Origin of the sequence: Promicromonospora citrea (genome assembly GCF_013004695.1) — a bacterium.
Classification (GTDB): Bacteria; Actinomycetota; Actinomycetes; order Actinomycetales; family Cellulomonadaceae; genus Promicromonospora; species Promicromonospora citrea.
Map to the genome: position 1 here is coordinate 1 of NZ_JABEMG010000020.1, position 48043 is coordinate 48043.

Annotated in this window: 48 protein-coding genes; 10 read left to right on the top strand and 38 right to left on the bottom strand. The window is 72.5% G+C overall.

The window, feature by feature from the left end; genetic code table 11:
- Window positions 1–183: 183 nt before the first annotated feature.
- Window positions 184–1053: a 1,4-dihydroxy-2-naphthoate polyprenyltransferase gene (locus HLB15_RS06140; protein ID WP_171104427.1), complete on the top strand. Its 870-nt coding sequence runs from the start codon at window positions 184–186 to the stop codon at window positions 1051–1053.
- A 31-nt stretch (window positions 1054–1084) separates the two neighbouring features.
- On the opposite strand, the gene HLB15_RS06145 is transcribed toward HLB15_RS06140, so the two are convergent.
- The 3 genes from HLB15_RS06145 to HLB15_RS06155 all read right to left on the bottom strand — a co-directional run bounded on the left by HLB15_RS06145 (window position 1085) and on the right by HLB15_RS06155 (window position 3927).
- Window positions 1085–2689: a SpoIIE family protein phosphatase gene (locus HLB15_RS06145; protein ID WP_171104428.1), complete on the bottom strand. Its 1605-nt coding sequence runs from the start codon at window positions 2687–2689 to the stop codon at window positions 1085–1087.
- A 38-nt stretch (window positions 2690–2727) separates the two neighbouring features.
- Window positions 2728–3528: an alpha/beta fold hydrolase gene (locus HLB15_RS06150; protein WP_171104429.1), complete on the bottom strand. Its 801-nt coding sequence runs from the start codon at window positions 3526–3528 to the stop codon at window positions 2728–2730.
- Between the two features lie 117 nt (window positions 3529–3645).
- Window positions 3646–3927, bottom strand: a complete 282-nt coding sequence (locus HLB15_RS06155) for a DUF4229 domain-containing protein (protein WP_171104430.1) — start codon at window positions 3925–3927, stop codon at window positions 3646–3648.
- A 90-nt stretch (window positions 3928–4017) separates the two neighbouring features.
- On the opposite strand from HLB15_RS06155, the gene HLB15_RS06160 reads away from it, so the two are divergent.
- Complete coding sequence (locus tag HLB15_RS06160) at window positions 4018–4386, top strand: PLDc N-terminal domain-containing protein (RefSeq protein ID WP_171104431.1); 369 nt, start codon at window positions 4018–4020, stop codon at window positions 4384–4386.
- Between the two features lie 118 nt (window positions 4387–4504).
- Here HLB15_RS06160 and ccsB read toward each other — a convergent pair whose 3' ends face one another.
- The 6 genes from ccsB to HLB15_RS06190 all read right to left on the bottom strand — a co-directional run bounded on the left by ccsB (window position 4505) and on the right by HLB15_RS06190 (window position 9844).
- Complete coding sequence (gene ccsB / locus HLB15_RS06165; RefSeq protein WP_171104432.1) at window positions 4505–5476, bottom strand: c-type cytochrome biogenesis protein CcsB; 972 nt, start codon at window positions 5474–5476, stop codon at window positions 4505–4507.
- Window positions 5477–5478: 2 nt separating this feature from the next.
- On the bottom strand, window positions 5479–7239 hold the full coding sequence (gene resB, locus HLB15_RS06170) for a cytochrome c biogenesis protein ResB (RefSeq protein ID WP_229785587.1): 1761 nt from the start codon (window positions 7237–7239) through the stop codon (window positions 5479–5481).
- Complete coding sequence (locus HLB15_RS06175; RefSeq protein WP_171104433.1) at window positions 7239–8030, bottom strand: cytochrome c biogenesis CcdA family protein; 792 nt, start codon at window positions 8028–8030, stop codon at window positions 7239–7241. Before HLB15_RS06175 ends, resB begins: the two co-directional genes overlap by 1 nt.
- Complete coding sequence (locus HLB15_RS06180) at window positions 8030–8626, bottom strand: TlpA family protein disulfide reductase (RefSeq protein WP_171104434.1); 597 nt, start codon at window positions 8624–8626, stop codon at window positions 8030–8032. Before HLB15_RS06180 ends, HLB15_RS06175 begins: the two co-directional genes overlap by 1 nt.
- Window positions 8626–9270, bottom strand: a complete 645-nt coding sequence (locus HLB15_RS06185) for a histidine phosphatase family protein (RefSeq protein WP_171104435.1) — start codon at window positions 9268–9270, stop codon at window positions 8626–8628. The genes HLB15_RS06180 and HLB15_RS06185 overlap by 1 nt, the downstream gene beginning before the upstream one ends.
- A gap of 61 nt (window positions 9271–9331) precedes the next feature.
- Window positions 9332–9844, bottom strand: coding sequence for a MarR family winged helix-turn-helix transcriptional regulator (locus HLB15_RS06190; protein ID WP_171104436.1), 513 nt, complete (start codon window positions 9842–9844; stop codon window positions 9332–9334).
- A 143-nt stretch (window positions 9845–9987) separates the two neighbouring features.
- On the opposite strand from HLB15_RS06190, the gene HLB15_RS06195 reads away from it, so the two are divergent.
- Window positions 9988–10542, top strand: a complete 555-nt coding sequence (locus HLB15_RS06195) for a YceI family protein (protein WP_171104437.1) — start codon at window positions 9988–9990, stop codon at window positions 10540–10542.
- Between the two features lie 56 nt (window positions 10543–10598).
- Here the strand turns inward: HLB15_RS06195 and HLB15_RS06200 are convergent, their stop codons facing one another.
- Genes HLB15_RS06200 through HLB15_RS06210 form a run of 3 tightly spaced genes read right to left on the bottom strand, consistent with a single transcriptional unit; the run spans window position 10599 to window position 12250 of the window.
- Window positions 10599–11246 carry a redox-sensing transcriptional repressor Rex gene (locus HLB15_RS06200; protein WP_171104438.1) on the bottom strand — a complete coding sequence of 216 codons (648 nt, stop codon included), beginning with the start codon at window positions 11244–11246 and terminating at the stop codon, window positions 10599–10601.
- A gap of 60 nt (window positions 11247–11306) precedes the next feature.
- Entirely contained in the window at window positions 11307–11555 is a 249-nt protein-coding gene (locus HLB15_RS06205) for a glutaredoxin family protein (protein WP_171104439.1), read from the bottom strand.
- A complete protein-coding gene (locus HLB15_RS06210) occupies window positions 11552–12250 on the bottom strand; it encodes a Pr6Pr family membrane protein (protein WP_229785586.1) in 699 nt (232 codons plus the stop codon). The genes HLB15_RS06205 and HLB15_RS06210 overlap by 4 nt, the downstream gene beginning before the upstream one ends.
- 78 nt (window positions 12251–12328) lie before the next feature.
- Between HLB15_RS06210 and HLB15_RS06215 the strand changes: the two genes are divergently transcribed.
- A complete protein-coding gene (locus HLB15_RS06215) occupies window positions 12329–13123 on the top strand; it encodes an HAD family hydrolase (protein WP_171104440.1) in 795 nt (264 codons plus the stop codon).
- Window positions 13124–13614: 491 nt separating this feature from the next.
- On the opposite strand, the gene HLB15_RS06220 is transcribed toward HLB15_RS06215, so the two are convergent.
- From HLB15_RS06220 to HLB15_RS06230, 3 genes are all read right to left on the bottom strand, one after another.
- The gene (locus HLB15_RS06220) at window positions 13615–13713 is read right to left on the bottom strand and encodes a 30S ribosomal protein bS22 (RefSeq protein WP_003792170.1); all 99 of its coding nucleotides are present in this window, start codon (window positions 13711–13713) and stop codon (window positions 13615–13617) included.
- A gap of 191 nt (window positions 13714–13904) precedes the next feature.
- On the bottom strand, window positions 13905–14573 hold the full coding sequence (locus HLB15_RS06225) for a potassium channel family protein (protein ID WP_171104441.1): 669 nt from the start codon (window positions 14571–14573) through the stop codon (window positions 13905–13907).
- A 27-nt stretch (window positions 14574–14600) separates the two neighbouring features.
- Window positions 14601–15998, bottom strand: coding sequence for a TrkH family potassium uptake protein (locus HLB15_RS06230; protein WP_171104442.1), 1398 nt, complete (start codon window positions 15996–15998; stop codon window positions 14601–14603).
- A 174-nt stretch (window positions 15999–16172) separates the two neighbouring features.
- On the opposite strand from HLB15_RS06230, the gene HLB15_RS06235 reads away from it, so the two are divergent.
- Window positions 16173–17342 carry an acetoin utilization protein AcuC gene (locus HLB15_RS06235; RefSeq protein WP_171104443.1) on the top strand — a complete coding sequence of 390 codons (1170 nt, stop codon included), beginning with the start codon at window positions 16173–16175 and terminating at the stop codon, window positions 17340–17342.
- Window positions 17343–17355: 13 nt separating this feature from the next.
- On the opposite strand, the gene HLB15_RS06240 is transcribed toward HLB15_RS06235, so the two are convergent.
- From HLB15_RS06240 to HLB15_RS06295, 12 genes are all read right to left on the bottom strand, one after another.
- The gene (locus HLB15_RS06240; protein WP_171104444.1) at window positions 17356–18081 is read right to left on the bottom strand and encodes an ABC transporter permease; all 726 of its coding nucleotides are present in this window, start codon (window positions 18079–18081) and stop codon (window positions 17356–17358) included.
- Entirely contained in the window at window positions 18078–18848 is a 771-nt protein-coding gene (locus HLB15_RS06245) for an ABC transporter ATP-binding protein (RefSeq protein ID WP_171104445.1), read from the bottom strand. Before HLB15_RS06245 ends, HLB15_RS06240 begins: the two co-directional genes overlap by 4 nt.
- Window positions 18849–18856: 8 nt before the next feature.
- Complete coding sequence (locus HLB15_RS06250; protein ID WP_171104446.1) at window positions 18857–19483, bottom strand: TetR/AcrR family transcriptional regulator; 627 nt, start codon at window positions 19481–19483, stop codon at window positions 18857–18859.
- A gap of 155 nt (window positions 19484–19638) precedes the next feature.
- On the bottom strand, window positions 19639–20820 hold the full coding sequence (gene mmsB / locus HLB15_RS06255; protein ID WP_171104447.1) for a multiple monosaccharide ABC transporter permease: 1182 nt from the start codon (window positions 20818–20820) through the stop codon (window positions 19639–19641).
- Window positions 20817–22385: a multiple monosaccharide ABC transporter ATP-binding protein gene (mmsA, locus tag HLB15_RS06260; protein WP_171104448.1), complete on the bottom strand. Its 1569-nt coding sequence runs from the start codon at window positions 22383–22385 to the stop codon at window positions 20817–20819. Before mmsA ends, mmsB begins: the two co-directional genes overlap by 4 nt.
- 159 nt (window positions 22386–22544) lie before the next feature.
- On the bottom strand, window positions 22545–23708 hold the full coding sequence (gene chvE, locus HLB15_RS06265) for a multiple monosaccharide ABC transporter substrate-binding protein (RefSeq protein WP_171104449.1): 1164 nt from the start codon (window positions 23706–23708) through the stop codon (window positions 22545–22547).
- 280 nt (window positions 23709–23988) lie between these two features.
- Window positions 23989–25065 carry a LacI family DNA-binding transcriptional regulator gene (locus tag HLB15_RS06270; RefSeq protein ID WP_229785585.1) on the bottom strand — a complete coding sequence of 359 codons (1077 nt, stop codon included), beginning with the start codon at window positions 25063–25065 and terminating at the stop codon, window positions 23989–23991.
- Between the two features lie 34 nt (window positions 25066–25099).
- Window positions 25100–25873, bottom strand: coding sequence for a GTP pyrophosphokinase (locus tag HLB15_RS06275; protein ID WP_373291111.1), 774 nt, complete (start codon window positions 25871–25873; stop codon window positions 25100–25102).
- 56 nt (window positions 25874–25929) lie between these two features.
- A complete protein-coding gene (gene yjfF / locus HLB15_RS06280) occupies window positions 25930–26925 on the bottom strand; it encodes a galactofuranose ABC transporter, permease protein YjfF (protein WP_171104450.1) in 996 nt (331 codons plus the stop codon).
- Window positions 26922–27980, bottom strand: a complete 1059-nt coding sequence (locus tag HLB15_RS06285) for an ABC transporter permease (protein ID WP_229785584.1) — start codon at window positions 27978–27980, stop codon at window positions 26922–26924. Before HLB15_RS06285 ends, yjfF begins: the two co-directional genes overlap by 4 nt.
- On the bottom strand, window positions 27977–29503 hold the full coding sequence (locus HLB15_RS06290; protein WP_171104451.1) for a sugar ABC transporter ATP-binding protein: 1527 nt from the start codon (window positions 29501–29503) through the stop codon (window positions 27977–27979). The genes HLB15_RS06285 and HLB15_RS06290 overlap by 4 nt, the downstream gene beginning before the upstream one ends.
- 81 nt (window positions 29504–29584) lie before the next feature.
- Window positions 29585–30589, bottom strand: a complete 1005-nt coding sequence (locus tag HLB15_RS06295; RefSeq protein WP_171104452.1) for an ABC transporter substrate-binding protein — start codon at window positions 30587–30589, stop codon at window positions 29585–29587.
- Between the two features lie 362 nt (window positions 30590–30951).
- On the opposite strand from HLB15_RS06295, the gene HLB15_RS06300 reads away from it, so the two are divergent.
- Window positions 30952–31629: a GOLPH3/VPS74 family protein gene (locus HLB15_RS06300; RefSeq protein ID WP_171104453.1), complete on the top strand. Its 678-nt coding sequence runs from the start codon at window positions 30952–30954 to the stop codon at window positions 31627–31629.
- Window positions 31630–31751: 122 nt separating this feature from the next.
- On the opposite strand, the gene araA is transcribed toward HLB15_RS06300, so the two are convergent.
- The 9 genes from araA to HLB15_RS06345 form a co-directional block, all read right to left on the bottom strand.
- Entirely contained in the window at window positions 31752–33266 is a 1515-nt protein-coding gene (gene araA, locus HLB15_RS06305; RefSeq protein ID WP_171104454.1) for an L-arabinose isomerase, read from the bottom strand.
- On the bottom strand, window positions 33263–34000 hold the full coding sequence (locus tag HLB15_RS06310) for an L-ribulose-5-phosphate 4-epimerase (protein ID WP_171104455.1): 738 nt from the start codon (window positions 33998–34000) through the stop codon (window positions 33263–33265). Before HLB15_RS06310 ends, araA begins: the two co-directional genes overlap by 4 nt.
- Window positions 34000–35712, bottom strand: a complete 1713-nt coding sequence (locus HLB15_RS06315; RefSeq protein WP_171104467.1) for a xylulokinase — start codon at window positions 35710–35712, stop codon at window positions 34000–34002. The genes HLB15_RS06310 and HLB15_RS06315 overlap by 1 nt, the downstream gene beginning before the upstream one ends.
- A 205-nt stretch (window positions 35713–35917) precedes the next feature.
- A complete protein-coding gene (locus tag HLB15_RS06320; RefSeq protein WP_171104456.1) occupies window positions 35918–37258 on the bottom strand; it encodes an ABC transporter substrate-binding protein in 1341 nt (446 codons plus the stop codon).
- 47 nt (window positions 37259–37305) lie between these two features.
- Window positions 37306–38169: a carbohydrate ABC transporter permease gene (locus HLB15_RS06325; RefSeq protein WP_171104457.1), complete on the bottom strand. Its 864-nt coding sequence runs from the start codon at window positions 38167–38169 to the stop codon at window positions 37306–37308.
- A complete protein-coding gene (locus tag HLB15_RS06330; RefSeq protein WP_373291110.1) occupies window positions 38169–39056 on the bottom strand; it encodes a carbohydrate ABC transporter permease in 888 nt (295 codons plus the stop codon). The genes HLB15_RS06325 and HLB15_RS06330 overlap by 1 nt, the downstream gene beginning before the upstream one ends.
- Window positions 39057–39289: 233 nt before the next feature.
- On the bottom strand, window positions 39290–40291 hold the full coding sequence (locus HLB15_RS06335; protein ID WP_171104469.1) for a LacI family DNA-binding transcriptional regulator: 1002 nt from the start codon (window positions 40289–40291) through the stop codon (window positions 39290–39292).
- A gap of 46 nt (window positions 40292–40337) precedes the next feature.
- Window positions 40338–41141, bottom strand: a complete 804-nt coding sequence (gene proC, locus HLB15_RS06340) for a pyrroline-5-carboxylate reductase (RefSeq protein WP_171104458.1) — start codon at window positions 41139–41141, stop codon at window positions 40338–40340.
- A gap of 24 nt (window positions 41142–41165) precedes the next feature.
- Window positions 41166–41819, bottom strand: coding sequence for a hypothetical protein (locus HLB15_RS06345; RefSeq protein ID WP_171104459.1), 654 nt, complete (start codon window positions 41817–41819; stop codon window positions 41166–41168).
- Window positions 41820–42003: 184 nt separating this feature from the next.
- Between HLB15_RS06345 and radA the strand changes: the two genes are divergently transcribed.
- Window positions 42004–43458 (top strand): DNA repair protein RadA, encoded by a 1455-nt coding sequence (gene radA / locus HLB15_RS06350; protein ID WP_171104460.1) that lies wholly within the window; start codon window positions 42004–42006, stop codon window positions 43456–43458.
- Window positions 43459–43511: 53 nt separating this feature from the next.
- Complete coding sequence (gene disA / locus HLB15_RS06355) at window positions 43512–44594, top strand: DNA integrity scanning diadenylate cyclase DisA (RefSeq protein ID WP_171104461.1); 1083 nt, start codon at window positions 43512–43514, stop codon at window positions 44592–44594.
- 64 nt (window positions 44595–44658) lie between these two features.
- On the opposite strand, the gene HLB15_RS24025 is transcribed toward disA, so the two are convergent.
- A complete protein-coding gene (locus HLB15_RS24025; RefSeq protein WP_171104462.1) occupies window positions 44659–45588 on the bottom strand; it encodes a LysR family transcriptional regulator in 930 nt (309 codons plus the stop codon).
- Between the two features lie 89 nt (window positions 45589–45677).
- Between HLB15_RS24025 and HLB15_RS06365 the strand changes: the two genes are divergently transcribed.
- Window positions 45678–46229: a sugar O-acetyltransferase gene (locus HLB15_RS06365; protein ID WP_212759556.1), complete on the top strand. Its 552-nt coding sequence runs from the start codon at window positions 45678–45680 to the stop codon at window positions 46227–46229.
- Between the two features lie 72 nt (window positions 46230–46301).
- Here HLB15_RS06365 and HLB15_RS06370 read toward each other — a convergent pair whose 3' ends face one another.
- On the bottom strand, window positions 46302–47033 hold the full coding sequence (locus HLB15_RS06370; protein WP_171104426.1) for a hypothetical protein: 732 nt from the start codon (window positions 47031–47033) through the stop codon (window positions 46302–46304).
- A 398-nt stretch (window positions 47034–47431) separates the two neighbouring features.
- Here HLB15_RS06370 and HLB15_RS06375 point away from each other — a divergent pair.
- On the top strand, window positions 47432–48043 hold a 612-nt coding region (locus HLB15_RS06375), incomplete at its 3' end, for an iron-sulfur binding domain-containing protein (protein WP_171104471.1).

Consider the following 48043-nt stretch of genomic DNA (forward strand, 5'->3'; position numbering starts at 1 on the left):
CGCCCCGCCGCGCGTACGTCGTCGGTGCCCTGCCCCGGCGCGGGCCCGGCAAGATCGACCGCGCCGGGGTGCAGCGCTCCGTCGTGCAGGCGGAGCGGGAACCCGTGCGACCATGACGTTCGTTCACCCGCCGGGGCGCCGCCCCGAACCCGACCAGCGCACCGACGAACGAAGGACTGACTGATGGCCACAGCCGCCGAGTGGATCTCCGGGGCCCGGCCCCGCACGCTGCCGGCGGCGGCGGCCCCCGTCATGGTGGGCACCGGCGCGGCCGCCCAGGTCGACGCCGCGGCGTGGCTGCCCGCGCTGCTCGCGCTCGGCGTCGCGCTCGCGCTGCAGGTGGGCGTCAACTACGCCAACGACTACTCCGACGGCGTACGCGGCACCGACCTCGACCGCGTCGGGCCGATGCGGCTGACGGCGTCGGGCGCTGCCGCCCCCGGGACCGTGAAGCGCGCGGCGTTCGTCGCGTTCGGCGTCGCGGCGGTGCTCGGGCTCGCGCTGTGCGCGGTGTCGGGCCGGTGGTGGCTGCTCGCGGTCGGCGTCGTCTGCGTCGTCGCCGCCTGGTACTACACGGGCGGCAAGAAGCCCTACGGGTACCGGGGCCTCGGAGAGATCGCCGTCTTCGTGTTCTTCGGGCTGGTCGCGGTGCTCGGCACCACGTACACGCAGGCCGGCACGATCACGGCGCCCGCGGTGCTCGGTGCCGTGGGTGTCGGCCTCATCGCGTGCGCGCTGCTCATGGTGAACAACCTGCGCGACATCCCCACCGACGTGCTCGCGGGCAAGCGCACCCTGGCCGTGCGGCTCGGCGACCACCGGGCGCGCCGCGCCTACCTCGTGATGATCTGGCTGCCGCTGCTGCTGGGCGCGCTGTGCGCGTTCTGGGCGCCGTGGACGCTGCTCGTCCTGCTCCTGCTCGGCCCGGCCGTGCTGCTCTCCGTGCCCGTGCTCGCGGGCGCGCGCGGCAAGCTGCTCGTCCCCGTGCTCGCCGGGACCGGCCTGTACGAGCTGGGCTACGGCGTGCTGCTCTGGTTCGGCCTGTCGGTCTGAGCCCGGCCCGGCCCGGGCGTTGTCCGAGCCGTCAGTCCCGCTCGACCCGGAGCACGCACGCGTCGTCGTACTCGTTGAGCCCGTCGCCGAGCAGCGACGACACGAGCTCCCCCGCGAGGGCGCCCGCCGTCCCGAGCGCGGCCTGCGCGAGCTCGTCGAGGCCGGTGAGCAGCGGGCGGTCGTGCCGCTCGACCATGCCGTCCGTGTAGAGCCACAGCACGTCGCCCCAGCCGAGCTCGACGCTCCCCTGCCCGGACGGCTCACCGTCCCGGTCGGTCAGGTGCCGACCGCTCCGGTCCCCCACGACGGCGGCGGGCGGCCGCACCGGCCGGGAGGCCACGCCCAGCGGCATCCAGCGGCCGGTCCACAGGAACGTCGCCTCGCCGTCGGCCCGGGTCACCAGCGGCGGCGGGTGCCCCGCGCAGGCGAACTCGAGCCGCCCGGTGGTCAGGTCGAGCTCCGCGTAGACGAGCGTGGACCCGAACCCCACGTTGTGCCGCTGAACGAACCGGTCCACGCGTGCCAGGACCTGCGCGGGCCCGACGCCGCGCTCGGCGTGGCTGCGCACCACCGTGCGGAGCTGGCCCATCGCGGTCGCCGACTTCAGCCCGTGCCCCACGATGTCGCCGACGGTGAGCGCGAGCACCGTGTCGTCCACCCAGAACGCGTCGTACCAGTCGCCGCCCACCTCGAGCGTGCGCTCGGCGGGCCGGTAGTCGGTGGACAGCCGCGCACCCTCCGGCTGCGGCAGGTGCTCGGTCAGCATCGCGCGCTGCAGCTCGTGCGCCACCGAGACGCTCTGCTCGTGCAGCACCGCGCGGTCCAGGGCGACGCCGCCCTGCTGGCCCGCGGCGGCGAGCGCGTCGCGGTCGAGCTCGTCGTCGCCGGCGTGCGCCCGCGGGACGAGCACGAGCACGCCGTGCAGCGCGTCGGCACCGCGCAGCGGCACCACCACGTGGCCCTCGGGCGTGACCTCGACCTCGTCGACCGGGGTGGCGGCCCCGCGCCCCGCCCCACGGGACGAGCCGCCCGGGGCGGTCCCGTCGCGCAGCGTCGCCCGCAGCGCCGTCGTGAGCTCACCCGCAGGCGGCCCGCCGCCGCACTGCGCGCGCAACTCGGGGGCGCCCGTGGCGTCGACGAGCCACACCCACGCGGAGTCGGCCCGGAACTCCTCGACCGCCGCCCGCACCAGCGCGTCGCACACGCCGTCGACGCCCGCCGCCCGGGCGAGGGCCGTCGTCGTGGTGAGCAGCGTGCGTACGCTCGTGGCGGAGCGCTCGGCCTCGGCGCGCGCCGCGAGGAGCTCACGCTCGTACCGGGACCGCTCGCGCGCGTCGAACAGCGCGACGTCGATGACGACGTCCGCCGGGTCGTCGCCGCCGTGCCGCTCCGCGGAGAGCAGCACCTGCCGTCGCCCGTCGGCCGTGCGCAGCTCGACGGCGATCTCCTCCACGCGGTCCTGGAGCCGCAGCAGCGGGGCCAGGTGCGTCTCCCAGTAGATGCGCCCGCCCACCGACAGCAGCGAGCTCAGGCGCGTGCCGCGCAGGTCCGGCGCGGTGGTGCCGTCGAGCCAGGCACGGAACGTGTCGTTGGCATCGATGATCGCGCCCGCCCCGTCGAGACGGAGCAGAGCCACCGGGGCGGTGTCCCACGACCGGGCGCGACCTGGGGGCGTCACGGTGAGAGGTACTCGCGCATCGCCGTCGTCAAGGCCTCCGGCGCGCTGAGGTTCGGACAGTGCCCGACCGCGTCGATGAGGCAGAACTCGCTGTCGGCGAGGTGCTCGTGGACGTACCGGCCCACCTCGACCGGCGCGATCACGTCCTCGCGGCACTGCACCACGAGGCTCGGTGTGCGCACCGCGGCCAGGTCGGTGCGGTTGTCCGACAGGAACGTCGTGCGCGCGAAGCGCTTCGCGATGGCCGGGTCCGTGCGACAGAACGCGTTGGTCAGCTCCTCGCCCAGCTTGGGCCGGTCGGGGTTGCCCATGATGACCGGGGCGATGAACTCCGACCAGCCGAGGTAGTTGGAGTCCATGGTCTCGAGCAGCTCGTCGATCTCGTCGGCGGAGAACCCGCCGCGGTAGCCGTCGTCGTCGATGTAGCGCGGGCTGGGGCCGACGAGCACGAGGCGGTCGAAGAGCTCAGGCCGGCGGGCGGCGGCGAGCAGCCCGATCATGGCGCTCACCGAGTGGCCGACGAACACGACGGGGCCGAGCGCGAGCTCGTCCAGCAGCTCCACGACGTCGGCGGCGTACCCGTCGAGCGAGGAGTGCCGGTCGGGGTCGTACGCGGAGAGGTCGGAGCCTCCGGCACCGACGTGGTCGAACAGGACGACGCGGTAGGTGTCCTCGAACGCGGGGGCGACGAGACGCCACATCGACTGGTCGCAACCGAAGCCGTGGGCGAACACCATCGCCGGGGCGCCTTCAGGTGCGCCGCTGACGGTGGCGCTGTGGCGTGAGGCGACAGTCATCGAGCCAGTGTAGGCACCGTCCGCGGCCCGCACGGGCGGCGGCGCGGCGGCCGTGCCCGATGTCACCCCTTCCGTCCTCGCCGGGCCACCCGCACGATCGTGCGGGTCCACGGGGGTTCACGGGTCGCTGCGCAGCTCCTCGTCGAGGCGTGCGTCCTCGTGCAACGCGTCCACGTCGTGCTGCCCGGTGGCACGCGCGGCGGCCCGGCGCTCGGCACGCTCGGCCATCCAGCGCGCGGCGGCGTCCCGCGGCCTGCTCAGTGCCAGGTAGGACACCGTCAGCGCGATCACGACGGCGACGACCGGGAGCAGCCAGCCCCGCATCCCGACGAGGTACAGCACGCCGAAGGCCGCGCCGAACAGCGCCAGGCGGAGCAGGGTGTAGATCACGAGGGGCACCTCCCCATGGTAGGCCGGGCGTACGTCACACCTGACCAGACCCTCACCGGACGCTCACCGCAGGGGCCCGGGCCGCCGTAGGCTGGGGGCATGCCTCGCGTACTGCTGATCCTTGCCGTCGTCGGACTCGCGGTCTACGCCCTTGTCGACGTCTGGGGCTCCGAGGAGGACGAGCGTGGCGGCCTGCCCCGCTGGCTGTGGGTGCTGCTCATCGTCCTGCTGCCCCTGCTCGGCGCCATCGCGTGGATCGTCGTGCGGGTCTCCGCCCGCCGCTCGGGGACGAGCGGCCCGGGTTCCGGCGGCCGTCCGACACCGCCCCGGCCCGGCGGCGGTCCCCGGCGCCCGTCCGGCCCCGTCGCGCCCGACGACGACCCGGAGTTCCTCTGGCGCCTCGAGCAGGAGAAGCGCCGCCAGCAGCGCGAGGCCCGCGCGGAGGACGACACGGAGGACAAGTCCTGACCTGACCGGGGCACCTGACCCGGCCCCGGCCCCGCCGGGCCCACCGCGAGAACGACCTCGGGGACCGAATCTCACCGGATTCGGTCCCCGAGGTCGTTCTCGCGTGGCGGTCGGCGGCCTACAGGCCCGAGTAGCTGTGCTTGCCGTTGAAGATCAGGTTGACGCCCGTGAAGTTGAACAGCACGCACGCGTACCCCGCCACGACGAACCAGGCCGCCCGGGTGCCGGACCACCCGCGCGTGGTGCGCGCGTGCAGGTAGGCCGCGTAGACGACCCACACGATGAAGCTCCAGACCTCCTTGGGGTCCCAGCCCCAGTAGCGGCCCCACGCGTCCTCGGCCCAGATGGCGCCGCCGATGATGGTGAACGTCCAGAGCACGAAGGCCACGGCGTTCAGCCGGAACGAGAGGGACTCCAGGGCGGCGGGCGCCGGCGTGTGGTCGAGCCAGCCCCAGCGCGCGCTCCCGAGCACCGGCGAGCCGTTGTCCCGCGCGTCGCGCAGGAGCTGCAGCACCGAGGTGACGAACGCGACCGTGAAGATGCCGGTGGCCAGGATCGCGACACCCACGTGGATCACGAGCCAGTACTTCTGCAGCGCGGGCTGCACGCCCGTGGCCTCGACGAAGAACCGGGTCTGCGCCGTCACGAGGAAGATCGTGCCCAGGAAGGTCACGAAGGCCCCGAGGAACCGCACGTCGCGGCGGGTGCTCACGATCGCGAACACGGCGACGGCGACGAACGCGCCCACCACGGTGAACTCGTACATGTTGGCCCACGGGGTGCGGCCCGCGGCGATGCCGCGCAGCACGACGGCGACCAGCAGCAGCGCGGCCGCCAGCCAGGTCACCGACATGCCGACCCCGGCGAACCGGCGGTCGACGGGCCCGGGCGCACCGTTCGCCGGCGTCCCGTCCTGCGGCGCGTCGACCACCCCGCCGGCGCCCACCGCGACGCGCTCGCGCGTCTTGTCCCGCGCCTCGACCCGGGCGCCCGACAGGCGTGACAGGTCGATCGAGAACGCGATGAGCGCGACGGCCAGTGCCGTCGCCGCGCCCCAGACGAGCAGCACGCTCAGGTTTGCCAGCTCCATGTTCAGTCCTTCTCCGATCCGGTGCGATCAGGGGTGGCCGGTGCGGCCGGTGCCCGTGTCTCTCGCACGTCTGGCTGTCGCACGTCCCCCGGCACGGCGTCCAGGGCGCGGTCGACCTCCGCCTGGAGGCCTGCGTCGTCCCCGCGGGCGAGGCCCGCGACCTCGACCACCGTAGCCCCGTCCGGGCCGGTGTACGCGCGCGCCCACACCCGGCGACGGGGCGTGAACAGCGAGACGGTCAGGCCCGCGAGCGCCAGCAGGGCGAACACGAGCACGAAGGTGAGCGACGGGTCGTGGCGCAGGTCGAGCGCGACGTAGCGCGGCAGGTCCTCGCCGAGGGTGAGCGTGCCGAGCCCGTCCGGCAGCTCGACGGTCTCGCCGGGCCGGGCGAGCACCTTGACGCGCTGCCCCTGCTCGTCGAGCGCGGGCTCGAGCGAGGCGGTGTCCAGCTCGTACACGTTCTGCGGGGTGCCGTCGTCGAGGCCCAGGTCGCCCGTGTAGACCTCGAGCACGAGCAGGGGGTCGACGGGCTGCGGGAAGGCGGAGCGCACGGACCCGTCCTCCGTCGCCTCGGCGGTCGGCAGGAAGTAGCCGACGAGCCCGATCTGGTCGAGGCCGGGCGACACGTCGGGCACCTTCACGACCCCGCGCGACGTGTACATCGTGTCCTCCGGGATGAACGTGACGCGTCCGGAGAAGGCGACCTCGCCCTCGGCGTCGTGCACCGTGATCTCGGGGGCGAAGCCGTTGCCCTGGAGGTAGATCTTGGCGCCGTCGACGACGAGCGGGTGGTTGACCTTGATCTGCTCGGGCCGCTGCTCGCCGGAGGGCTCGGTGACGGTGACGTGGGCGGTGAAGTCGCGGGCCTGGGCGAAGGCGACGGTGTCGCTCGCGAACTCGGAGTCGAACCGGTCGAGCGTCATGGAGAACGGCACGAGCGACTGCGGCCGGAACCAGGCGCCCTTCTCGAAGGTGTCGTAGTCGACGACCGCGTTGGCGAACCCGCGTCCCTCCGTGACGATCGCCTGGCCGCGGTAGTGCTGGAGCTGGCCGGTGGCCACGGAGACGAGCAGGCCGACGAGGGCGAGGTGGAAGACGAGGTTGCCCGTCTCGCGCAGGTAGCCGCGCTCGGCGCTCACGGTCTCGGCCGCGGGGCGGGCGCCACGGGCGGCCTCCTCGCTCCGGTCGACCCGGAACGTCGGCAGCCAGGTGAGGTTCCCGCGCAGGCGGGCGGCGACGGCGTCGGCCACCTCGCGGGGCGAGGCGTCGGTGACGGCGCCGGCCTTGGCGGGGAACCGGGTGAACCGCGAGGGCACGCGCGGCGGGCGGCCGCGCAGGGCGCGGTAGTGCGCTGCGGAGCGCGGCAGGATGCAGCCGACGAGCGAGACGAACAGCAGGATGTAGATGGCCGAGAACCAGACCGACGAGTAGACGTCGAAGAACCCGAACCGGTCGAGCCACTCGCCGGCGGTCGGGTGCTCGGCGAGGTACTCGATGACGCGCGCGGCGTCCTGGTTGCGCTGCGGCAGCACCGAGCCGGGCACCGCGGCCACGGCCAGGAGCATGAGCAGCATGAGCGCGACGCGCATGGACGTGAGCTGCCGCCACGTCCAGCGCAGCGTGCCGACGAGCCCGAGCGCGGGCGCCGCGGGCCGGCCGGGGCCGTCGGGGCGCGCGGGGCCGCCGGAGGCCGGCGCGCCCTGGGTGAACTCGTCCGCGATGCCCTCGGGGACGTAGGTCTCGTTGCCGTTGCGGCCGGCCATCAGATCACCGTCTCGAACCCGCTGATCCACAGCTGCAGGACGCCGGTGAGGCGGTTCCACAGGCCGGTGACCAGCAGGAGGCCGACGAGCACGAGCAGGGCGCCGCCGAGGCGCATGGCCGCGAGGCGGTGCCTGCGCAGGAAGTCCATCATCCGCTCGGAGCTCTGCAGCCCGAGCGCGACGAGCAGGAACGGCACGCCGAGCCCGACGCAGTAGGCGACGCCGAGCAGCGCGCCGCGCCCGGCCGACGCCTCGTCGATGGCGAGCGCCTGCACCGCGCCGAGCGTCGGGCCGATGCACGGCGTCCAGCCGAGCCCGAACACGACGCCGAGCAGCGGGGCGCCCCACAGGCCGGCGCGCGGCGACAGGTGGAACCGCGCCTCGCGCTGCAGGAACGGCACGGCGCCGAGGAAGCCGGCGCCGAGCAGGATCACCACGACGCCGAGCACGCGCGTGATGACGTCCTCCCAGCGGACCAGGAAGGTGCCGAGGCCGCCGAACGCGGCGCCGAAGGAGACGAACACGGCGGTGAAGCCCAGCACGAACAGCGCGACGCCGCCGACCACGCGTCCGCGGGCCGGACGGGGGCGGGTGGCGACCAGGCCCGGCGTCGTGCCGGTCGAGGCGGCCGCCATGCCGCTCACGTACCCCACGTAGCCGGGCACGAGCGGCAGCACGCACGGTGAGGCGAAGGACACGAGACCGGCCAGCACCGCGACGGGCACCGCGAGGAGCAGCGACCCGCTGAACGCGGTGACGGCGAGCCCGTCGCCGACGGCGGCCGCGATCATCAGGCCGCCTCCGCCAGGACCTCGTCGACGAGCGCCTCGAGCGTCGACCCCTCGGCCTGGCCGATGACGCGTGCGGCGACCTTGCCCTCCGCGTCGAGGATCACGGTGGTGGGCACGGCCTGGAGCGGCACGACGCCGTTGAGGCCCGCGATCACCTCACCGGTACGGTCCTCGATGCTCGGGTAGGGCACGTCGAAGGTGCGCTGGAACGCCTGCGCGGCGCCGGCGTCGTCCTCGGTGTTGATGCCGAGCACGCGCACGCCGTCCTTGCCGGTGGCGAGCTCGACGAGGTCGGGCGCCTCGGCGCGGCACGGCGCGCACGAGGCGTACCAGGTGTTGACGACGACGACGTCGCCCGCCCAGTCGGCGCTCGACACCTCGTTCCCCTCGAAGTCTGTGCCCGCGACGGTGACGGGGCCCTTGCGGTCCCCGGCGTCGTAGGTCTGGACCGACCCGTCGCCCGACACGTAGCCCTGGCCGACGACGTCGCCCGCGCCGGAGTCCTCGGGCGTGCAGCCCGCGAGCGACGCGACCAGGCCGACGACGATGCCGACGGCCACCACCCACTGCACGACCTTGAAGGTCCGTCCGCGCATCACGCGCCGGGCACCTTGCTCGCGCCGGGGTAGAGCTCGGCGGCCGGCTCCGTGTAGTGGAGCCCGACGAACCGGTCGCCCTCGAACCGGAGGGACGTCAGGGAGGCCAGGTTGCACTGGCGGTCGCGCGGGTCGTGCCAGAGCGTGCCGCCCTCGAACGCGCGCCGGGTGAGCCAGACGGGGAGCTGGTGGCTGACCAGCACGATCTCGTGCCCCTCGGCGGCTCGGCGTGCGTCGTCGACCGCCTCGCGCATGCGCTCGACCTGGGCGCGGTACGGCTCGCCCCACGACGGGCGGAACGGGTTCCACAGGTGCGGCCAGTGGCGCGGGTCGCGCAGGGCGCCCCCGCCGCCCGCGACCCGCAGGCCCTCGAAGCGGTTGCCCGCCTCGATGATGCGGTCGTCGGTGGCCAGCTCGAGGCCGAAGCCCTCGGCCACCGGCGCGGCGGTCTCCTGCGCGCGCTGCAGCGGGGAGGCGACCACGCGGACGACGTCGCGCCCCGTGCTCGTCAGGTGCTCGGCGACGAGCTTCGCCATCGCCTGGCCGCGGTCGGAGAGTCGGTAGCCGGGCAGGCGCCCGTACAGGATTCCGTCGGGGTTGTGCACCTCGCCATGGCGCAGCAGGTGGACCGTGGTGGAGACCATGGCGCCCAGTCTCGCACCCTGGGCCGGGTGCCCGTGAACTCGGGCGCGTGTGGAGTTGGCCTCAGTCGCAGTGCGCGGCGAGCCCCTCCTGCGTGCCGCCCGCCTCCCGGGCGGACGCCGCGACCTTCGCCATGGCGCGGCCGAGCGCGAGGAACTCGTCGGGCTCGAGGGCCTCGACCAGGATGCGCCGCACCGCGGCGACGTGGCCGGGTGCCGCCGCCACGAGGGCCGTGTACCCCGCGTCGGTCATGCTGCAGTTGACGCCGCGCCGGTCCCCCTCGGCCGCGCAGCGCTCGACGAGCCCGCGCGCCTCCATGCGGGCGACCGTGTGCGTGAGGCGGCTGCGGGACAGGACGAGCCCGTCGGCGAGCGCCGACATCCGCATGGTGCGGCCGGGCGCCTCGGAGAGCTGGACGAGCAGGCTGTACTCGCCGAGCGAGAGGGGAAGGGTACGGTCGTGCACGGCGCCGAGCGCCTCGACGAAGCGGGCGCTGCCCTCCAGGTAGTGCCGCCAGGCGCCCTGCTGCTCCTCGGTGAGCCAGACGTCGCCTTCCTCGACCGTCTCCACCGCCATGTCACCACCGCTTCCGTCCGATCGTGCCGCTGGGACCGCCCCCTAGGAATACGTTACGGGACCCGTTATGTTGGATGTCGTCGTAGGTAGTTGATCCCTCAACTATCCGCCCAAACCGCCACATCACCAAGGAGTTCTCCCTCATGGCCACCCCGCTCCCCGCCGGCCTCACCGCAGGCGTGTACGAGATCGACCCCTCCCACACCGCTGCCTCGTTCTCCGTCCGCCACGCCGGTATCGCCAAGGTGCGCGGCAGCATCGCGGTCACCTCCGGCACCATCACGGTCGGCGAGGACCTGGAGTCGTCGAGCGTCACCGCCGAGCTGGACGCGGCCTCGGTCAGCACGGGTGACGCCGGCCGCGACGGCCACCTGAAGAGCGCCGACTTCTGGCACGCCGACGAGAAGCCGACCTGGACCTTCACGTCCACGGGAATCCGCGCCGACGGCGACGACTACCTCATCTCCGGCGACCTCACGATCAACGGCATCACCAAGGGCGTGGAGCTGGAGACCGAGTTCACCGGCACCGCGAAGGACCCGTTCGGCAACAACCGGGCGGGCTTCGAGGCCAAGCTCGAGATCAACCGCAAGGACTTCGGCCTGACCTGGAACGCCACGCTGGAGACCGGCGGCTTCCTGGTGGGCGACAAGGTCAAGATCGAGCTCGACGTCAGCGCCATCGCCAAGGAGGCCTGAGCCTCGCTCCGCGGTGGGCCCCGGGCGACCGTCGGTCACCCGGGGCCCGTCCGCGTCTAGAGCGCCGCGGCGCGCGTGGCCGCGTGGAAGGCCAGGATCTGCAGCTCGCCGGCGACGTCGACCGAGCGCACCACGACGTCGTCCGGCACCTGGAGCGCCACCGGCGCGAAGTTGAGGACCTCCCGGACACCGGCGCCCACCACGGCGTCCGCCACGTCCTGCGCGCCGTGCGCGGGCAGGGCGAGCACCACCATCGTGACGCGCTCGCGCCGCAGCACCTCCGCGAGGTCGCGCACGTGCTCGACGGTCACGCCGGCGACGCGGGTGTCCACCACCTCGGGCGACGCGTCGAGCAGCGCCACCACCTGGAAGCCGCGCGTCGCGTATCCCGAGTAGTTCGCCAGGGCGTGCCCGAGGTTGCCGATGCCGACGATGGCGAGGCGGTGCTCGGTCTCCAGCCCCAGGGCGACGGTGATGTACGAGGCGAGCGACTCGACGTCGTACCCGACGCCGCGCGTGCCGAACGAGCCCAGGTAGGACAGGTCCTTGCGCAGCTGCGCCGAGCTGACGCCCGACCGCTCGGCGAGCTCCGTCGAGGAGGTGAGGTCCACCCCCTCCGCCGCGAGGTCGCGCAGGGCCCGCAGGTAATAGGGCAGCCGCCCCACCGTCGCCGCGGGAACCGTCCCGTCACTCAGCTCGACCACGTGCTGCTCCCCTCCCCCCGACCACTCCGTCGCGGGCGTACGCACACACTGCCGGGACGATCATGCCAGGAGCCGGGCCAGCCGCGCACCGTCCACGCGCCAGAAGCCCTGCTGGACGCCGTCCACCTCGACCACCGGGACGTACTCCCCGTACCGGTCGCGCAGACCGGGCTCGCTGTCGATGTCGACCTCCTGCCACGCCTGGTCCGCCTCCTCGCAGACCCGCGCGACGACGGCACGCGCGTCCTCGCAGAGATGGCACGCCTCGCGCGTGTACAGGACGACCCGGGGTCCGGCAGCTTCGGTCACGCCCCCGAGGTTACGTCACGCCGCAGGCCGTCCCGGTCGGCCCGGTCCGCGGCCGGGAGCCGGCCGTCCGCGACGCGCACGCCCCACGCCAGCGCCAGGAAGACGACGGCGACGAGTGCCGCGTTCGTCAGCGCCCGCCCGTACCCGAGCTCGGTCACGTCGAGGAACGGGTACGGGTACCAGCCGGTGACGGCGCCCCGGGTGAAGGTGTACGCGAGCCACGCGACCGGGTAGGCGACCGACCACCAGACCGTCCGCCCGCCCACCCGGGGTCGCGGCCCGGCCAGCAGCCACACCACGACCGCGCCGACGGGCGCCACGACGTGCAGCAGCGTGTTGGCGACCAGACCGGCGCCGGCCAGCGGCGTGAGCCCCCGCAGCACCGTGTTGTAGACGATCCCCGTCACCGCGATGCACAGCAGCGCGTCGAGCCGCAGCACGCGGAACACGGCGCCGTCGCACCACGGGTCGGCGGCGAGCGCCAGGGAGACACCGGCCACGAGCAGGTTGGACTGGATCGTGAAGTAGCTGAACAGGCGCACCAGCCGTTCGGCGTGCGTGGGAGCGAGCCCGGGGCCGTCGGTGACGGCCACGGCGAGCTCCATGGCGACGCCGGTCAGCGCCGCCAGACCGACGAGGAGGTGCATGGCCCGCACGAGGGCTGCCCGCTGCCCGGGCCCGGTCCGGAACGTCACGACCCGTGTCTACCAGCGGTTCCACGGGGCCGCCCGGCGAGACCGTGCGGTGCCGTGCGCGCGGATAGAGTGGCCCCCATGCCGTCGACGCACCCCTCGTCCGCCACCGCGGCGTTCTTCGACGTCGACAACACGATCATCCGCGGTGCGAGCGCCTTCCACATCGCCAAGTCCGCGTACCAGCGCAAGTTCTTCGGCACCCGGGACATCCTGAAGTTCGCCCTCGTGCAGGCCCGGTACCTGCTGTGGGGCGAGAACAGGGAGGAGATCGACCAGGTGCGCGACCGCGCCCTGTCGCTCATCGCGGGCCGCAGCGTCGCGGAGATCGCCACCCTCGGCGAGGAGGTGTGGGACGCCGTGCTGTCGCTGCGCATCTATCCGGGCACGCGGCGGCTGCTCGACGAGCACATCGCGGCGGGCCACCAGGTGTGGCTGATCACCGCGACCCCGGTCGAGATCGCGCAGCTCATCGCGCGCCGCCTGGGCGCGACGGGGGCGCTCGGCACGGTCGCCGAGCACAAGGACGGCTTCTACACCGGGCGGCTGCGGGGCGACCTCATGCACGGCCAGGCCAAGGCCGACGCGATCGTCGAGCTGGCCGAGGCCCAGGGGCTCGACCTCGAGGACAGCTACGCGTACGGCGACTCGCTCAACGACCTGCCGATGATGCGGGTGGTGGGCCACCCCTGCCCGATCAACCCCGACCTGCGGCTGCGACGGCACGCCCAGGAGGTGGGCTGGCCGATCCGCGAGTTCCGGGGCCGGTCCCAGCGCGCAGCGGGCCGCGGCGTCCGGACGGCGTCGTGGGCCGGGGCGGCCTGGGTGCTGGGCCTGGTCCTGCGCGCCGCCCGCCGCCGCCTGCGCGGGGGCTGACCGCCGCGCAGCCCGCCGACTGCAGGCTGTGCGCCGGCTGGGGCCTGTCCCCGCTGTCGAGTGCAGAGTGTGCGCCGGTTCGAGCCCGCTCCGGCCGTCGAGTGCAGAGTGTGCGCCGGCTTGGACCCGCCGACGCGTCACGAACTCTGCACTCAACGGGGCGATGCCGGTGTGACGGGCGGTGGCGGGCGAGCGGTCCGGGCCCTGGCTCGGTGCCGCGCGCCACCGCCGCCGCTTCCTCGGCAGCTGACCCGCCCGCCGGCACCCCGGCCGTCGAGTGCAGAGTGTGCGCCGGCTCGGGCCCGCCCCGGCCGTCGAGCGCAGAGTTTGGTCCGGCTGGAGCCCGCCGACGCGTCACGAACTCTGCACTCGACGGGGGGCGACAGCCGTCCGCGGCGACCGCCGCCCCGGGCGGACCGTGTTCGGGGACGACGAAGGCCCGATCCCTCAGGGGACCGGGCCTGCTCGTCACGCGCCCGACGGCGCGTGCGTCACTTCTTGTTGCGGCGCTGGTGGCGGGTCTTGCGAAGCAGCTTGCGGTGCTTCTTCTTGGCCATACGCTTGCGGCGCTTCTTGATGACGGAGCCCATACGTCCTCACAATGTTCGATCGGTCGGCGGCGGCCCGACGACGGGCCGCTCGGCGAAGTGGTCCACGGTTGGTCCGGGACAGTGACGCCTGGATGACGATGCCGACCAACACGGAAAGTAGTCCGCCCCTAGGTTACCTGCTTCACCGCGCGGCCCGTAATCGGCGCCGTGTGACGTCGCGCGCCCCGGGGTCAGGGCCGCGCCGCGAACCGCTCCAGCAGCTCGGCGTGCCCCGAGCAGATGAGGAGGTCGTTGGCGGAGATGCGCGTCTCCGGCGTCGCGTACACGAAGTCCGCGCCCGGTGACTTCACGCCGATCACGGTGACGCCGTAGCGCTTGCGGATGTTCGACTGGCCGAGCGTGAACCCCTGCGCCTCCTTCGGCGGACGCATCTTCACGATGGTGAACCCGTCCTCGACCTCGATGTAGTCGAGCAGCTTGCCGCTGACCAGGTGCGCCACACGCTTGCCCGCGTCGGCCTCGGGGAAGACGACGTGGTGCGCACCGATGCGCGTCAGGATGCGCCCGTGCTCCGCCGAGATGGCCTTGGCCCAGATCTGCGGCGTACCCATGTCGACGAGGTTGCCCGTGATGAGCACCGACGCCTCGAGCGACGAGCCGACGCCGACCACGGCGACGCCGAAGTCGCGCCCGCCGAGCTGCTCGAGGGCCTCCGGGTTGGACGCGTCGGCCTCCACGAGCGGCAGGCGGCCGGACCACTGCGCCACCAGGTTCGGGTCCTGCTCGACAGCGAGCACGTCCTGCCCCAGCCGGTCCAGGGTCGCCGCGATCGCCGACCCGAACCGGCCCAGGCCGATCACCAGCACACCCGCGTCGCGGTCGGGCTTCTTCTCCGCCACGGTCTCCCTCTCTGCCTACCGGTCAGGTCACCCGATGATCGGGCGTTCCTCGGGGAAGCGTACGATGCGTCGCCGGTCGCGGAGCGCCAGCACCGCCACGACCGTCACGGCGCCGGTGCGGCCCACGAACATGAGGAGCGCGAGGATGTACTTGCCCGCGTCGGGCAGGTCCTGCGTGATGCCGGTCGTCAGGCCGACGGTCGCGAACGCCGACAGCACCTCGAACAGCACCTGCGACAGCCCCAGGTGGGTGACCTGCAGCAGCGCCACGCACGAGACGAGCACGATGCTCGCGCCCGTGAACACCACGGCGATCGACAGCCGCAGCACGTCGCGCGGGATGCGCCGGCCGAACGCCTCGATGTCCCGGTCGCCACGCGCCTCCGCGACGATCGCGAGCAGCATGACGGCGAGCGTCGTCACCTTGATGCCGCCCGCCGTCGACGCCGAGCCGCCGCCGACGAACATCAGCGCGTCCTGGATGAGCCAGCTCGACTCGTGCATCGCGCCGATGTCGACGGTGCTGAACCCGCCGGAGCGCGGCATGACCCCCGCGAACAGCGACGCCAGCACCTTGTCCCCGAGACCCAGCGGGCCGAACGTCCGCGGGTTCGACCACTCCAGCACGAGCAGCAGCAGCGCGCCGACGACGAGCAGCACGACGCTGGTCACGATCGTCAGCTTGCTGTGCAGCGACAGCTTCTTGGTCCACCCGCGCCAGCGCTGTCCGGGACGCGGCCACGCGCGCTGGATGTTCAGGATCACGGGGAAGCCGAGCGCGCCCACGAACACGCCGAGCACGAGCGGCAGCACGAGCGTCCAGTCGCCGACGTGCGGCGTGAGGCCCTCGACCGTGGGCACGAACCCGGCGTTGTTGAACGCCGAGATGCCGTAGAACAGGGCGTGCCACGCCGCGGTGCCCACGTTGTTCTCGATGACGACGAAGCGCGGGAACAGCAGGAGCGCGATCGACAGCTCGAGCGTGGTGGCCGTGATGATGATGACCCGGACGAGCGAGCCGACGTCGCCCAGCCTGCTGGTCTTCGTCTCCGACGCCGTGAGCAGCTTCTGCGTCAGGCCGATCTTGCGGGAGACGATCATGCCGAGCAGGGAGGCGACGGTCATGATGCCGAACCCGCCGACCTTGATGCCCGCGAGGATGACGACCTGGCCCCACGCGGACCAGTACGTCGCCGTGTCCTGCACGACCAGGCCGGTGACGCACACGGCCGACACCGCGGTGAACAGCGCGTCCACGAGGCTCGCGCCCCGGCCGTCCGCCGTCGCGAACGGCGTGAGCAGCAGGGCGGCGAACAGCACGATCACGCACGCGAAGACGGTGACCGCGAGGCGGGCCGGGGCGCGGAACGCGAGATCGTCGACCAGCTCCCGGAGACCGAACAGCCTGTGCCGCAAGACCGGCATCCGTCCCGCTCCCTCCGTACTGTGTCCGCCGTACCGTGTCCGCCCGTACCGTGTCCGCACAGCGGTCGCGGTGCACGCCACCGCGACCGCCCTACTCTGCCACGCCACGGGCCGGACCGGCCGCCGCTGCGGACGCGTCGGCCCGTCCGTACGCCGTTCCGTTACCGTGGGCGGGTGCACCTCGCCCGCCTCGTCTGGAGCCCGCAGCTCCTCGAGTACGACTTCGGCCCGGGGCACCCCATGTCTCCCGCCCGGCTCGACCTGACCATGCGCCTGGTGCAGGAGCTGGGTCTGCTCGACCACCTCGACGTGGTCGACGCCGCCCCCGCGTCCGACGCCGTCATCCAGACCGTCCACGACGCCGACTACGTCGCGGCCGTACGCCGCGCCGGGACGACGCTCGAACCCGACCTGGCCCGTGGCCTCGGCACCGACGACGACCCGCTGTTCCCCCGCATGCACGAGGCCGCCGCCCGCCAGCTCGGCGGCTCCGTGGCGCTGGCCGACGCCGTGTGGAGCGGCGAGGTCACGCACGGCGTCAACGTCGCGGGCGGCATGCACCACGCGATGCCGGGCGCGGCGTCGGGCTTCTGCGTCTACAACGACGCGGCCGCCGCGATCCGCCGCCTGCTCGACCGGGGCGCCGAGCGCGTCGCCTACCTCGACTTCGACGCCCACCACGGCGACGGCGTCGAGGCCATCTTCTGGGACGACCCGCGCGTGCTGACCGTGTCCGTCCACGAGGACGGTCGCACGCTGTTCCCCGGCACGGGGGCGTCGTCCGACGTCGGCCCGCCCGGCCCTGCCGAGGGGACCGCCGTCAACCTGCCGGTGCCCGCGCGCACGTCGGGCGCGGCGTGGCTGCGCGCGATCGACGCCGTCGTCCCCGTGCTGGTGCGCGAGCACCGTCCGCAGGCGATCGTGTCCCAGCACGGCTGCGACGCCCACGGCCGTGACCCGCTGTCCAACCTCAGCGTCTCCGTCGACGCCCAGACCACGGCCCAGCAGTGGGCCCACGCCCTCGCGCACGAGCACGCGGACGGCCGCTGGCTCGCGCTCGGCGGCGGGGGCTACGCGGTGTCCGACGTCGTCCCGCTCGCCTGGGCCGCGCTCGTCGCCGAGGCCGCGCACGTGCCCCTGGAGCGCGGCGCCGAGCTGCCGGCGGCGTGGCGCGCCGCCGTCGAGGCGCTCGACCTCGACGCCGCACGCACGCTCGGCCGCGCCGACGTGCCGTTCCGGAGCTGGAGCGAGGGCTACGACCCCGCGGACGCCGTCGACCGCACGGTCCAGGCGACCCGTCGCGCGGTGTTCCCGCTGTGGGGCCTGGACCCGATGCTCGACTGACCCACCGCACCCCTCACGGCGTACGGCGGCGGAGGGTCAGCACGCCGAGCAGCGCCGCGCCCACGATGAACAGCGCGATCACCCCGACCGCGCCACGGACCCCCGCCCACTCCTCACCTGCCGCGAGCGACGTCATCGCCTCGATCGCGTACGTGAGCGGGAAGGCGCGCGACAACCACTCCAGCACCTGCGGCATCTGGTCGCGCGGCATGAGCAGGCCGCACGTGATGAGCTGCGGGAACAGGATCGCGGGCATCATCTGCACCGCCTGGAACTCGCTGCGGGCCAGCGCCGACGCGGCCAGGCCGAGGGTGCAGCCGAGGATCGCGTCGAGCAGCGCCACCACGACGACGAGCCCGAGCGGTCCGGCCACGTCCATGCCGACGAGCAGCGCGAACCCGACCACGACCACGGCCTGCACGAGCGCGAGCGTCGCGAACGCCAGCGCGTAGCCCGCCACGAGGTCGCCCCGGCGGACGGGCGTCGTCATGAGCCGCTCGAGGGTGCCGGACTGCCGTTCGCGCAGCGTCGCCACGCTCGTGACGAGGAACATCACGACGAGCGGGAAGAGCCCGACGAGCATCGGGCCGAAGCGGTCGAGCACCTGCGGCTGGTCGGCGAACATCCACGCGATGAGCCCGATGAGCAGGCAGGGCAGCACGAGGACGAGGGCGACCGTGCGGTGGTCGCCGCGGAGCTGGGCGAGCACGCGGCCGGTCGTGGCGAGGGTCAGGCTCATCGGGGGTCCTCCTCGGCGGTGTGCCGCCCGGCGGGCGCGGCGCCCCGCTCGGCGAATCGGTCGATGAGGGTCAGGAAGGCGCGCTCGGCGTCGGGCGCGCCCGTGGACGCGAGCAGGTCATCGGGCGTGGTGTCCGCGACGAGCCCGCCGGCCCGCAGGAGGAGCAGGCGGTCGCACTGCGTGGCCTCGTCCATCACGTGGCTGGAGACCAGGAGGGTGCGCCCGTCGGCGGCGAGCCGGCGGAACACGCTCCACAGGTCACGCCGCAGCACGGGGTCGAGACCCACGGTGGGCTCGTCGAGGACCAGCAGCTCCGGATCACCGACCAGCGCGGCGGCCAACGACACCCGGGACCGCTCGCCGCCGGACAGCGTGCCGACCCGCTGCTTCTCGTGCCCGCCGAGGTCGACGGTGGCGACGGCCGCCGCCACCGCCCTGGCCGGCGCGGGCACCCCGGCCAGCGCGGCGAAGTACCGCAGGTTCTGCACCACGGTGAGGTCGGTGTAGACGCTCGCGTCCTGCGTCATGTACCCGACCCGCCGCCGCAGCGACGGGCTGCCCGCGGGAGCCCCGAGCACCTCGACCGTGCCGGTGACCTTGTCCTGGACGCCGACGATGCTGCGCATCAGCGTGGTCTTGCCGGAGCCGGACGGTCCGAGCAGCCCGACGACGGACCCGGCGGGCACGGTCAGCCCGAGGCCGTCGACGACCGGCCTGCCGCCCCGGACCACGCGCAGGTCCCGGATCTCGACCGCGTTTTTCCTCATGTGAGGAATTATTCGCCCGGCCGCGCGGTCTCCGCAAGGGGCTCCGTGAGATAGCGCTGCAGCGTGGGGCCGACGAGCCGGCCGACCTCCCGGGGCGCGAGCCCCGCGAGCGGGTCGACCCGCAGCAGGTACCGCGTGAGCAGCACGCCCGACATCTGCGAGGCGACGAGCGCCGCCCGCAGCGGGGCGTCGGAGGCCTCGACGGCGCGCATCACCGGCCCGAGGACCGCCGAGCCGATGAACTGCAGCAGCAGCCCGCGCAGCTCGGCGTCTGCGAGGACGGCGGGCACGACGAGGCGCACGGTGTCGCCGTCGTCCGCGTCCCACAGACCGATGACGCCCTCCACGAGCCGCTCGCCCAGCGTCTCGCGCGGACCGGCCACGACGCGTTCGACGACGGCGTCCGGCTCGATGCCCGTGACGCCGAGCGTCGCGGTGAGCAGGCGCGCCTTGCCGGGGAACCAGTGCCGCACGGTGCCGGGATCGACGCCGGCACGGCGGGCCACCGAGCGCAGGGAGGTCGCCTCGTACCCGCGCTCGAGGAACTCGGCCCTGGCGGCGGTCAAGATCTCGCCGCGCGCGTCCTGCCCGGCGGGCCGCCGACCGCGGCGCGGTGCGGGAGCAGCGTCAACCATCCGGCCATTCTCGCCCACGGGGCCGTTCCGGCCGGGGCTTGCCGGTGCTGGCCGGACAGGGCCCTCTCCGAGAACGACCTCAGGCACCGATCCACGAGGAGATCGGTGCCTGAGGTCGTTCTCGGAGAGGACCGCGTGCGGGTTCCCGGGACGGATCAGCGCGCGGCGGCCGCCCGGCGCTTGTTCCAGACGTCGAACGCGACGGCCAGGAGCAGCACGATGCCCTTGACGACCTGCTGCGTGGACTGGTCGACGCCCATGAGCTGCATGCCGTTCGACATGACGGCCATGATGAGACCACCGACCATCGCGCCGGTCACCGTGCCGATGCCGCCGGTCACCGCGGCGCCACCGATGAAGCAGGCCGCGATGGCGTCGAGCTCGAACATGTTGCCCGCTGCGGGCTGGGCGGCGCTGGACCGGGCCGAGAACACGACGCCGGCCACCGAGGCCAGGAAGCCCATGTTCACGAACATCCAGAAGTTGACGCGCTTGACCCGCACGCCCGACAGCTGCGCCGCGGCGAGGTTGCCACCGATGGCGTAGACGTGGCGCCCGAACACGCTGTGCTTGGTGACCAGCGTGTAGACCATGATCAGCACGGCCAGGATGATGAGCACGGCGGGCAGGCCGCGGTAGGTCGCGAGGTTCCACGCGAACCACATGACGACGACGGCGACCACGACGAGCTTGAGCACGAACAGCACCGGTGCCTCGACCGTCTGGTTGTAGGCGATCCGGGCGCGGCGGTTGCGCCACGCGTTGTACGCGAAGCCCAGCACCGCGACGGCGAAGATGACCAGCGTGAACGCGTCGTAGCCGTAACCGCCGAGCAGGCCGTTGAAGAAGCCGGACGCGATGCTCGTGTACTCCGACGGGAACGGCGAGAGCGAGACGTTGTTCAGGACCTCGAGGGTCAGGCCGCGGAACAGCAGCATGCCCGCGAGGGTCACGATGAAGGCTGGGATGCCGACGTACGCCACCCAGAACCCTTGCCACGCCCCCACCAGCAGGCCGGTGCCCAACGCGGCGAGCACGCCGACCCACCACGGCATGCCGTTGCGGATGACGACGACGGCCGCGACGGCACCGGTGAGGGCCACCACCGATCCCACCGACAGGTCGATGTGCCCGCCGATGATGATGATGACCATGCCGATGGCGAGGATGAGGATGTACGAGAACTGCAGCACGAGGCTCGTCAGGTTGCGCGAGCTGAGCAGCAACCCGTCGGTGAGCACCGAGAACAGCAGCACGATCAGCACGAAGGCGATGAAGATGCCGCTCGTGCGGACGTTCCGGGTGATCAGCTCCCGGAGGTTGGCGATGCCGGTCATGCCGTCGCCTCCTGAGTCTCCTGCGTCATGAGGGCCATGAGTCCTTCCTGGGTGGCAGAGGGCACGTCGACCTCGCCTGTGATGCGGCCGAAGGCCAGGGTGTAGATGCGGTCGCAGATCCCGAGCAGCTCGGGGAGCTCCGAGGAGATGACCAGGACGGCCTTCCCCGCCGCGACCAGCTCGTTGATGATCGTGTAGATCTCGTACTTGGCGCCGACGTCGATGCCGCGCGTGGGCTCGTCGAGGATCAGCACCTCCGGCGCGGTGTACAGCCACTTGGACAGCACGACCTTCTGCTGGTTGCCGCCCGAGAGCTTGCCCACCTCCACCAGCACGTTCGGCGTGCGGATGTTCATGGAGTCGCGGTACTCCTCCGCGACCTTGAGCTCCTCGTTCTCGTCCACGAAGCCGTTGCGCGTCAGCTTGCCGAGGCCCGCCGCCGAGATGTTGCGCCGGATGTCCTCGATGAGGTTGAGGCCGTACTGCTTGCGGTCCTCCGACACGTACGCGATGCCCGAGCGGATGGCCGCCGGCACGCTGTGCACGTCGACCTCCTTGCCGTGCAGGTACGCGCGCCCGGAGATGTCGCGGCCGTACGAGCGGCCGAACAGGGACATGGCGAGCTCGGTGCGGCCGGCACCCATGAGGCCGGCGATGCCGACCACCTCGCCCGCGCGGACGGTGAGGTTCGCCTTGTCGACGACGACGCGGCCGGGCTGGGTCGGGTGGTACACCGTCCAGTCCTCGATCCGCAGCACCTCCTCGCCGGGGTGCGACTCGCGGTCGGGGTACCGGTTGTCGAGGTCGCGGCCCACCATGCCGCGGATGATGCGGTTCTGCACCGCCTCCGACGACTCGCCCGCGGTCGCCATGTCGAACGTCTCGATCGAGCGCCCGTCGCGGATGATCGTGGTGCGGTCGGCGATCTCGGCGATCTCGGCCAGCTTGTGGGAGATCATGATCGAGGTGATGCCCTGACCCTTGAACTGGCGGAGCAGACCGAGCAGGTGCTCGGAGTCGGTGTCGTTCAGGGCCGCCGTCGGCTCGTCGAGGATGAGCAGGCGCACGTCCTTGGAGATCGCCTTGGCGATCTCCACGAGCTGCTGCTTGCCCACGCCCAGGGCGGAGATCGGCGTCGTCGGCTGCTCGTTCAGGCCGACCCGCTGCAGCAGGGCGGCCGCCTCGGCGTTGGTCCTGTTCCAGTCGATGCCGCCGCCGGCGCGGCGGCGCTCGTTGCCGAGGAAGATGTTCTCGGCGATCGACAGGTACGGGACGAGCGCGAGCTCCTGGTGGATGATCACCACGCCGCGCGCCTCGGAGTCGTTGATCGTGCCGAACTGGGCGGTCTCGCCGTCGAGCACGATGTCGCCCTCGTAGGAGCCGTACGGGTACACGCCCGACAGCACCTTCATCAGGGTGGACTTGCCCGCGCCGTTCTCGCCGCAGATCGCGTGGATCTCACCGCGGCGGACGGTGAGGTTGACGTCCTGGAGCGCCTTGACCCCAGGGAATGTCTTGGTGATGCCGCGCATCTCGAGGATGTCGGTCGGCGCCGAATCGGCCATGCCAGTCCTTGTCGCGTGTCGCCAATAGGGGGTTGCAGGGGCCGGTCCGGCCCGCGCCGTCCGGCCGGCCGGTGGTGCGGCGCCCCCGCTTGGGAGCGCGACCACCGGCAGGCCGGACGGCTTGTCGGCCGGGACGGCCGGACTACCGAGCGCTCAGGCTCACTCGTCGACCTGGCCGGAGGCGACCTCGTCCTCCGTGAGGTAGCCGGAGTCGATGAGCTCGGCCTCGAGGTTGTCCTTGGTGACGATCACCGTGGGCAGGAGGTACGACGGCACGACCTTCACGCCGTTGTCGTAGGTCTCCGTGTCGTTCGCCTCGGGCTCGTTGCCCTCGAGGAACGACGTCGCGGCGATCACGGCCTGCTCGGCCAGGAGTCGCGTGTCCTTGAAGATGGTCGAGTACTGGACGTCGTCCTGGATCAGCTTGGCCGACGCGGCCTCGGCGTCCTGGCCGGTCACGACGGGGATCTCGAGGTCGCCCTCGCCGTAGCCCGCGTTCTGCAGGGCGGTGAGGATGCCGCGCGACAGCACGTCGGCCGGGGCCAGCACGCCGTCGATGGTCTCGTCGTTGCCCGTGTACGTCGAGGTCAGCAGGTTCTCCATGCGCTCCTGCGCACCCTCCTGCTCCCAGCGCTGGATCGCGACGGTGCCGAAGTCGGTCTGGCCGGACGGGACGACGAGCGTCTTGTCGTCGATGTACGGCTGGAGCACCGACATGGCGCCGTCGAAGAAGAACCCGGCGTTGTTGTCGTCGGGCGAGCCGGCGAAGAGCTCGATGTTGAACGGGCCCTCGGGCGCGTCAGCGGCCTCCTCGCCGTTCTCGTCGAGGATGCCCAGGCCGGTCAGCAGCGAGGTGCCCTGCTGGACGCCCACCTGGTAGTTGTCGAACGTGACGTAGAAGTCGACGTTCTCCGAGTCGCGGATCAGGCGGTCGTAGGAGATCACCGGGATGTCCGCGGCGGCAGCGGCCTCGAGCTGGCTGCCCAGCGCGGTGCCGTCGATCGAGGCGACGATGAGCGCCTCGGCGCCCTTGTTGATCATCGCGTCGATCTGCTGCTGCTGGGTCGGGATGTCGTCGCCCGCGAACTGCAGGTCGACCTCGTACCCGGCCTCCTCGAGACCCGACTTCACGGCGTTGCCGTCGGCGATCCAGCGCTCGTAGGTCTGGGTCGGCATCGCGACGCCGACCAGGCCGCCCTCTTCGCCGTCGCCGCCACCGGCGCCGCCACCGGCACCCTCGCCACCGCACGCGGTGAGCGAGACGGCCAGAGCGCCCGTCGCCAGCGCGGCCAGACCGCGCGTGGCCCACAGCTTCCTTGCCATGTCTTCTCCTCTTCGAGTGTTCCGGGCACACGTCTCTGCGACCCGGCCGACTTCACTTTGTGAACGCAACCGATTGTGATCGCTCACAAGCCTGTTGGTCAAAACCGTCTCGGCTGAACTTTGACGGAACGGTGAACGACCGGGTTCACGGTAGCGGCGGCCGGTGAGAAGCAAGGGAACGCGCTGGGATGGTTACGGCATCGATACCCGTCGTCCCAAGGGTCGGTCACTCCGGACGCGGAAAAGGCTTGCCGTCCGCACCGGGCCGGTCAGGGCCGGGTCAGGCCACGGTCAGGTCCGCCGCCACGAGCTCGGTGCCGCCGGGCTGCACCCCGACGACCGAGCCGTCCTCGCCGGTCGACTCCCGGCCCACGATCCGCGAGTCCGGCACGACCCGGCGGAACGGCGCCGGGTCGCCCGACGCCCCGATCCGCTGGAGCACGAGGTCGACGGCGGTCTGCGCGATCTGGTCCCGCCCGGGGTCCACCGAGGAGAGCGCCGGCACCGCGAAGCGGGCGTCGTCGACGTCGTCGAACCCCATGAGCGCGACCTCGCCCGGCACGTCGACGCGGTGCGCGTGCAGCGCGTGCAGCGCACCGAGGGCCAGCGCGTCGTTCAGCGCGAACACGGCGTCGACCTCGACACCCGCGTCGAGCAGGCGGGCCATCGCCTCCGCCCCGGTCGAGCGGTGCCACGGGCCTGCCTCGACCACGAGCGCCGGGTCGTACGGCAGCCCGGCCTCGGCCAGGCCCTGCCGGTAGCCCTCGGTGCGCAGGGCCGCCGACCCGACCTCCTGCCCCGCGTGCGCGCCGACGACGGCGATCCGGCGCCGCCCGAGCGACGCGAGGTGCAGGGTGGCGGCCTTGGCCGCGGCCACGTTGTTCATCGTCACGTGGTCCGCCGGCGCGCCGAACACGCGCTCGCCGAGGACGACGAGCGGGAAGTCGACGGTGAACAGGTCGATGTCGTCGGGCCCGAGGGCGAGCGGCGAGAAGATCAGCCCGTCGGTGAGGTGCCTGCGGCGGCCCGAGAGCACCTCGGTCTCCCGCTCGCGGCTCGCGCTCGTCTGCTCGATGAGCACCGTCCAGCCGGCGGCGTCGGCGGCGGACATGACGGCGTCGGCGAGCTGGGCGAAGTACGGCAGGGAGAGCTCGGGCACGGCGAGCGTGACGAGGCCGGTCCGGCGCGTCCGCAGGTTGCGCGCCGACACGTTGACGCGGTAGCCCAGCTCCGCGATCGCCGCCTCGACGCGTTCCCTCGTCGCCGGGCGGATGTACGGGTAGCCGTTCACCACGTTCGAGACGGTCTTGATGGACACGCCGGCGCGCTGCGCCACGTCGTGCATCGTCACGGCCACGCCGTCCTCCTGCGCTGCGTCGGTCGTCCGGGGGTCAGGGCTCGCTGTCGAAGCCGAACCCGCCGTCGGCCTCGGCGGCGCGCCAGAAGTCGCGCAGCATCTCCTCCGGCGTGTGGAGGTTGTGGCGGCTGGCCATCGGCTCCTCGTCGCCCGAGATCGCCTTGACCTCGTCGTGGATGCGCTCCATCGAGGTGTCGAGCGACCAGGCGACGTCGGCGGCGAGCTTGAGCGAGTCGGTGAGGTGCCTCGGCACGTCGCCGTCGTACTTGTAGTAGATCTTGTGCTCGAGGCTGGCCCAGAAGTCCATGGCGATGGTGCGCAGCTGGATCTCGACGTTCACGCGCTCGACCCGGTCGGAGAGGAACACCGGGATCTGCACGATCAGGTGCAGGGACTTGTAGCCCGTCGCCTTGGGATGCTTGATGTAGTCCCGTTCCTCGAGCAGCGTCATGTCCGTCTGCTTGAGCAGCATGTCCCGCAGCAGGTAGATGTCGTTGACGAAGCTGCACGTGATCCGCACGCCGGCGATGTCGAACATCTGCTCGCGCACGCCCTGCGGCGTGAGCGGGATGCCCTTGCGCCGGCACTTGGCGACGATCGACTCGAACGACTTGAGGCGCGACCCGACGTGCTCGACGGGGTTGTAGTTCTGCATGTGGCGGAACTCGTCGCGCAGGATCGAGACCTTGGTCATCACCTCGTCGATGCCGAACTTGTAGGTCAGCACCAGCCGACGGAGGTCGGCGACCAGCTGACGCAGCTCGGCGGGATCGGGCATCGGCCGTTCCCTGAGGTCCTCGGGCAGCATGCTCACGGGACCACCGTACGGGCTGACGGTGGTCCCGTGGGCGGAAAGTGTCCCGCTCAGGTCCTCCGCAGGCTGAGCACCCGCTGGAGCAGCACGAAGACCAGCAGGAGCACGCCGATCACGATGCGGGTCCACCAGGAGCTGAGAGTGCCCTCGAAGGTGATGACGGTCTGGATGAGGCCGAGCACGAGCACGCCCAGCACGGAGCCGAGCACGAACCCGGTGCCGCCGGTCAGCAGCGTGCCGCCGATGACGACGGCGGCGATGGCGTCGAGCTCCATGGCGACGCCCGTGAGCGAGTAGCCGGACCGGGAGTACATCGCGAACAGCAGGCCGCCGAGCCCGGCGCACGTGCCGCTCACCACGTAGGCGAGCACCGTGGTGCGCGCCACGGGCAGACCCATGAGCAGGGCGGACTGCTCGCCGCCGCCGATCGCGTACACCGTGCGGCCGAACCGCGTGAAGTGCAGCGCGAGGAACGCCACGCCGAGCACGATCGCCGCGATGAGCACGCTCGAGGTCATGCGCCACTGGCCGGCGATCTGCACCCAGCTCGCGAGCTCCACGAAGGCCGGGTCGCCGATGGCGATCGACTCGGGCGCGATGAGGAAGCACAGCCCGCGCGCGAAGAACATGCCCGCGAGCGTCGCCACGAACGGCTGCACCTGGAACAGGTGGATCATCACGCCGTGCGCGAGCCCGATCACGGTGCCGACGCCGACCGCGAGCGGCAGCACGACGGGGACCGGCCACCCCGCCTGCAGCAGGGCGGCGGTGACCACCGTGGACAGCGCCAGCACGGCGCCCACCGAGAGGTCGATGCCGCCGGTGAGGATGACGAACGTCATCCCGACGGCGAGCACCACGAGGTGGGCATTGTTGATGAACAGGTTGGAGACCACGGCGGGCGTGAGGAAGTTGTCGTAGCGGGTGCCGCCGACGACCAGCATCAGGGCGAGCACCACGAACGTGCCGAGCACCGGCAGATAGCGGCGGTCCAGGCGGACCGGGATCCGCGCCGCCGTCCGGCGGGCAGGGGCCGACGTCGTCATCCGGCCGTCACCTCCGTCGAGTCGGGGCGCGCGGCGGGCCGCTGCGCGCCGGTACCGGTCCGCCGGCGGACGGCGGTGAACCGCTCGCGCATTCGTGGCGACTGCAGCAGCGTCACCGCGATGACCACCAGCGCCATGAACAGCGGCGTCACCAGGGGCGAGATGCCGAGCACCGTGACCGTGCGCTCGAGCGTCGCGATGACGAGGGCGCCCACGAGCGTGCCGGACAGGTTGAACTTGCCGCCCGAGAGCGCCGTGCCCCCGATGACGACGGCGAGGATCGCGTCGAGCTCGATGAAGAGGCCGGCGTTGTTGGCGTCGGCCGCCATGGTGTCGGCGCTGATGAGCAGGCCCGCGAGCCCGGCGAACAGGCCGGAGGCCGCGTACACGGTCCAGGTCAGGGTGCGGGACCGCACGCCGGACAGGCGGCTCGCGGCCGGGTTGATGCCCGTGGCCTCGAGCAGCATGCCGAGCGCGGTGCGCCGCACGACGTACGCGACGGCGGCGAACACGCCGAACGCGAGCACGGCGGCCGCGGGCAGGCCCAGCCAGAACCCCGACCCGAGCACCTTGAACGGCGCGCTGGTGACCGTGGTGATCATGCCGCCGGTGATGAGCATCGCGACGCCACGGCCCGCCGTCATGAGGATGAGCGTCGCGATGATCGGCTGGATGCCGAGCACCGACACGAGGAACCCGTTCCACACGCCGAGCACCAGGCACAGCACGAGCGCGAGCCCGATGGCACGGAGCACGGTGCCCGGAGCTGCCGGGTCGGGTGCCGCGGCAAGCTGTGACAGCGCGACGGCCCCGGAGACGGCGACCACCGCCCCGACGGACAGGTCGATGCCGCGGGTCGCGATGACCAGGGTCATGCCGAGCGCGACGAGCAGCAGCGGCGCCGTCGTGCGCAGGATGTCGATCGGTGCGCCGAAGAGGTGACCGTCGCGGACGGTGATCGCGAGGAAGCCCGGCCGGGCGACCGTGTTGGCCACGAGCAGCGCGACGAGCGCCGCCACGGGCCAGAACAGGTGGTGACGCAGCACGTCCCTCACGCCGCACCACCCCCTGCGATGAGGTCGACCACCTGGGCCGTCGAGGCCCCCTCCCCGTCGATCTCCGCCACCTTGCGGCGGTCCCGCAGCACCGCGATCCGGTGCGAGAGCCGCAGCACCTCCTCGAGCTCGGCGGAGATGAAGACGACGGACATGCCGCCGGCCGCCAGGTCCGCGACGAGCTTCTGGATCTCGGCCTTGGCGCCGACGTCGATGCCGCGCGTCGGCTCGTCGAGCACCAGCAGCCGCGGCGCGGTGGCGAGCCAGCGGGCGAGCAGCACCTTCTGCTGGTTGCCGCCCGACAGGTTGCGCAGCAGCGCCTCCGGGTCGGCGGGCCGGATGCCGAGCTGCTCGATGTACCGCGCGACGATCTCGTCGACCTGCCTGCGTGGCAGCGGACGCATCCAGCCACGTTCGGCCTGCAGCGCGAGCACGATGTTCTCCCGCACCGTGAGGCCGTCCACCACGCCCTCGCCCTTGCGGTCCTCCGACGTGTAGGCGATGCCGTGGCCCATGGCGGTGCGCGGGTTCCGCAGCCGGGTGGGCCGCCCGGCCACGCGCGCCTGCCCGGTGTCCGCCCGGTCGGCGCCCGTGAGCAGGCGCGCGAGCTCCGTGCGCCCCGAACCGAGCAGACCGGCGAGCCCGACGACCTCGCCCTCGTAGAGGTCGAGGTCGAACGGCTGGATCGAGCCCTTCCGGCCCAGGCCGAGCACCTGCAGCAGTGGCGTGGCGCCGGCCGGCCGCTCGGTCCGCTCGGCCACCTCCTCCGCGGCCTCGAGCACGTCCATGGACCGGCCGATCATGTGCTGCACCAGCTCGGCGGCCGGCAGGTCCGCCGTCACGTACTCCCCGACGAGCCGGCCGTTGCGCAGCACGGTCATCCGGTCGGAGACCTCGTAGACCTGGTCCAGGAAGTGGCTGACGAACAGGATCGCCACGCCGTCGTCGCGCAGCGAGCGCATGACGGTGAACAGGTGCTCGACCTCGTCGGTGTCGAGGCTGGAGGTCGGCTCGTCGAGGATGAGCACCTTGCAGTCCCCGACCGTGGCGCGGCAGATCGCGACGAGCTGCTGCACCGCGAGCGAGTGCGACCCCAGCGACGACGCGGGGTCGATGTCGAGGCCCATCCGCCGCAGGTGGGTCGCCGCCTGGCGGCGCATCGCCCGCCAGTGGAGCCCGCCCAGCACGCGCGGCTCGGCGCCGAGCATGATGTTCTCCGCCACCGTGAGGTTCTCGCAGAGGTTGACCTCCTGGTACACGGTGCTGACGCCGTGGGCGCGCGCGTCGGCCGGTCCGCTGAACCGGCGCTCGACGCCGTCGACCACGACGGTGCCCTCCGTCGGCGTGTGCACGCCGGTGAGGGCCTTGATCAGCGTGGACTTGCCCGCGCCGTTCTCGCCCATGAGGGCGTGGATCTCGCCGGGGCGCAGGTGGAGATCGACCCCGTCGAGGGCCTTCACCGGCGGGAACTCCACGGTGACGCCCGTCAGCTCGACGACGGGCGGTGGTGTCTGCTGGGTCATCCTCGACCTTCTGTCAGCCGGGCGGGCCGGGGCGGCGCGCGCACGCGGCGCGCACCGCCCCGGCCCTCGGGTCGCCGTTCGTCAGTACTCGCGGGTGGGCAGCGCTTCCTTCGCGGCCTCCTGGTCGAACGCCTGGTCCTCGACCACGATCCGCTTCTCGACCTCCTCGCCCGCGACGACCTTCTTGGCGATCTCCGCCAGGTCGGGCCCGAGCAGCGGGTTGCACTCGACGATGTAGTTGATCTTGCCGTCGACGAGCGCCTGCATGCCGTCCTTGACGGCGTCGACGGTGACGATCTTGATGTCCTCGCCCGGTGTCATGCCTGCGGCCTCGATGGCCTCGATGGCGCCGAGCCCCATGTCGTCGTTGTGCGCGTAGACGAGGTCGATGTCGTCGTGCTTGTTGAGGAATCCCTCCATGACGGTCTTGCCCTCGGCGCGCGTGAAGTTGCCCGTCTGGCTGTCGATGATCTCGAGGTCCGAGCCCTCGATGGCGGCCTCGAAGCCCTCCTTGCGGTCGATGGCCGGTGCCGCACCCGTCGTGCCCTGCAGCTCGACCACCTTGTAGCCCTCGCCGTCGTACTGGTCGACGACCCACTCGCCGGCCATCTGCCCCTCCTTGACGAAGTCGGAGCCGATGAACGACTCGTACAGGCTCTCGTCCTCGGAGTCGACGGCGCGGTCGGTGAGGATCACGGGGATGCCCGCGGCCTTCGCCTCCTCGAGCACCGCGTCCCAGCCCGTCTCCACCACCGGGGAGAACGCGATGACGTCGACGCCCTGCGTGATGTACGAGCGGATGGCCTGGATCTGGTTCTCCTGCTTCTGCTGCGCGTCGGAGAACTTGAGGTCGAAGCCGTTCTCGGCCGTGAGCGTGTCCTGGATGGACTTCGTGTTGGCGGCGCGCCAGCCGGACTCGGCGCCCACCTGCGAGAAGCCGAGGGTGATGACGCCGTCGTCGGCGCCGCCGGACTGGCCGCCGCCCCCGGTGGCGGTCCCCGCGTCCGAGCTGCACGCACCGAGCGCGAACAGGGCTGCGGCCGAGGCCGCCGCGAGGACGGTGCGGGTCAGGGTGGTACGTGCCATGTCTCCTCCTCGAGATCCCGCACTGCGTCGTGCGGGTGCTGGACTACCTGGTACCTCTCTGGATGTTAGCGCTCACAAAGTTCTGACAGGCAGTGCGGGGCGTCACATTCGGGTAACGAGTGTGCCCTTTTTTCGCCCGTTCGGGAACAGGATGACCACAACTGATTCAACGTTGCCCCGCCGAGGTAGTCACTTGGCGAGGTAGTCAGTTGGCGAGGTAGTCACGTGGCGAGGTAGTCACGTGGCGAGGTAGTCACGCGGCGAGGTAGTCACGCGGCCGGGCCGGATCATCCCGGCGGCGGATGTCGCGAGCGACCATCGATGGTCTGCTGGAGGCACGACCACGTGCCACGGGAGGAACCGTGCAGCTCAGCCTCGCCGAGGAGTACCTGCTCCTCGCCCTCGACGACGCCTCTGGCCGCCCCCTGCTCAGCACGCAGTACCTCCAGCTCGGGCTGGCGGGGGCCGCCGCGGCCGACCTCGCGCTGCAGGGCGTGCTGGTCGTGTCGGACGGCGCGGACGGCGGCCGCAAGGGCCGGTTCCGGTCGACCGGCCGGGCCGCGCCGTCCGACTCCGTGCTCCGCGAGGTGCTGGCCACGACCGAGGGCCGCAAGCCGCAGGACGCCGTCGGGAAGGCCGGGCAGGGCGCGACCGGCAGGCGTGTGCGCGAGACCCTGCTGGACCGGCTGGCCGCCGGCGGGGTGCTGCGCGCCGAGCAGGCGAAGATCCTCGGTCTGTTCCCGACGACCAGGTGGCCCGCACACGACCCGGCGCCGGAGGCCGCCGTCCGCGCACGGCTGCTCGACGCGCTCACCGGGCGCGCGACGCCGGACGAGCGGACCGCCGCGCTGGTCTCGCTGCTGCTGGCGACCGACCTGGTCCGCAAGGTCTACCCGGACGAGGACCGCAGGGCGCTGCGGCGCCGCGCCAAGGAGATCGCCGACTCGCAGTGGGCGGGCGCCGCCGTCAAGAAGGCGGTCGACTCCCTGGCGGCGGCCACGACGGCGGTCCTGGTCGCCACGACCTCGGCCACGAACTGACCCTTTGTCGAGGTAGTCACAGGGCGAGGTAGTCACAGGGCGAGGTAGTCCGGCCTCGTTCGCCACGTGACTACCTCGCCACATGACTACCTCGCCACATGACTACCTCGGCAGGGGGCGGGTCAGAGGGGCTGCGACAGGCGGTAGTACGCCGCGTTGTGGCGCACCTGGTCCGCGAAGCCGCGGCGCGTGGTGTCCTCGTCGATGACCAGCAGCTCGGTGCGCGCGATGTTCGCGAACACCTCGAACGCCTCGAGACCCGCGGCGGTCGACATGACCGTGTGGTGCGCGCCGCCCGCCGTCAGCCAGGACTCGGCCGAGACCTCGAACGAGGGCCGCGGCGCCCACACGGCCCGCGCCACGGGCAGGTTCGGCAGGTCGTGCGGCGGTGTGACGACGTCGACGACGTTCGCCGTGAGCCGGAACCGGTCGCGCATGTCGGCGAGCGAGACCACGACCGCCCCCTCGGCAGCGTCCGCCGAGAACACCATCCGGACCGGGTCCTCCTTGCCGCCGATGCCGAGCGGGTGGACCTCGATGCGCGGCGTCGACGTGGTGAGCGTCGGGCAGATCTCGAGCATGTGCGCGCCGAGGATCAGCTCGCGGCCCGGCGTGAGGTCGTAGGTGTAGTCCTCCATCAGCGACGCGCCGCCCGGCAGGCCGAGCCCCATGACCTTGGCCGCGCGCACGAGCACCGCCGTCTTCCAGTCGCCCTCGGCGCCGAACCCGTAGCCCTGCTCCATGAGGCGCTGGACCGCGAGGCCGGGGAGCTGGCGCAGCGCGCCGAGGTCCTCGAAGTTGGTCGTGAACGCCTTGGCGCCCACGGCCTCGAGGAAACCGCGCAGCGCGATCTCCTGCCGCGCGGCGTACCGGAGGGACTCGTGCCGCTCGGCGCCCGCACGGAGCTCGGGGACGACGTCGTAGCGCTCCTCGTACTCCGCCACGAGGGCGTCGACCGCGCTCTCCTCGACCGCCTCGACGGCCGCGACCAGGTCGTTCACGCCGTAGGTGTTGACCGAGACGCCGAACCGCAGCTCGGCCTCGGTCTTGTCGCCCTCGGTGACGGCGACGTTGCGCATGTTGTCCCCGAACCGGACCAGGGTCAGCTCGTGCGTCGCGGCCCAGCCGGCGGCGCCACGCACCCACGTGCCCACGCGGCGCGTGACGGCCGGGTTGGACACGTGCCCCACCACCGTCGTCCGCGCGACACCCAGCCGCGTGGCCAGGTACGCGTACTCGCGGTCGCCGTGCGCGGCCTGGTTGAGGTTCATGAAGTCCATGTCGATGCTGTCCCACGGCAGCTCGACGTTCGCCTGCGTGTGCAGGTGCAGCAGCGGCTTGCGCAGCGCGTCCAGGCCCGCGATCCACATCTTGGCCGGGCTGAAGGTGTGCATCCACGTGATCACACCCAGGACGCGGTCGTCGCCGTTGGCGTCGAGCATGGCCCGGCGGATCGCGGCGGAGTCCTTCAGCACGGGCTTCCACACCACGTTCACCGGCACGTCCGACGACGCGTCGAGCGCGCGGGCGACCTCCTGCGACTGCTCGGCGACCTGGGCCAGGGTCTCCTCGCCGTAGAGGTCCTGGCTGCCGGTGAGGAACCAGACCTCGCGGTCCGCGTACGGCTTGGTGCTCATGCCTGTCCTTCCGTGGTGGCGGGCTGCTGCCCGTAGACGTTCTGGTAGCGGTCGTAGAGGGAGTCGATGTGCTGCTGCTCGATCGGCACCGGCTCGCCGAGCTGGCGGGAGACGTGCACCGTGCGCGCCACCTCCTCGACCATCGCGGCGGCCTTGACCGCCGCTCGCGCGTCCTTGCCGATCGTGAACGGGCCGTGGTTGCGCATGAGCACGGCCGGGCTGCGGTGCCCGCTCAGCGTCTCCACGATGCCGCGGCCGATCGAGTCGTCGCCGATGATCGCGAACGGCCCGACGGGCACGGGCCCGCCGAACTCGTCGGCCATCATCGTCAGCACGCACGGGATCTCCTCGCCGCGCGCGGCCCACGCCGTCGCGTACGTGGAGTGGGTGTGCACGACGCCGCCCACCTCGGGCATGTGCCGGTACACGTAGGCGTGCGCCGCGGTGTCCGACGACGGCGCGCGGGTGCCGTCCACGAGCGTGCCGTCGAGGTCACAGACCACCATGTCGGCCGGGGTCAGGTCGTCGTAGGAGACGCCGGACGGCTTGATGACGAAGAGGTCGGCGCTGCCGTCGGGCACGTCGGGGTTCGGCACGCGCTGCGACACGTTGCCGGCCGTCCACACCACCAGGCCCCAGCGGGGCAGCTCGGCGTGCAGGTCGCTCACGACGGCGCGGACCCGCGCCACCTCCTCCTGCACGGCCGCGGGGTAGTCGGTCAGGGTGGTGCTCATCAGCTCTCCTGCGTCGTGGTTCGTGCGGTGGTCTCCCGCGGGGCGAGCGCCCCGACGGCGGCGCGCTCGACCGCCAGGCCGGCGTCGTAGCGCTCGAGGAACGCGGCGTAGCCCGCCACGTCGGCCGGGTCCGGCTCGACGACGTCGAGCTCGGCGGAGGCGAACACCTCGGCGGCCAGCCAGGTGCCCAGGTCGGGGACGTCGGCCCCGGCGGCGGCCGCCCGGTAGGCGGCCAGCACGGCGATGCCCCACGCGCCGCCCTCGCCCGCGGTCCGGCCGACGGCGACCGGCGCGCCGAGCGCCGCAGCGAGCAGCCGCTGGGCCACGCCCTCGGTCCGGAACATGCCGCCGTGCGCGAACATCGCGTCGAGGCCCACCTCCTCCCGCTCGAGCACCCGCATGCCGAGGCTCAGGGTGCCGAACGCGCTGTAGACCTGGGTGCGCGCGAAGTTGGCGAGCGTGAGACGGCTGTCGGGCGTGCGGGTGAACAGCGGGCGCCCGGCCTCCAGGCCGGTGATCGGCTCGCCGGACAGGTAGTTGTAGGCGAGCAGGCCGCCGCCGTCGGCGTCGCCGTCCAGGGCCGACCGCAGGAAGGCCTCGAAGACGGTCTCCGGGTCGGCGGGCTGCCCGAGCGCGGCGGCGAGCTGGCCGAACAGGTCCGCCCACGCGGCGAGCTCGCTGGCCCCGTTGTTGCAGTGCACCATGGCCACGAGGTCGCCGGCCGGGGTGGTGACGAGGTCGATCTCCTCGTGCACCCGCTCCAGCGGCCGCTCGAGCACGACCATGGCGAAGATGCTCGTGCCGGCACTCACGTTGCCCGTGCGCGGCGCCACCGAGTTCGTCGCGACCATCCCCGTGCCCGCGTCGCCCTCGGGCGGGCACAGCGGGATGCCCGGCCGGAGCGTCCCGCTCGGGTCCAGCAGCGCGGCGCCCTCGGGCGTGAGCGTCCCGGCGTCGGCGCCCGCGGGCAGGACGGCGGGCAGCAGGTCGGCCAGCGGCGGCACGCGGCCGGCGGCACGCTCGTCGAACGCGGCGAGCATCGCGCGGTCGTAGCCGGCGGTGGCGACGTCGACGGGGAACATGCCCGACGCGTCGCCCACGCCGAGCACGTGGCGGCCGGTGAGCCGCCGGTGCACGTAGCCCGCGAGGGTCGTGAGGTGGCGCACCCGGGCGACGTGCGGCTCGTCGTCGAGCACGGCCTGGTAGAGGTGCGCGACCGACCAGCGCAGCGGGATGTTGTGGCCGAGCAGCTCCGTCAGCTCGCGGGCGGCACGCTCGGTGCTCGTGTTGCGCCACGTGCGGAAGGGGACGAGCAGCTCACCGGCCTCGTCGAACGCGAGGTAGCCGTGCATCATCGCCGAGACGCCGAGGGCGCCGACGGTGGTAGGCCGCACGCCGTACCGGGCCTCGACGTCGGCGAGGAGCGCGGCGACCGCCTCCTGCAGACCCGTCCAGACCGCCTCGAGCGAGTAGGTCCACACGCCGTCGACGAGCTGGTTCTCCCAGTCGTGGCTGCCGCTCGCGAGCGGCACGTTGTCGGGGCCCACGAGGCACGCCTTGATCCGGGTCGAGCCGAGCTCGATGCCGAGGGCGGTGCGGCCCTGCTCGATCGCCGCGGCGATGTCCAGGTCCGCCTCGTGCGGGGTGGTCGCCTGTGGTGTGGTGGTCTGCGGCGTGGTCGCCCGTGCGCCGCCGTCCTGCCGCTCCGCCATCGTCGGCCGCTCCGTCCTGCCCGCGCCGTCACGGGCTGTCGTTCCCAAGGTTCTCTGCTCACGATCCACTGGATGTTAGCGCTCACACGATACCTGACACCTGCCTGCCCCTCGCTGCCGGCGACCGTTCCCGCCGAGAACGACCTGCGGGACGGGTTCCGGTCGGATCCCGTCCCGCAGGTCGTTCTCGGGGGTGTGCCGCGGCTCAGCCGTTGACCGTGAAGCCCTGGTCCGTGCCGTAGGCCACGTTCTCCTCCTGCCACGCCGCCAGCCCGTCGAGCAGCGACGACCGGTCGAGCCACGCCTGGCCCACCGTGTCGGCGAAGACGCTGTTCGCGTACGACTGCCACGGCAGGTACTGCCAGCCCTCGTTCACGTCCGCGGCGCCGCCGGCCAGCACCTCGTTGATCTTCTGGCCGCCGAAGTACTCCGACTCGTAGCCCAGGAACTCCTCCGACCCCAGGTGCTCGACGGTCGCGGGGAACCCTCCGGTCTCCATGAAGGCCTGGATGGACTCGTCGCTCGCGTTGAGCCACTTGAGGAAGCCCGCAGCGAGCAGCTTGTTCTCCGCCGCCCCCGGGATCGACTCGGTGCTGCCGCCGTTCTCGGCGTTGGTCGGCGTGCCGTCGTAGGTCGGCATCGGAGCCACGCGCCACTTGCCTGCACCGTCCGGTACGCCGTCCTCGAGGATGCCCGGCATCCAGGCGCCGAGCGCGACCGACGCGATGGTGCCGTCGTTCAGCGCCGCGTACCACTCGTCGCTCCAGCCCGGGAGCCGGCAGAGCAGCTCGTCGTCGATGAGCGGCTGGTACATCTCGGCGAACCGGGTGGTGCCCTCGTCGGCCAGGTCGATGGTCACGGACTCGCCGTCGTTCTGGAACGGGGTACCGCCCGCCTGCCAGATCATGCTCGTCGTGAACCCCGGGTCGCCCGAGTCGTTCGCGAGGCACCGGTCCGGGTCGTCCTGCTTGACGGCCCGCGCGACCTCGATGTATTCGTCCCACGTGGTCGGCACCTCCACGCCGACGTCGTCGAACACCTCCTGGTTGTAGAAGAAGGCCATCGGCCCGGAGTCCTGCGGCAGGCCCCAGATGCCGCCGTTCTGGGAGACCGCGCCCCAGGTCGACGGCGTGTACAGGCTCTCGAGCTCGTCGAAGCCGTACTGCGTGAGGTCCACGAGCTGGCCGGGGAGCTGGAACTGCGGGATCGACTGGTACTCGATCTGCACGACGTCGGGCACGCCCTTGCCCGCCGCGATCGCGTTCTGCAGCTTGGTGTTGGACTCGCCCGCGCCGACCGTGTCCACGAGCGTCACGTCGACGTCCGGGTACGCCTTCTCGAACTCCTCGATCTGCTTCTCGGCCTGCGGGGTCCACGTCCAGTAGGTGAGGCTGCCGCCCTCCTGGAGCGCGGCCTCGATCTCGTCCGCGGTGGCGCCCTCGCCGCCACCGCCGTCACCGCCGCCGCCCGAGCAGGCGGTCAGGGAGACGGCGAGCAGCGCGGTCAGGGCGCCGGCCGCGACACGTCCTGTGCGGGTGATGGTCATGGTCTTCCCTCTTCCACGTCGTCGTAGCTCGGGTCCTCGGGGTCGGGTCAGGCCTTCACGCCGCCGGCGCTCAGGCCGGACTGCCAGTAGCGCTGCAGCAGCAGGAAGGCGATCACGATCGGCACGATCGTGAGGAACGAGCCGGTGATGACCAGGTTGAACACCGGCTGGGCGCCGATGCCGGACGCGTCGGCGAGCCACTGGTACAGGCCGAGCGTCAGCGGGTACAGGTCCGGGTCGTTGAGCATGATCAGGGGCAGGAAGTAGTTGTTCCAGGTGGCCACGATGGCGAACAGCGCCACCGTGACGATGCCGGGTGCGAGCAGCCGCAGCGAGATCGTGAAGAACGTGCGCCACTCGCCCGAGCCGTCCACCCGGGCCGCCTCGAGGATCTCCGTCGGCACGGCCTCGGCGGAGAACACCCACATGAGGTAGAGCCCGAACGGCGAGACCAGCGAGGGCAGGATGATCGCCCACATCGTGTTCGTCAGGCCGACCTGGCTGAACAGCAGGAACGTCGGCACCGCGAGCGCTGTACCCGGCACGGCGATGGCGCCGAGGATCGTCGCGAACACCGCGCCGCGCCCGCGGAACCGGTACTTCGCCAGGCCGTAGCCCGCCGCCGTCGCCAGGAGCGTCGCACCGCCCGCGCCGACCACCACGTAGACGATCGTGTTGAGGAACCAGCGCACGAAGATGCCGTCGTCGTGCGTGATCACCTGCTGCAGGTTGTCGACGAGCGCGAACGGGCCGGAGAACCACAGGCCGAACGAGCTGAGCAGCTCGCTCTGCGTCTTGGTGATGCTGAAGAACATCCAGGCCAGCGGCAGCAGCGAGTAGACGACGAGGAAGCCCAGCAGCGCCGTGAGCGTGACCGACTTGCGCGGCCGCAGGTACGAGTAGCCCGCCATCACGCCTCCCTCCGCGTGCCGCGCAGCTGGACGACGTACGCGATCACTGCCGTGACGAGGCCCATGACGATCGCGACGGTCGCCGCGTAGCTGACCTGGTTGCCCGCGAACGTGAGGTTGTAGGCGTAGATGTTCGGCGTGTAGTACGACGAGATCAGCGCGGGCTGGATCTCCTTGAGGATGTTCGGCTCGTTGAAGAGCTGGAAGCTGCCGAGGATCGAGAAGATCGTCGCGATGACGAGCGCCCCGCGCACGGCGGGCAGCTTGATGGAGCGCACGATGCGGAACTGGCCCGCCCCGTCGATCGCCGCCGCCTCGTAGACCTCGTGCGGCACCGTCTTGAGCGCCGAGTACAGGATCAGCATGTTGTAACCGACGAACTCCCAGGTCACGATGTTGCCGATCGCCGTGAGGATCCACCGTTTGGTGTACGGGTCGAGCAGCGCGAAGCCCACCAGGTCGTTGACGGTCGCCGTGAGGCCGAGCCGGTCGTCGTACATGTAGCCCCACATGAGCACCGCCACGACGCCGGGCACGGCGTACGGCAGGAAGAGCGCCACGCGGAAGAAGCTCCGGCCGTGCAGCCGCCCGCTGTCGATCGCCAGGGCCGCGACGAGCGCGAGCAGCAGCATGATCGGCACCTGCACGACGAGGAACAGCCCGACGCGGCCCGCGCCGTCCCACAGCTTGGGGTCGGTGAGGGCCGTGACGTAGTTGGCGAACCCGGCGAACGTGGTGCCGCCCATGAGCTGGTTGCGGAACAGGCTCAGGTACATGGAGTAGGCCAGCGGCGTCACGATCATCAGCGCGAACACCACGAGGAACGGCGACACGAAGCTCCAGCCGGCCGCTGAGACGCGGCGGCTCGGTGGGCGGCGACCTGGCACGCGCGCACCCCTTCCCCCGGACGACGTCGTCCGGACTCACAGGCACCGCGCAGCACTGCGCGGCGACAGAATGTGAACGTGAACATCCTGTGCGCGGCGACTCTGCCATCGCACCCGCCGACGTGTCAACGATCTCGTCGGCATGCGGGAAAGCGCGATCCCGGGGGTTCGCCTGCGGCCTTGCCGCCGTGTTCGGGCGGAGCAGGAGGGCCGGCAGGTGGCGCAGCGGCGGGTCAGGCGCGCGGGGCTCCTGCGCTGCGGCGGACCACCAGCTCCGGAGCGATCAGCTCGGCCGTGGGCCCGTCACCGTCGACGGCGGCCAGCAGCAGCGCGACGCTGCGCCGGCCGAGGTCACCGAACGGCTGCCGCACGGTGGTCAGCGGCGGGATGAAGTGTCCCGACCCCTCGATGTCGTCGAACCCCACCACGGAGACGTCGTCCGGCACGGACAGACCGGACTCCCACAGCGCGCGCAACAGGCCGAGCGCGAGCTGGTCGTTGGCGGTGAACACCGCCGTCGGCCCCTCGCCCGCCGCGACGCGCCGCGCGAGGTCGAGGCCCACCGCGTAGCCGCTGTCGGCCGTCCAGCTCGCGACCACCGGGTCCGGCACGGCCAGGCCGTGCTCGGCGAGCACGGCGCGCCACGCCTCCTTGCGCTCGACGGCGTCCAGCCAGTCCGGCGGGCCCGCGACATGCAGGATCTGCCGGTGCCCCAGCCCGATCAGGTGCTCGACGGCGAGGCGCGCCCCCGCGCGCTGGTCCACCGAGAGCGGGATCACCGGCACGTCCGGCCGCAGGTCCCGCGCGGCGATGAGGACGACGGGCACGGGCGCCCGGAACGACTCCACGGCGTCGGCCACGTCGGTGTGCGGCGCGATCACGACGATGCCCTCGACCGCCTGGTCCATGAAGTGCTCGAGCGCGCCGTGCAGCGTCTCGGCGTCGTAGCGGCGCAAGGTCGCCACGCTCACGTACCAGCCCTGCTCGCGCGCGGCCTCCTCGACCGCGATCAGCGTGCTCGACGGCCCGAACAGTGGCGACCCCGTCGTCACGACCCCGACCGTCGCGGTCCGCGCGGTGACGAGCGCCCGCGCCGCGCTGTTGCGGCGGTAACCGAGCTGCGCGATCGCCTCCAGCACCTTCTCCCGGGTGGCCGGGCGTACGCTGCGGTGCCCGTTGAGCACCCGGGAGACGGTCTGGTGGGACACGCCCGCGAGCGCCGCGACGTCGGCCATGGCCGGCGGCCGCGTCGTCGCGGGTCGGGAGACGGTCACCGGGGGATCATCCCGCCAGCTCGCGGGCGCGGTCACGCGCGGCGGCCGCTGCGGCGACGAACGCGGCCCGCACCGCGCGGTCGTCCAGCTCACGCAGGCCCGCCGCCGTCGTGCCGCCGGGCGAGGTGACCTTCTCGCGCAGGATCACGGGGTGCTCGCCCGACTCGTCGAGCAGGCGCGAGGCGCCGAGCAGCGTCTGCGTCGCCAGGCGGCGTGCGACGTCGCGGGTCAGGCCGAGCAGCACACCGGCCTCGGCGAGCGCGTCGGCCACGTGGAACACGTACGCGGGGCCCGAGCCGGAGATCGCGGTCACCGCGTCGAGGTCCTTCTCGGCCGCGCGCACGACGGCGCCCGTGCCGGCGAGCAGGTGCTCGACCGCCTCGAGGTGGGCGTCGGTGGCGGAGGCACCGGGGGCGATCGCGGTGATGCCCGCGCCGATCGCCGCGGGCGTGTTGGGCACCGTCCGCACCACGGGGAGTCCCGCGGGCAACCGCTCCTCGTAGAAGGTGGTGGGCAGGCCTGCCGCGACGGTGACGACGACGGCCGACGGGTCGAGCGCGGGCGCGACCTCCTCGAGCAGCGCACCGACGTCCTTCGGTTTGACGCCGACGAGGACGAGGCCCGCCCCGCGCACGGCCGCCGCGTTGTCGCTGGTCGTGGCCACCTGATAGGTCTCACGCAGGTGCTGGGCCTTCGCCTCGGTCCGCACGGTGGCCACGACGTCGGACGCCGCCCACCCGCCGGAGAGCGCGCCCGCGAGGACCGCCTCGCCCATGTTCCCGGCGCCGAGCACCGCAAGTCGCTGGTTCACGCGGTCATTCTCTCCCGCGGCCGGTCAGAGCGGGAACGCGGCGTAGAAGTCCTCCATGAGGTCCGCGGGGCCGGTGGCCTGCAGCACGGCCGTGCCGTTCTGCCAGACCACGACCGCCGTGCCGGCCTTCGCCGGGACGATCGCGTACCGGCCGACCACGGTGCTGCCCACCTTGACGTCACCCTCGTGCTCGGGCTCGCCCGCCGCCTTCGTCCAGGCGGCCGCCGCCGTGGCCGCCTCGTCGTCCGTGGCCCACTGGCCGGCGACGACCTCGACCTCGTCCGGGCCGCCGTCGGCGTACCGGGCCGTCCACGCCTCGAGGGCGCCCTGCTCCTTCGGCTCCTCGGCCTCCTCGAGCTCGCCCAGCGCGTACCGGAGCACCGCGGACGGCAGCGCCTGCTGGAAGTCCGTCTCGTCGCGGGTGCGCTCGATGGCCTTGACCGTCGGTGTCGGCGCGGGCGCCGTGACCGTCACGGTGGGGACCGGCTGCGGCGTGCCCTCGGCACGCCAGAACCCCGGCCAGACGAGGCCCGCCGCGAGCACGACGGCCAGCACCAGGACGAGGAGCCCCAGCAGGACGACGAGCCGACGGCGGCGGTACACCGCGCGGGACGGCTTCCGTGGCGCGACCGATGCGGTGGCACCCGTCCGCGGCGCTCTCACACGCTGGTCCGACATGTCTGGCTCCCCTGCACTCCTGCCGCTGATCTCCCGCCGCCGGGTACGACGCACCGGCTTCTGGTCGGCACCTTATGTGCCACCACCGACATCCGCGCGGAGGCACGCGGCCGGGGGGCGCCGGAGCGTGCGTCGGTGCTCGTGCCGGTGCTCGTGTGTCAGTGGCGGCACGTACGGTGCGACCGTGACCTCATCGACCTCGAAGCGGGCGCGGCCCGCCTACCGCTGCAGCGAGTGCGGCTGGACCACCGTCAAGTGGGTAGGCCGCTGCGGGGAGTGCCAGGCCTGGGGCACGGTGAGCGAGGAGGGCGCCCCGACCGCGGGGCCGCGCACCGCCGCCGTGTCGCCCGCCCGCGAGCCCGCACGCCCGATCGCCGACATCGACGTGGAGTCCGCGCGGGCCCACCCGACCGGCGTCGGCGAGCTCGACCGCGTGCTCGGCGGGGGTCTGGTGCCCGGCGCCGTGGTCCTGCTCGCGGGCGAGCCGGGCGTGGGCAAGTCGACCCTCCTGCTGGCGGTCGCGAGCAACGTGGCCGACGGCGCGCTCGGCCCCGACGGCGTCGACTCACCCCGCACCGTGCTGTACGTGACCGGCGAGGAGTCGGCGGGCCAGGTGCGGCTGCGCGCCGAGCGCATCGGGGCGCTGTCCCCCACGCTGCTGCTGGCGGCGGAGACCGACCTCGGCACGGTGCTCGGACACCTCGAGGCCACCCAGCCGGACATGCTCATCGTCGACTCGGTGCAGACCGTCGCGTCCGCGCAGGTCGAGGGCGCCCCCGGCGGGGTGTCGCAGGTGCGCGAGGTGGCCGCCTCCCTCATCGCCGTCGCGAAGGAGCGCCAGATCCCGACGATCCTGGTGGGCCACGTGACCAAGGACGGCTCGGTGGCGGGCCCGCGCACGCTCGAGCACCTGGTCGACGTGGTCTGCCAGTTCGAGGGCGACCGGCACTCCCGGCTGCGCATGATCCGGGCGGTCAAGAACCGGTACGGCCCCACGGACGAGGTCGGCTGCTTCGACCTCTCGGAGGACGGCATCGTCGGTCTGCCCGACCCCTCCGGCCTGTTCCTGTCGCACGCGGGCTCGGGCGTCGCGGGGTCGTGCATCACGGTCACCCTGGAGGGGCGGCGGCCGCTCGCCGTGGAGGTGCAGGGGCTCGTGGCACCGAGCCCGCTGAACAACCCCCGGCGGGCGACCAGCGGCGTGGACTCCAGCCGGCTCGCGATGATCCTCGCGGTGCTGCACCGGCACGGTGGCGTGCGCCTCGCCGACCAGGACGTCTACGCCTCGACCGTGGGCGGCGCCCGGATCACCGAGCCCGCGTCCGACCTCGCCGCCGCGCTCGCCCTGGTCTCGGCGCGGACCGGCAGGCCGCTGCCCGCCGCGACGGTCGCGATCGGCGAGGTCGGCCTCGCCGGGGACCTGCGCCCCGTGACCGGCCTGGACCGCCGGCTCGGCGAGGCGGCACGCCTCGGGTTCGAGCACGCCGTCGTCCCGGAGGGCACGGGCGTCAAGGCCCCGGACGGGCTGCGCCTGGTCGAGGCGGCCCACATCCGCGACGCCGTGCAGTGGGCGCAGTCGGCGGCCCAGGGCGGGCGCCCGGACGCGCGCGGAGGCGACGGGAGGATGGACGGTGAGTGACCGGTGCGTGAAACGAACCGCTTGTGACCCAGGGCACAGCGTAGGATTTCTTCGTGGCCACGACCTCCTCGCACCCTGAAGAGCTGCTCCGGGAGACCCTGGCCGCCGTGGCGCCGGGAACCGAGCTGCGTGACGGCCTCGAGCGCATCCTGCGCGGTCGGACCGGCGCGCTCATCGTGCTCGGCCTGGACCAGACCGTCGAGCAGATCTGCTCCGGTGGCTTCGCTCTCGACGTCGGTTTCTCGGCGACGCGCCTGCGCGAGCTGTCCAAGATGGACGGCGCCGTGGTGCTCGACCGGGGCGCCACCCGGATCCGGAAGGCCGCGGTGCAGCTGCTGCCCGACCCGACCATCGAGACGACCGAGTCCGGGACGCGGCACCGGACGGCGGAGCGCGTCGCGAAGCAGACCGGCTTCCCGGTCATCTCGGTGAGCCAGTCGATGCGGATCGTCGCGCTCTACGTGGGCGGCCAGCGCCACGTGCTCGAGGACTCCGACACCATCCTCGGCCGCGCGAACCAGGCCCTCGCGACGCTCGAGCGCTACCGCGCCCGCCTCGACGAGGTGTCGGGCACGCTGTCGGCCCTGGAGATCGAGGACCTGGTCACGGTGCGCGACGTGTGCTCCGTGGTGCAGCGCCTCGAGATGGTCCGCCGCATCTCCGACGAGATCGCCGGCTACGTCATCGAGCTCGGCGTGGACGGCCGGCTGCTGGCGCTGCAGCTCGACGAGCTGATCGGCGACGTCGGCTCCGACCGCGAGTTCGTGATCCGGGACTACGTGCTCGGCCGCAAGGACCGCACGCTCGCCGACGTGCAGGCCGAGCTCGCCGCACTCACCTCGCAGCAGCTCCTCGACCTGAGCCAGATCGGCCGCATCCTCGACCTGCCCGGCGGCGGGGACGCGCTCGACGCCGCCGTCGCCCCGCACGGCTACCGCCTCCTGTCCAAGGTGCCGCGCCTGCCGAACAGCACGATAGAGCGCCTCGTCGGCCACTTCAGCAGCCTGCAGAAGCTCCTCGCCGCGAGCGTGGACGACCTCATGTCGGTCGACGGCGTCGGCGAGCAGCGCGCCCGGACCATCCGGGAGGGCCTCTCGCGCCTCGCGGAGTCCAGCATCCTCGAGCGTTACGTCTGACCGACCTTGCACAGGAAGGCGGGCACCCCGCCGCCGGGCGTGCCTGCCGAACCCGGCCGGTCAATCAGTGCGTGACCCATCCGGGAACCCATACCTCGTCGTCGACCTGCGGCCCTGAGGCTCGTAGGTAGTCGCGCAGGTCGGAGAGCACGGGATGCTGGTGCCCGGCCCGCGTGAGCAGCACGTGCGGATAGACAGGTGTCGGCTCGTGCAGGGGGATACGCCGCAGGTCGTAGCTGTCGGGCCACAGGTAGCGGTCGTCGGTGCCGACCAGGGTCGCCAGGGTGTCCGACCCGGCCAGCGCGTCCATGAGGGCCTCGTCGCCGAAGTGGGGGCCGATCGCGTCGATGCTCAGCCCGAAGTCCTGCGAGAGCGACCGGTAGAACAGCTCCCACTCCGTGCCCGGCCTGATGCCGGGGATCCAGATGCGGTGACCGGCGAGATCAGCAGGCCGGACCTGCTCTCTTCCGGCCAACGGGTGTGCCGGGCCGACCAGCAGCTGCAGCGGCATGTCCAGGAGCCGCTCGGCTCTGATCCCCGAAGGGACCTGCTCCGCGGGCAGCGCCCGGAAGGAGGCGTCGAGGTCTCCGTCGAGCACGGCCCGGGCCACCTGACCGGCGTCCTGCTCACCGAGCGCAACTGCGTCCAGGGCCGTGTCAGGGCGCGAGCGGTAGAAGCGGTGGACGGCCTGGGCCGGCACGACGCGTCGGTTGAGGACGTCGATCCGCAGGGGACGACTGCCGGGACGCACCGCCTGTGCTGCCTGGTCGAGGGCTGCCAGGACCTTCCTGGCGTGCGGGAGGAAGACGTGCCCGTCCAGGCTCAGCCGTGACCCGCGCGAGGTGCGCACGAGAAGCGATACACCGAGGCTCTTCTCCAGGCCCACGATCCTCTTGGAGACCGCCTGCTGACTGATCCCGAGCTCGTCGGCCGCAGCCTGGAACTGACCGGCCTCGACGACGGCCACGAAGGTGCGTACCGCTTCGACGTCCACACCATGACCCTACTGTCACAACCACTGGTTGTGCATAGGCCTCGCCCGGTTGTTTGATCGGGCGTCCGCGACACTGCTGAGATGGCGCCATGTCCACCCGCACTCAGCAGGTCATGCCTGTCCAGTCCACTGATTTCACGCGGTACGCGGAACGAATCGCCGAGGTCACTGAGGCGACCTCCCGGCTGAACGTCCTCCCGTTCAGCGAGACGGAGCAGCGCGCGAAACTACTCGCGGTTGTGTTCGGCGGTCCGTTGCCGGAGTCGGTGACGATCTACCCGCCCTTCTACACGGAGCACGGGCTTGCCACGACGTTCGGGAAGAACGTCTTCGTCAACCAGGGATGCACGTTCATGGACGGCGGTGGCATCACCATCGGGGACGACGTCATGATCGCTCCGCGCGTCAGTCTCGTCACCGGCGGGCACCCGCTGCCGCTGGACGAGCGGCGCGAGTACACCGTCAGCGCCCCGATCGTGATCGAGGACGACGTCTGGATCGGCACGGCCGCCGTCGTCACCCAGGGCGTGACCATCGGCTCGGGAGCGGTCGTCGCCGCCGGCGCGGTCGTCACCCGTGACGTGCCCGCACGCACGCTGGTCGCGGGCGTTCCCGCCCGGGTGGTCAAGACCATCGGCTGATGCCGCCCGGTCTTCGGCACCTTGTCCGCTGCGGCACGCGGACGACATGGGAGCGTGGGCGCGCCCCGAGCCTCAGCCCTGCTCCCCGCCCTTGTCCTTCACCCCCGCCGACGGCGAACCGCTCGGCGACGCCGACCCGGACGCCGACCCGCTCGGAGACGGGGAGCCGGTGGGCTCGGGCACGGTGTAGGTGAGCCGCACGACGTCGCTCGTCGCCCCCTCGACCCCCGCCAGCGTCACCTGCGCGGTGTACTCACCCGCGACCAGCTTCGGCTGCCCGGGCTCGCACCCCGGCACGGACCGCGCGTCCGACCAGCGCACCTCCGTCGTGTCGACGTCGTCCGGGCCGAGCAGCAGCAGGCGTTCCTCGTCGGCATCGGCGCAGTCAGCCGACGACCACACCCGCTCGGCGCTCTCCTCCCCCACCTCGCCGCGGTACACGGTCACCGCGAGGTCCCGTCGCGGGGCGTCGACGAGGCACTGCGTGTCGGCGTCGTTGGCGACCGACACGGTGAACCGGACGGGCACGCCCGGTGTGACGGCGGTGCGATCGGCGGCGAGCCCGACATCGAGGTCGTCTGCCGTGCACGGTGCCGCCGCGGCGTTGGGGTCGACGGGCGCGGGCGGGGCCATCTTGTCCGACGCGATGGACGGTTCGGCTCGCGGCCAGGTCACGGCGACCCCCGCACCGCCGAGGGCGAGCACGACGAGCACCGCGATCACGCGACCGCGGCGCGGACCCCGCACGTCGGGCTCGCGGCCCGGGCCCGTGGCCCGCTCGGCCCGCTCCGGTGCATCCACCACCCGCTGAACCCCCTGCCGAGCCACGGCTCGATCGATCTGACTGACGGCGGACGACACCGTGTGACGTGCGGTGACGGCGTCCGCATCCCCAAAAATACGACGTCCGGCGCCCCTCCGGCCGCAGCCGCGCCGCCGCGGAGGTCACGCGCCCACGGCGAGGTAGTCACGTGGCGAGGTAGTCATGAGGCGAAGTAGTCATGAGGCGAAGTAGTCACCCGGCGTGCGCCAGATGACTACCTCGCCAAGTGACTACCTCGCCAAGTGACTACCTCGCCGGGAGGGGGAGGGGGGCGGGGGTGGGGCAGGATGGGGGCGTGACGGTTGCGGAGGCGGTGCGGGGCGCGCGGGGTTCGACGGTGGACAGCGACGGGACCGGCGCCGCCGTCCGGCACGAGGAGCTGCGTGCCACCGTCGTGGACTGGTTCGAGGGCGCCGCCCGCGACCTCCCCTGGCGCGCGGCCGACCGCACCCCGTACGGCGTGCTGGTCAGCGAGGTGATGCTGCAGCAGACGCCCGTCGTCCGCGTCGAGCCGGCCTGGCACGCCTGGATGGAGCAGTGGCCGACGCCCGCCGACCTCGCCGCGGCCCCGACCGCCGAGGTGCTGCGCGCGTGGGGTCGCCTCGGCTACCCCCGTCGCGCCCTGCGCCTGCAGGAGTGCGCGCGGGCGGTCGTCGAGCGGCACGGCGGTGTCGTGCCGGGCACCGAGGAGGAGCTGCGCGCCCTGCCCGGCATCGGCGAGTACACGGCGGCAGCGGTCGTGGCGTTCGCGTTCGGCCGGCGGTCCGTCGTCGTCGACACGAACGTGCGGCGGGTGCTCGCACGCACGGTCGGCGGGGTGGCGCTGCCCGCGCCGTCGTACACGGCGGCCGAGCGTGCGCAGGCGACCGCCGTCGCGCCGGAGAGCGACGCGGACGCGGCGCGCTGGGCCGCCGCGTCGATGGAGCTCGGCGCCCTGGTCTGCACGGCCAGGGCCCCGCGGTGCGGCGCCTGCCCGGTCGCGGACCTGTGC

Coding starts and splice junctions, on each gene's coding strand:
- ccsB (WP_171104432.1), bottom strand. CDS start 5,476: ATGGAGCTGGCAAACCTGAGCGTGCTGCTCGTCTGGGGCGCGGCGACG.
- yjfF (WP_171104450.1), bottom strand. CDS start 26,925: ATGACGACGTCGGCCCCTGCCCGCCGGACGGCGGCGCGGATCCCGGTC.
- HLB15_RS06185 (WP_171104435.1), bottom strand. CDS start 9,270: ATGGTCTCCACCACGGTCCACCTGCTGCGCCATGGCGAGGTGCACAAC.
- chvE (WP_171104449.1), bottom strand. CDS start 23,708: ATGGCAAGGAAGCTGTGGGCCACGCGCGGTCTGGCCGCGCTGGCGACG.
- HLB15_RS06290 (WP_171104451.1), bottom strand. CDS start 29,503: ATGACCCAGCAGACACCACCGCCCGTCGTCGAGCTGACGGGCGTCACC.
- HLB15_RS06160 (WP_171104431.1), top strand. CDS start 4,018: ATGCCTCGCGTACTGCTGATCCTTGCCGTCGTCGGACTCGCGGTCTAC.
- resB (WP_229785587.1), bottom strand. CDS start 7,239: ATGGCCGGCCGCAACGGCAACGAGACCTACGTCCCCGAGGGCATCGCG.
- HLB15_RS06230 (WP_171104442.1), bottom strand. CDS start 15,998: ATGCCGGTCTTGCGGCACAGGCTGTTCGGTCTCCGGGAGCTGGTCGAC.
- HLB15_RS06215 (WP_171104440.1), top strand. CDS start 12,329: ATGCCGTCGACGCACCCCTCGTCCGCCACCGCGGCGTTCTTCGACGTC.
- HLB15_RS06220 (WP_003792170.1), bottom strand. CDS start 13,713: ATGGGCTCCGTCATCAAGAAGCGCCGCAAGCGTATGGCCAAGAAGAAG.
- HLB15_RS06365 (WP_212759556.1), top strand. CDS start 45,678: ATGTCCACCCGCACTCAGCAGGTCATGCCTGTCCAGTCCACTGATTTC.
- HLB15_RS06310 (WP_171104455.1), bottom strand. CDS start 34,000: ATGAGCACCACCCTGACCGACTACCCCGCGGCCGTGCAGGAGGAGGTG.
- HLB15_RS06250 (WP_171104446.1), bottom strand. CDS start 19,483: ATGGTTGACGCTGCTCCCGCACCGCGCCGCGGTCGGCGGCCCGCCGGG.
- HLB15_RS06335 (WP_171104469.1), bottom strand. CDS start 40,291: ATGGCCGACGTCGCGGCGCTCGCGGGCGTGTCCCACCAGACCGTCTCC.
- HLB15_RS06325 (WP_171104457.1), bottom strand. CDS start 38,169: ATGGCGGGCTACTCGTACCTGCGGCCGCGCAAGTCGGTCACGCTCACG.
- HLB15_RS06175 (WP_171104433.1), bottom strand. CDS start 8,030: ATGATCGCGGCCGCCGTCGGCGACGGGCTCGCCGTCACCGCGTTCAGC.
- HLB15_RS06315 (WP_171104467.1), bottom strand. CDS start 35,712: ATGGCGGAGCGGCAGGACGGCGGCGCACGGGCGACCACGCCGCAGACC.
- HLB15_RS06190 (WP_171104436.1), bottom strand. CDS start 9,844: ATGGCGGTGGAGACGGTCGAGGAAGGCGACGTCTGGCTCACCGAGGAG.
- HLB15_RS06195 (WP_171104437.1), top strand. CDS start 9,988: ATGGCCACCCCGCTCCCCGCCGGCCTCACCGCAGGCGTGTACGAGATC.
- HLB15_RS06245 (WP_171104445.1), bottom strand. CDS start 18,848: ATGAGGAAAAACGCGGTCGAGATCCGGGACCTGCGCGTGGTCCGGGGC.
- mmsB (WP_171104447.1), bottom strand. CDS start 20,820: ATGACCGGCATCGCCAACCTCCGGGAGCTGATCACCCGGAACGTCCGC.
- HLB15_RS06180 (WP_171104434.1), bottom strand. CDS start 8,626: ATGCGCGGACGGACCTTCAAGGTCGTGCAGTGGGTGGTGGCCGTCGGC.
- HLB15_RS06320 (WP_171104456.1), bottom strand. CDS start 37,258: ATGACCATCACCCGCACAGGACGTGTCGCGGCCGGCGCCCTGACCGCG.
- HLB15_RS06240 (WP_171104444.1), bottom strand. CDS start 18,081: ATGAGCCTGACCCTCGCCACGACCGGCCGCGTGCTCGCCCAGCTCCGC.
- HLB15_RS06140 (WP_171104427.1), top strand. CDS start 184: ATGGCCACAGCCGCCGAGTGGATCTCCGGGGCCCGGCCCCGCACGCTG.
- HLB15_RS06345 (WP_171104459.1), bottom strand. CDS start 41,819: ATGTCGGACCAGCGTGTGAGAGCGCCGCGGACGGGTGCCACCGCATCG.
- mmsA (WP_171104448.1), bottom strand. CDS start 22,385: ATGGCCGATTCGGCGCCGACCGACATCCTCGAGATGCGCGGCATCACC.
- HLB15_RS06275 (WP_373291111.1), bottom strand. CDS start 25,873: ATGCTGCCCGAGGACCTCAGGGAACGGCCGATGCCCGATCCCGCCGAG.
- HLB15_RS06295 (WP_171104452.1), bottom strand. CDS start 30,589: ATGGCACGTACCACCCTGACCCGCACCGTCCTCGCGGCGGCCTCGGCC.
- HLB15_RS06150 (WP_171104429.1), bottom strand. CDS start 3,528: ATGACTGTCGCCTCACGCCACAGCGCCACCGTCAGCGGCGCACCTGAA.
- araA (WP_171104454.1), bottom strand. CDS start 33,266: ATGAGCACCAAGCCGTACGCGGACCGCGAGGTCTGGTTCCTCACCGGC.